49 protein-coding genes and 1 tRNA gene (2 of these 50 running past the window's edge) are annotated in these 57,671 nt (G+C 46.4%); 27 read left to right on the top strand and 23 right to left on the bottom strand.

The annotated features are described in order from the left end of the window. A protein-coding gene (locus tag JSU04_01480) for a hypothetical protein (GenBank protein ID MBS1968944.1) crosses the window boundary here: on the top strand, positions 1-926 show its 3' portion. The gene continues 388 nt to the left of window position 1, outside the view; the window shows 926 of its 1,314 coding nt (coding positions 389-1,314); its start codon lies beyond the left edge, outside the window; its stop codon occupies positions 924-926. Here the strand turns inward: JSU04_01480 and nagZ are convergent. Beyond that, complete coding sequence (gene nagZ / locus JSU04_01475) at positions 913-2,019, bottom strand: beta-N-acetylhexosaminidase (GenBank protein ID MBS1968943.1); 1,107 nt, start codon at positions 2,017-2,019, stop codon at positions 913-915. The genes JSU04_01480 and nagZ overlap by 14 nt on opposite strands. Before the next feature lie 23 nt (positions 2,020-2,042). Further along, a complete protein-coding gene (locus JSU04_01470) occupies positions 2,043-2,909 on the bottom strand; it encodes a hypothetical protein (protein MBS1968942.1) in 867 nt (288 codons plus the stop codon). Between JSU04_01470 and JSU04_01465 the strand changes: the two genes are divergently transcribed. The 3 genes from JSU04_01465 (at position 2,908) to JSU04_01455 (ending at position 7,799) form a co-directional block, all read left to right on the top strand. After that, positions 2,908-5,232, top strand: a complete 2,325-nt coding sequence (locus tag JSU04_01465) for a hypothetical protein (protein MBS1968941.1) — start codon at positions 2,908-2,910, stop codon at positions 5,230-5,232. The two genes, JSU04_01470 and JSU04_01465, sit on opposite strands and share 2 nt — an antisense overlap. Before the next feature lie 96 nt (positions 5,233-5,328). Further along, positions 5,329-6,828, top strand: coding sequence for a hypothetical protein (locus JSU04_01460; protein MBS1968940.1), 1,500 nt, complete (start codon positions 5,329-5,331; stop codon positions 6,826-6,828). Between the two features lie 2 nt (positions 6,829-6,830). Next, the gene (locus JSU04_01455; protein MBS1968939.1) at positions 6,831-7,799 is read left to right on the top strand and encodes a hypothetical protein; all 969 of its coding nucleotides are present in this window, start codon (positions 6,831-6,833) and stop codon (positions 7,797-7,799) included. 2 nt (positions 7,800-7,801) lie between these two features. Here JSU04_01455 and JSU04_01450 read toward each other — a convergent pair whose 3' ends face one another. From JSU04_01450 to mscL, 9 genes are all read right to left on the bottom strand, one after another. Continuing rightward, complete coding sequence (locus JSU04_01450) at positions 7,802-8,809, bottom strand: mannose-1-phosphate guanyltransferase (GenBank protein ID MBS1968938.1); 1,008 nt, start codon at positions 8,807-8,809, stop codon at positions 7,802-7,804. Then, positions 8,806-9,825: a phosphotransferase gene (locus tag JSU04_01445; protein ID MBS1968937.1), complete on the bottom strand. Its 1,020-nt coding sequence runs from the start codon at positions 9,823-9,825 to the stop codon at positions 8,806-8,808. Before JSU04_01445 ends, JSU04_01450 begins: the two co-directional genes overlap by 4 nt. A gap of 34 nt (positions 9,826-9,859) precedes the next feature. Next, positions 9,860-10,690 carry a hypothetical protein gene (locus JSU04_01440; GenBank protein MBS1968936.1) on the bottom strand — a complete coding sequence of 277 codons (831 nt, stop codon included), beginning with the start codon at positions 10,688-10,690 and terminating at the stop codon, positions 9,860-9,862. 205 nt (positions 10,691-10,895) lie between these two features. Then, entirely contained in the window at positions 10,896-12,452 is a 1,557-nt protein-coding gene (locus JSU04_01435; GenBank protein MBS1968935.1) for a sigma 54-interacting transcriptional regulator, read from the bottom strand. Between the two features lie 136 nt (positions 12,453-12,588). Then, positions 12,589-14,310 carry an ABC transporter ATP-binding protein gene (locus tag JSU04_01430; GenBank protein ID MBS1968934.1) on the bottom strand — a complete coding sequence of 574 codons (1,722 nt, stop codon included), beginning with the start codon at positions 14,308-14,310 and terminating at the stop codon, positions 12,589-12,591. A gap of 1 nt (position 14,311) precedes the next feature. After that, positions 14,312-17,278 (bottom strand): excinuclease ABC subunit UvrA, encoded by a 2,967-nt coding sequence (gene uvrA / locus JSU04_01425; protein MBS1968933.1) that lies wholly within the window; start codon positions 17,276-17,278, stop codon positions 14,312-14,314. A 260-nt stretch (positions 17,279-17,538) separates the two neighbouring features. Further along, on the bottom strand, positions 17,539-20,220 hold the full coding sequence (locus JSU04_01420) for a PBP1A family penicillin-binding protein (GenBank protein MBS1968932.1): 2,682 nt from the start codon (positions 20,218-20,220) through the stop codon (positions 17,539-17,541). Positions 20,221-20,388: 168 nt separating this feature from the next. Beyond that, positions 20,389-21,870, bottom strand: coding sequence for a hypothetical protein (locus JSU04_01415; GenBank protein MBS1968931.1), 1,482 nt, complete (start codon positions 21,868-21,870; stop codon positions 20,389-20,391). A gap of 139 nt (positions 21,871-22,009) precedes the next feature. Continuing rightward, complete coding sequence (gene mscL / locus JSU04_01410; protein ID MBS1968930.1) at positions 22,010-22,435, bottom strand: large conductance mechanosensitive channel protein MscL; 426 nt, start codon at positions 22,433-22,435, stop codon at positions 22,010-22,012. A 52-nt stretch (positions 22,436-22,487) separates the two neighbouring features. On the opposite strand from mscL, the gene JSU04_01405 reads away from it, so the two are divergent. Next, entirely contained in the window at positions 22,488-22,742 is a 255-nt protein-coding gene (locus JSU04_01405; protein ID MBS1968929.1) for a hypothetical protein, read from the top strand. Here JSU04_01405 and JSU04_01400 read toward each other — a convergent pair. Next, the gene (locus tag JSU04_01400; GenBank protein ID MBS1968928.1) at positions 22,739-23,503 is read right to left on the bottom strand and encodes a Mut7-C ubiquitin/RNAse domain-containing protein; all 765 of its coding nucleotides are present in this window, start codon (positions 23,501-23,503) and stop codon (positions 22,739-22,741) included. The two genes, JSU04_01405 and JSU04_01400, sit on opposite strands and share 4 nt — an antisense overlap. Positions 23,504-23,587: 84 nt before the next feature. On the opposite strand from JSU04_01400, the gene ftsE reads away from it, so the two are divergent. The 5 genes from ftsE (at position 23,588) to JSU04_01375 (ending at position 28,291) form a co-directional block, all read left to right on the top strand. Then, on the top strand, positions 23,588-24,247 hold the full coding sequence (ftsE, locus tag JSU04_01395; GenBank protein MBS1968927.1) for a cell division ATP-binding protein FtsE: 660 nt from the start codon (positions 23,588-23,590) through the stop codon (positions 24,245-24,247). Position 24,248: 1 nt separating this feature from the next. Next, positions 24,249-25,169 carry an ABC transporter permease gene (locus JSU04_01390; GenBank protein MBS1968926.1) on the top strand — a complete coding sequence of 307 codons (921 nt, stop codon included), beginning with the start codon at positions 24,249-24,251 and terminating at the stop codon, positions 25,167-25,169. After that, positions 25,166-26,287 carry a peptidoglycan DD-metalloendopeptidase family protein gene (locus JSU04_01385; GenBank protein ID MBS1968925.1) on the top strand — a complete coding sequence of 374 codons (1,122 nt, stop codon included), beginning with the start codon at positions 25,166-25,168 and terminating at the stop codon, positions 26,285-26,287. Before JSU04_01390 ends, JSU04_01385 begins: the two co-directional genes overlap by 4 nt. Further along, entirely contained in the window at positions 26,284-27,672 is a 1,389-nt protein-coding gene (locus JSU04_01380) for a S41 family peptidase (GenBank protein ID MBS1968924.1), read from the top strand. Before JSU04_01385 ends, JSU04_01380 begins: the two co-directional genes overlap by 4 nt. A 61-nt stretch (positions 27,673-27,733) precedes the next feature. Further along, positions 27,734-28,291, top strand: coding sequence for a hypothetical protein (locus tag JSU04_01375; protein ID MBS1968923.1), 558 nt, complete (start codon positions 27,734-27,736; stop codon positions 28,289-28,291). A gap of 557 nt (positions 28,292-28,848) precedes the next feature. Here the strand turns inward: JSU04_01375 and JSU04_01370 are convergent. Together JSU04_01370 and tig are read right to left on the bottom strand one after the other, a co-directional pair. Next, complete coding sequence (locus JSU04_01370; GenBank protein ID MBS1968922.1) at positions 28,849-29,436, bottom strand: CoA pyrophosphatase; 588 nt, start codon at positions 29,434-29,436, stop codon at positions 28,849-28,851. Further along, complete coding sequence (gene tig, locus JSU04_01365) at positions 29,423-30,736, bottom strand: trigger factor (GenBank protein ID MBS1968921.1); 1,314 nt, start codon at positions 30,734-30,736, stop codon at positions 29,423-29,425. Before tig ends, JSU04_01370 begins: the two co-directional genes overlap by 14 nt. Before the next feature lie 125 nt (positions 30,737-30,861). Between tig and JSU04_01360 the strand changes: the two genes are divergently transcribed. The 8 genes from JSU04_01360 to JSU04_01325 all read left to right on the top strand — a co-directional run bounded on the left by JSU04_01360 (position 30,862) and on the right by JSU04_01325 (position 40,830). Continuing rightward, a complete protein-coding gene (locus tag JSU04_01360; GenBank protein MBS1968920.1) occupies positions 30,862-31,734 on the top strand; it encodes an arsenical pump-driving ATPase in 873 nt (290 codons plus the stop codon). Beyond that, on the top strand, positions 31,731-32,795 hold the full coding sequence (locus JSU04_01355) for an ArsA family ATPase (protein ID MBS1968919.1): 1,065 nt from the start codon (positions 31,731-31,733) through the stop codon (positions 32,793-32,795). The genes JSU04_01360 and JSU04_01355 overlap by 4 nt, the downstream gene beginning before the upstream one ends. Beyond that, on the top strand, positions 32,792-33,874 hold the full coding sequence (locus JSU04_01350) for a hypothetical protein (protein ID MBS1968918.1): 1,083 nt from the start codon (positions 32,792-32,794) through the stop codon (positions 33,872-33,874). The genes JSU04_01355 and JSU04_01350 overlap by 4 nt, the downstream gene beginning before the upstream one ends. Before the next feature lie 24 nt (positions 33,875-33,898). Next, positions 33,899-35,149 carry a glutamate--cysteine ligase gene (gene gshA, locus JSU04_01345; GenBank protein MBS1968917.1) on the top strand — a complete coding sequence of 417 codons (1,251 nt, stop codon included), beginning with the start codon at positions 33,899-33,901 and terminating at the stop codon, positions 35,147-35,149. A 69-nt stretch (positions 35,150-35,218) separates the two neighbouring features. Next, entirely contained in the window at positions 35,219-37,900 is a 2,682-nt protein-coding gene (locus tag JSU04_01340; GenBank protein MBS1968916.1) for a CHASE domain-containing protein, read from the top strand. Further along, the gene (locus tag JSU04_01335) at positions 37,875-38,258 is read left to right on the top strand and encodes a response regulator (protein MBS1968915.1); all 384 of its coding nucleotides are present in this window, start codon (positions 37,875-37,877) and stop codon (positions 38,256-38,258) included. The genes JSU04_01340 and JSU04_01335 overlap by 26 nt, the downstream gene beginning before the upstream one ends. Positions 38,259-38,339: 81 nt before the next feature. Further along, positions 38,340-38,975 (top strand): hypothetical protein, encoded by a 636-nt coding sequence (locus tag JSU04_01330; GenBank protein ID MBS1968914.1) that lies wholly within the window; start codon positions 38,340-38,342, stop codon positions 38,973-38,975. Positions 38,976-38,979: 4 nt separating this feature from the next. Beyond that, positions 38,980-40,830 carry a tetratricopeptide repeat protein gene (locus tag JSU04_01325; GenBank protein ID MBS1968913.1) on the top strand — a complete coding sequence of 617 codons (1,851 nt, stop codon included), beginning with the start codon at positions 38,980-38,982 and terminating at the stop codon, positions 40,828-40,830. Here the strand turns inward: JSU04_01325 and JSU04_01320 are convergent, their stop codons facing one another. The 3 genes from JSU04_01320 to JSU04_01310 all read right to left on the bottom strand — a co-directional run bounded on the left by JSU04_01320 (position 40,831) and on the right by JSU04_01310 (position 43,829). Beyond that, positions 40,831-41,688: a class I SAM-dependent methyltransferase gene (locus tag JSU04_01320; GenBank protein MBS1968912.1), complete on the bottom strand. Its 858-nt coding sequence runs from the start codon at positions 41,686-41,688 to the stop codon at positions 40,831-40,833. 11 nt (positions 41,689-41,699) lie between these two features. Beyond that, on the bottom strand, positions 41,700-42,203 hold the full coding sequence (locus JSU04_01315; protein ID MBS1968911.1) for a hypothetical protein: 504 nt from the start codon (positions 42,201-42,203) through the stop codon (positions 41,700-41,702). A 120-nt stretch (positions 42,204-42,323) separates the two neighbouring features. Then, positions 42,324-43,829 (bottom strand): leucyl aminopeptidase, encoded by a 1,506-nt coding sequence (locus JSU04_01310; GenBank protein MBS1968910.1) that lies wholly within the window; start codon positions 43,827-43,829, stop codon positions 42,324-42,326. Between the two features lie 136 nt (positions 43,830-43,965). Here JSU04_01310 and JSU04_01305 point away from each other — a divergent pair, with 136 nt between their 5' ends. The 6 genes from JSU04_01305 (at position 43,966) to JSU04_01280 (ending at position 50,708) form a co-directional block, all read left to right on the top strand. Continuing rightward, positions 43,966-44,604 (top strand): ATP-dependent Clp protease proteolytic subunit, encoded by a 639-nt coding sequence (locus JSU04_01305; protein ID MBS1968909.1) that lies wholly within the window; start codon positions 43,966-43,968, stop codon positions 44,602-44,604. A gap of 3 nt (positions 44,605-44,607) precedes the next feature. Next, on the top strand, positions 44,608-45,909 hold the full coding sequence (gene clpX / locus JSU04_01300; protein ID MBS1968908.1) for an ATP-dependent Clp protease ATP-binding subunit ClpX: 1,302 nt from the start codon (positions 44,608-44,610) through the stop codon (positions 45,907-45,909). 309 nt (positions 45,910-46,218) lie between these two features. Continuing rightward, positions 46,219-48,705 carry an endopeptidase La gene (gene lon, locus JSU04_01295; GenBank protein MBS1968907.1) on the top strand — a complete coding sequence of 829 codons (2,487 nt, stop codon included), beginning with the start codon at positions 46,219-46,221 and terminating at the stop codon, positions 48,703-48,705. 169 nt (positions 48,706-48,874) lie between these two features. Next, positions 48,875-49,978, top strand: coding sequence for a winged helix-turn-helix domain-containing protein (locus JSU04_01290; protein MBS1968906.1), 1,104 nt, complete (start codon positions 48,875-48,877; stop codon positions 49,976-49,978). A 16-nt stretch (positions 49,979-49,994) separates the two neighbouring features. Continuing rightward, on the top strand, positions 49,995-50,567 hold the full coding sequence (locus JSU04_01285; GenBank protein MBS1968905.1) for a hypothetical protein: 573 nt from the start codon (positions 49,995-49,997) through the stop codon (positions 50,565-50,567). Between the two features lie 65 nt (positions 50,568-50,632). Then, a tRNA-Val gene (locus JSU04_01280) sits at positions 50,633-50,708 on the top strand. 98 nt (positions 50,709-50,806) lie between these two features. Here the strand turns inward: JSU04_01280 and JSU04_01275 are convergent. Continuing rightward, positions 50,807-51,784 carry a hypothetical protein gene (locus JSU04_01275; GenBank protein MBS1968904.1) on the bottom strand — a complete coding sequence of 326 codons (978 nt, stop codon included), beginning with the start codon at positions 51,782-51,784 and terminating at the stop codon, positions 50,807-50,809. Between the two features lie 357 nt (positions 51,785-52,141). Here JSU04_01275 and JSU04_01270 point away from each other — a divergent pair, with 357 nt between their 5' ends. The 3 genes from JSU04_01270 (at position 52,142) to JSU04_01260 (ending at position 54,268) form a co-directional block, all read left to right on the top strand. Continuing rightward, positions 52,142-52,708: an outer membrane beta-barrel protein gene (locus JSU04_01270; protein ID MBS1968903.1), complete on the top strand. Its 567-nt coding sequence runs from the start codon at positions 52,142-52,144 to the stop codon at positions 52,706-52,708. Between the two features lie 193 nt (positions 52,709-52,901). Continuing rightward, on the top strand, positions 52,902-53,633 hold the full coding sequence (locus JSU04_01265) for a L,D-transpeptidase (protein ID MBS1968902.1): 732 nt from the start codon (positions 52,902-52,904) through the stop codon (positions 53,631-53,633). Next, positions 53,633-54,268, top strand: coding sequence for a hypothetical protein (locus JSU04_01260; GenBank protein MBS1968901.1), 636 nt, complete (start codon positions 53,633-53,635; stop codon positions 54,266-54,268). The genes JSU04_01265 and JSU04_01260 overlap by 1 nt, the downstream gene beginning before the upstream one ends. A 58-nt stretch (positions 54,269-54,326) precedes the next feature. Here the strand turns inward: JSU04_01260 and JSU04_01255 are convergent, their stop codons facing one another. The 5 genes from JSU04_01255 to recR form a co-directional block, all read right to left on the bottom strand. Further along, complete coding sequence (locus tag JSU04_01255) at positions 54,327-54,731, bottom strand: hypothetical protein (GenBank protein ID MBS1968900.1); 405 nt, start codon at positions 54,729-54,731, stop codon at positions 54,327-54,329. Between the two features lie 224 nt (positions 54,732-54,955). Further along, entirely contained in the window at positions 54,956-55,699 is a 744-nt protein-coding gene (locus tag JSU04_01250) for a hypothetical protein (GenBank protein MBS1968899.1), read from the bottom strand. A gap of 5 nt (positions 55,700-55,704) precedes the next feature. Further along, the gene (nadA, locus tag JSU04_01245) at positions 55,705-56,670 is read right to left on the bottom strand and encodes a quinolinate synthase NadA (protein ID MBS1968898.1); all 966 of its coding nucleotides are present in this window, start codon (positions 56,668-56,670) and stop codon (positions 55,705-55,707) included. A 53-nt stretch (positions 56,671-56,723) separates the two neighbouring features. Then, positions 56,724-57,317, bottom strand: coding sequence for a gliding-motility protein MglA (locus JSU04_01240; protein MBS1968897.1), 594 nt, complete (start codon positions 57,315-57,317; stop codon positions 56,724-56,726). Next, on the bottom strand, positions 57,317-57,671 hold the 3' portion of the coding sequence (gene recR, locus JSU04_01235) for a recombination protein RecR (GenBank protein MBS1968896.1). The gene runs 260 nt beyond the window's last position; 355 of the gene's 615 nt are visible here — the last part of the coding sequence; its start codon lies beyond the right edge, outside the window — the gene reads right to left on this strand; the stop codon is at positions 57,317-57,319. The genes JSU04_01240 and recR overlap by 1 nt, the downstream gene beginning before the upstream one ends.

The following is a 57,671-nucleotide window of genomic DNA, read 5'->3' as shown; positions in this document are numbered from 1 at the left end:
TGGGGAAACCTGTGGAAAGCGAATTGTCTGCGGATGGTCGCTATCTTTGGGTTCCTTACTATCGCCGCGATTGGGATCGCTCTGGCCAATCACCAAGTGCGATTTCGATTATTGATACCCGCACAGATGAAATCGTGCGGGTCATGCAAACGGGGCCTGTGCCGAAGTTTGTTGTTGCATCGCCGGATGGCAACTATGTGGCTGTGATGAACTGGGGCGATAACACGATTGGTTTAATTGATACTTCAAGCAGAGATCCTCGTCAGTACCGCTATGTGGCTCACATGGTGGTGGAAAAACAGTTAAGCCAAGACGGACTCGAAGGCACAGACCGCGATTCAACCTGTGGCTTCTGTCTTCGCGGCAGTCTCTTTACTCCGGACAGCCAGTATTTACTGGTGTCACGCATGGGTAAAGGAGGTATTGCTGGATTTCATATTCCAACGCGCACTTATTTGGGCTCGATCATGAATATTGCCTCGACACCAAGACATATGGTGCTGAGTCCGGACGCTCAAACGATTTACGTGAGCTCGAACTACGCAGGGGTTGTTTCTAAAGCTCCTTTGACAGAAGTTGTAAAAGCTTTGATCTCTGCAAAGGGCAAAAGAATCAACGGGCCAAAATGGAAATCGGTTTCTGTCGGTCAAGGGGCGCGGACGCTGGATATTTCTCCGAAGGGCCGATTCCTGTTTGTGGCGGTGAACAATTCAGCGGAGCTTGTCACTTTGGATGCACAAACGTTGCAGGTGCTTTCGCGTATTAATGTGGATCCATTTTCAGTGGGCTTGGCGGTGGCGCCAGATATGTCGGCTGTGATCGTAACAAGTCAGGGCCGTGCCGGAGAAGGCGGAGGCAACGCCGTTAACATCATTCGAGTGCGTGCTAACGACGAGCCTGTTCTTTCGACGATTAAGCTTCAATAAGTCCCGGAGGAACTTCACCTTTGGCAAGAGCTTGGGCCACTCGCTGGTGATCTTCGCTGCCAACGATCTTCAATGCTTCGTCTAGTGGCATTGGATCTGGGTGAGGGATCTTATCTTTCTTAACTTCCATGATTTGCTTATAGCTTGCTTCGAGGTCCGCTTTTTTTAGCGTGCCTTGAGCAGTCGCTTCTGTAATGCCTTCGATGGCACGTGGTGGTGACAGCGGCTCATTACAATAGAGCAAGATCTGAGCTCCAGCTTGCAGGGCGCGAACTGGGATCTGCTTTGGATCGTAGTGCTTCGCCATGGCTTTCATATCAAGATCATCTGTCACGATCAAACCACGATAACGGCATTGTTCACGAAGGATTTTCTTTAAGAAAGTCTCTGACAAAGTCACAGGCCATTCTGGATCGATATTTTTAAAAAGAATGTGCGACGTCATCACCATATCTACGCGCGCTTTGAAAGAGCGCTTAAATGGAATGAGTTCCAAACTGTCCAAACGCTTCAAATCAAGTTCTTCCACCGGAAGATCTTCGTGGCTGTCGACAATCGTATTGCCATGACCAGGGAAGTGCTTCGCGCAAGAGATGATATTTGATTTGATGTAACCACGAACTAAAGCGGAAGCGTGTTTTGCCACCATTTCAGGATCGCTGCTGATGGAGCGGTCGCCAATGACTGTGTTCTTTGCATTCGTAAAAACATCCACGCACGGAGCGAAATCCAAGTTGATACCGACCGCATTCAGTTCCAATCCCATTTTATTAGAGAAGTGGAAAGTCACTGTGGCGTTGTCAAGATCACCGAGCTTCTTGAGTGGTGGCCACTGAGTAAATGGCGCTTTCAATCTTGCAACACGGCCGCCTTCCATATCGATGCCGATAAAAAGCGGAGCTTTGTCTTGCATTTGGTGGCGCAAAGACTGGATTTCTTTGCAAAGCTCATGAACCTGTTTTGGTTCAGAAACATTGCGGCCCATCAGAATAATGCCGCCGATATTATTGTTAACGATGAATTTCTTTTCGTCCGCGGTCAGGGATTGCCCGGCAATCCCGATAATCATGTGTTGGCCGATCAGTTTATTCATAAGTAGATCCCCTTTTATCGTCCTTATTTACCAGCTGGCTTTGCAGCAGGTGGTTCTGCTTTGATTTGAATCCCTTGTCCTTGAGGAATGCCCTCTTGTTTTCCAGGATTTGCGGGTTGCATAGTCGAACTTTTTGAAACCATATTTGTTTTGCCAGCAGGAACATCGCCAAAAAGACTTTTCAAAATGCCTTGGCTGACAGGGAAGTTTTTGGTTGCCGCGGCCGGATCAGCCACAAGCTCCGTTGAAACACCTTGTGCAACAGATGTTGTGCCGAGAACTTCACCGCGTTCGTTCACGTAACTTAAGAAGGGAACATCTTTAAATTTGTTTTGAACTTTGAAAGCTTTCAAACCCAAAAATGCTTCCTCTTTGCCGACGGAAGCAAGACCTTTGTATGACTCTGCATCTTCTTCAGCGATCGCAGTGTAATCATATGTAGAGTCTGTCTTTAAGCCCTCTTTACTTTTGAGCATGACGTAAACGAGAAACGTGCTAAGAAAAGTGTTCTTTGCGAGATCCTTGCGGATTGTTTTTGTTTTACCAGCTTCTTTTACTTCAGCGGTCATTTTTAAACCGTTGAATTTTGCATCGATCGTTTTAGTCTCTTTACCAACGATGCTCGTATAAGAATAAGAGATAGGACCTAAATCAGCGCCGGCAAAAGCTTTGAGGCTCTCCGTAATTTCCGCGCCTTGGCCCGTTGTCTTTAAGAAGTAAGTAGAAATAAATTTTTTGCTTTTTGCATCGAACTCATATTTCGAAATTGTGTAACCAATGGGATTACCCGCAGACATAATTTTATAGTAACCCTCGAATAAAACCTCTGCATGAGCGAATGAGAAAGAGAATGCGCAGAAAATTGCAATAAACTTAAGTGGTGAGAGTATGCGGACCATGGTCTGGGACCTCCTTGGGGGTACGGCTAAAAGTCTCACTTGGCCGCAGAATGAAGTCAAAGAGTTCAAGGTCGAGTCCTCGACGGAAGTTGCTCATGGGCAAAGAATCAGCAACAATAATAAGGACACGATGATGAAATCTATTTTACCACGCATTCGTAATCGTAAAGGCCAGGTGGCCATTTTTATCGCACTGATATTTCAAGTGCTGTTCTTATTTTTTGCGATGATCATCAACGTGGGCTTGCTTGTGCATCATAAAATTAATCTGCAAAACTCTGTGGATCTTGCAGCTTACTATGGTGCTATGAAACAAGCCGAGATGATGAATGCAGTTGCACACGTGAACTATCAAATTCGTCAAAGCTGGAAACTGCTCGCGTGGAGATATCGCCAGCCTGGAACAGCCGGCGATTACCAGATCCATCCATATAAAAAACAAGAAAAGAAAATTATCGATGATTATGAGGGTGTACCCACGGGGCTGAGTACCACGCAACAGGACTATTACGACATCCCTGCATTCTGTATTGCGTATGCTCCATTTAATCCTATGCCCTCAACGACGGAAAGTACCTGTAAATATCAGAGTGAGTTACGAACCATCAATCTGTTTAAACCGCCACCAGTCATTGCAGGCTTCTTAAATATTAATACTGCGATCCATGATGCAACGACGAGAGCCCTTGAAGAAGCGACGAATCGTTGTAGATACGTGGGACAGTTTAATTACATGGTCCTGGCGCGCTTTATTGCTGCCTATAACATCGATCAAGGGGAACGTAAGCAGCTGATCAATATGTTATCGCGCGGTTTAAGTGAAAAGCCTGATGATTTCAGAGATATTAGTGGCGACCTCGTTAGCGAAGGCCTAATTAAGACTTTTAGAAATAACTTAACAGAGGCAAATAAGAACTCTATCAAAGATGATCAGATTAAAATCATCAATGGCTTGGGACAAAATGACTGTAACGCTGTAGGAGTTCCCAATACTGATCCTGCGAAATGGTTGTCTGAAGTTAAAGTGAAACCAGCCTTTGCATACATGGATTTCCATTGTGAAGGTAACGATAGCGCAAGTCCTCGTGTTCAGATGAGAGCCCGCGAGTTCAATAAGGCGAATTTGCCAGAAAATATTAATGAACTAAGAGATGATATCACGTACTTATCTCAGTTTGCAGATCCTCTCGAAGCTCCCTACAATGCTTCGGTCGGCGTTGAGAAAAACCCATGGTGTATGGCTTATGTTGGTGTGAGTGCCGAGACTAAACCAAGCATCCCTTTTGCTCCTTTGGGTGGCGTGACTTTAAAAGCGCGCGGTTTTGCTAAACCGTTCGGTGGTAAAATCGGCCCATGGTATTATTCGCAATGGCCGCGTGGTTCAAATCAGTCTTCAGGCGGTAAGCGCATTGATCCACTTCTGCCATGGCGTGAAGGTGATAAGACAAATCAAGCAGATCCAAAAGATCCTACACGTGCAGCTAACTATAGCCGTTTTCCTGGCGACAAGGTTGGGATGAAATCTCGAGCCGTGCAAGGTCAGTTTGGACGTGCGATCTATAACCTCAGCACTGATTGGAGCAAGCGACCCGTAAATACGGTGACTGACGATACGTTGCCCTACAACCTGAGTCGTTCTGCAGAGCCAAATTTTTATCACTGGAATCACTTGGGCCAAACGTTCAAAGCAGAAAAAAGCGGGGATATTCTTGCGTGGGATAGCGTGACGGATACTTATCCACGCATGCGTGACTTAGAGATCTTAGCTATTTTGCCGGATTTATTTGATATTACTTATTACTCAATCGACCCTGATTTCTATCACAACTATTATCTAAAAATTGCTAATGAGTATATTAAGAAAGCCCCTGGTAATTTCAAATATACGGTTCGCCCAGATCTCGGTGTTCGGATGAATAGCAATGATAAAAAACTTTCAGAGTTCAGCATTCGTGACCAGTACAAGGTTCTCGATCGGGTCAAAACCACTGATCCGCAAATCAACGAACCGAAAGTGGAGTTCGATCAGAAACTCATTTACGTAGCGATGTCGGTGTACAACACTTTGACATCGTGGATTGGTAAAGACTTGATGGATTACTCTCTCGACGCCGAGAGATTCGGCAAATGCCTCTCTAAACCTGAGGACCTCGACAAAGGCGGACCTACGAGCGGTGACTGTATAAATGGTGGACGCACGGGCTACTCAGTGAAAATGGTTTCGACAGACTATCTTCGCTCGCAAGATCTCGATCTCGGTGGCGATGGTGGTGCGACGGGCGGAATTTTGAATCCGCCAGACAAGGATTTCTAGAGGGGAATGTCTCACTCTGAGACACACAGTTTTTTAATAACTTTGCCTCAAGACAGCCCGACCATTGTCCGATAAGATAAATACTGGGGATGAATCATGAAAAACCTATCTAGCTATACGGTCATCGGACTTATTTTGTTAAGTTCTCTTCCAGCATTCTCCGCCGACGGCGATGCGAGTAGCGGCCAGAAAGATACCCAAGTCGTTATGCCACCGGGCATTGCTCCTCCTGTGATTGATAAGTCACAAGAAGAGGGAAAAACTCCGGAGGGTGTGGGTGGTGTAGCTAACGACCCAAAAAAAATCGTCGAGCCAATTAAAACATGGAGATCAGCTCTTTCTACTTGTCCTGCTGCACAGAAAAGTGCGGAATCAATATTGGCTGATATAGACCGAAATGCGAAAAAGTATCAAGAGAGTCAGGACGCCTGTAAAACCCGCGAAGATAAGGCCAACACTTTCTGTATGGAAAGTCGCAACCCAGACATCAAAAATTTTATTTCGATAGCCCAAGTTTTAACTGCGGGTCTTTCGGGGATGATGGATGCGTGTAGTAAATTTGGTAAAGTGATGGACGTTGGGAATAAAGCACTGACGGCTTATCAAGCACTTTGTAGTTCATGGCGCGGGTATTGCAACGCTGCTTGTGGTGATGCTGTGAACGGCGTTAAAGCAATTCAAGCAAAAAAGAAAGATCTCGTAGATACTGTAGTTAAAGTGGCGACTGCAGAAGGGCAAAAAGGCGCAACAAGTACTGATGCCATACCCTGTATGGCATTAGCGAAAAGTTATCCAGAGACAGTTCAAAACAACGATGAAGCTATCAATGCAGAATTAAAAGTCAGCGGTGACTACAAGGCCGTTGCACAAAAATTTGAAACCTGCAAAAGCTACGGAAAAGAACTCGCGACCGCGGCCCTTGGTGGTCTTTCAATGCTGAAGTCTTTGGCGACAGCTAACAAGTGTGAAGACGATACTAAGAGCACGACAGCAGCTGCCACGCCAACTCCGGTGGATTGTACAATTGCAGCTAATAAGCAAAACAATATGACGTGTATCTGTCAGGATGCGCCTCGCACTCCTGGTTGTAATAATGGTTTGGATTCTGCGACTGTTGCTAAAAACGGTGATGCTCTCAGAGCCGCGAGCTCGGGCAGCTACACGCCGGGCACGACGGGTTCTAATACTGGCATCGACGGTAGTACCGGTGACGGGACGGATCTGTCTAGCAAATCGCCTGACGGTGGTGGTGGATCTTCGTTGCCAGGCGCCCCTTCAGGTGGTGGCGGTGGCCTTGGTGGCGGCAGTGGCGGTTTCGGCGGCGGTGCCGGCGGAGCTGAAGCAAAGAAAGCAAACGGTCTCAACACCAACATCCTCGGCGGTGAAGGTGGTGGCGGCGGTGGTGGCAGCTGGGGTGGCTATGGCTATGATAAAGACCCAGCGTTGCGCCAGTATTTGCCAGGTGGCGCGAAAGATCCAGCAGCAATGGCTGGTGCGGCGGTGAGCAAGCAAGTGACTTCTCAGGGTGGTAAATCCAACTGGGAAAAAGTCAAAGAACGCTATCGTGACAACAAACCAAGCTTGTTGGGGTACTAATTATGACAAAGCAACTTAAGGTCTCCTTACTTGCAGTTATGTTCACTTATACTTCAACGGTATTAGGTGCGGCGACGGAGTCTGGAACTTCGAAGACGACTCCAACTCCGACACCAAAGACATCTGCCCCTTCGATTACGGACTCCTCTAAAGGAGCTGCCAAAGATAATAAGATGGGACAGATTTTGAATATGGCGGTTGGAGGAGTGAACTTAGCGACTGGCGCATACTGTGCAAGTCAATGCTCAGGCGCCGGCGGCGGTTGTTGCGCGATGGCTCCTTTGTTCTTTTTGATGGGCATGCAAAACATGATGCAGTCAGGGGCTCAAGGTAAATCCGGCGGACAAGCAGCAGGAGCCGTCTATTCAACAGACGTTGGCTTGGACTACGCAGGTTATGATCCAAATGCAGCGAACCCACTTGCGGGCGACCCAGAAATTAAAGCGGGTAATGACTTCGCGGCTTCTGTAGCTGCGGGAAAAGCCGGCTTTACTTATGATCCAAAAACTAACAGTGTGACGACGGCAAAGGGCAACACCATCAAAGGCAGTGACTTAGGCAACTCGGCGGCACTGGCTGCTTCGGGTGTTCCTCAATCGGCCATCGATATGATGAAGAGCATGGAAAACGACGTTCTGGCAAAAGCGCAGAAAAAAGTCGATAAGCTCGGAATAAATACCAATGTCGCTTCTGGTGAAGAGAGCGGCGGTGGTATGGGCGGTGCCGGCGGAGCTGGTTCAGGCTCTGGCCACGGTGATGGCAATCCTTACGGTGCCATGGCTGGTGGCAGAGGTGCTGGCCTTGGCATTGACCGTGATCCTGCACAAGTGGCAGGTATGCAGAAGAACTACAACGGCGAACCTATCGGCGTATCCGGCGACAGCATCTTTAGAATGATGACTCGTCGTTATAAGGTAAAAGAAAATCAGAGCACCTTCTTAGATGACGCTGATATTATGATGCCGAAGTAGTTTTAATTATTTTCTAAGAAGATCAAATCAGTGGCTGCCGTATTGGCGGCCACTTTTATTTTGTCAGCTACGACGACGTTTTCAAGATTCGAACCCGCAAGAACTTGCGCTTGCGATCCAAACACGCCAAAGCCTTTCAAGGTTACTCCGGATTCAATCTTGGTGCTGGCAGTTCTTAAAACTGTGGCACTGCCAACGGTTTCAAGCACGGGGGCTTCTTGGCTAAAGCGTTCTAAAGCACGGCGAAGATGGCTTTGCTCGTAGGTTTCAGTTTTGCTTTTCAAAATATCTAAGCAGCTGGCGGTCGCCTTCAAAAAATCCTGGGCGTTACCGGTTTCATACCAGTGACAAGGAACTTTGTAGCGTTGAACAAGGTGTCCTTCTTGAATCCCCTTAGTAACCGCATCGTACAGGATGTTGGCCGGAGTTCCATTTGGCAGGTAATCAAAGATCTTACCTGACAGAATTTGAATACCGATAAAATGCTCGGCCTTCACACACTCAGCACCGGGCGCGGTCTTACCAAAACCACGAACGCGGTCTTTACTATCAAGCCACACGCCGCCGAACTTCGTTCCGACGCCTTCGTGTTCCATTGTCAGTAAAGTGCAAAGAGCTTTATTTTTCTGATGAAGCTCAATAGCTTTTGCAACAACACCTTTTTCGGTCGGCAAAATCACTTCATCAGAGTTCATCAAGATCAGATCTTCAGCTGGTTTAAAGTAATCACGAGCAGCCCCAAGTCCGCCACCAGTATCTAGGATTTGAGTAATTTCATGGGAGAAGTGCAGTTTTCTCGCGCCATGATTCATGTGGATAAAAAGATCTACGACCTTTGTGGGCAAGTGGAAAGTATTGACGATGAGGCGGTCGATTTTGAGGTCTTCAAGAAAAGCCAGAGGATAAGAGGCAAGAGGAATATTCAGAAAAGGAATCGCCGGTTTTGGCCGGATCAATGTATATGGCCGCAGACGGGTGCCTTCACCCGCTGCGAGGAGCATGACATTCATAAAAGCTCGTACTTTCTCTCCAAGGCTCCCGAATCGATAAGTACGTCAGCAAATGGTTTGTAGTCAGGAAACTCAGTTAAACTTTTGAGAACTCTTCTCAGAGTACCCGATAGATATTTTAAGTAGCGCTTGTCTTCACGAAGATGATAGAAGCTCGCGAAGCTTCCGCAGGCTTTAAAACAGCGCTGAATACTTTGCAGTTCATAGATTTCATTAAAATGATCGCGTGAGAAATCTTTTGGCAAAAACTCGCGGGAGCTTTCTAAGTAATATTCCATTAGAGTTTTTGTCATCTCGTCGTTCATGTTCACATAAGAGTCTTTGAACAAGCTGACGAGGTCATACTGAATCGGCCCCAGACGTGCATCTTGGAAATCGATCACTTTCATCTCATCAAGTTTGATCATCAAGTTGCGCGAGTGATAATCGCGGTGGGCGATCTTTTTAGGCTCGCGATCCAGCTTGCTGCAGATGTCCGTGAAAATTCTTTGGATTTCATTTGCTGTCTTATCAGACCATTGGAATTTAAGAATGCCGGAAATCAAATTGTCTTTTCCGTAGTTCATTTCCCAAAGGAACTTCTCAGTATCGAATTTAATATTGAAAGCCGTGCAGGGTCCTGGAGTCGCCGTGGCTTTGTGGTGGATCTTTACGATCTCATCGACGGCCATTTTGTAGAAATCTAACGAAGCTTCTTGAGTTTGGCTTTCCCAGAATTTTCTTTCGAGCGTCAAGTCACCTAGATCTTCGAGCAAGACAAGGCCGTCCGCTGGAGTCATCGCAACAACTTCAGGAACGTGAACGCCAGATTTTGCAAAATGTTTTAGAACACTCAGAAATGGATAGTTGTCTGGATCGAATGGTTCCCAACGCATGAGAACCCAAGATTGGTGATTCAAAACCACACGATAATAACGGCGATTTGAAGCATCACCAGCTAACGAGTAAACTTTGAAGTCATCACTTTTAAGAGATTGTTTTAAAAAGTTTTGGATGAATTCTTCCATAGAATTCATCCTTACAGACTAGACTTTAAAAGGCAAGACCGCCTTAGTGGAGGTCTTGGTTCTCGTCTTTATGAAAGAACAGGTCCAACAATTCACGCAACATCTGAGAATTGAGTGGAGCACGCTCGACTTCTAGATGGGAAGTTTGGATATCCTGATTAAACGTAGAGTTGACTAGGCGAGTGCTCAACTCGGTCATCGACAAAGTAGAGCTCGTCAGAATCAAAGGTTCTGACAGCGAACGCGGAGATTTTAAATAGTCCGCAAGCAATGCTTGATGTTCGGCAGAGAGGTTTTCCACATTCTCTACGAACAAAGTCATTCCACCCAAGTTGCAGATATCGAGATCTGATTTAAGTTCTTTAGCAACGTCCTCGAAAGGAATGAATGCCCAACGAGCAGAGAAATCGTGGATTTGCAGAGCAACCTTCTTGATCAGCGAACTATCGCGACCCTGAAGGTGCAATAATGAAGTGATCATGTGAGTAGGTTGAGTAGTCACTTCTGCATGCAAATCTGAATCGTCATCACCAAAAAGAGTGACGTTCGTTGCAGAGAAATTCAAAGATTCAATAGTTGCCAAGTTGGTTTCACGACGCTCGAGGTACTCATTATAAAGCTTTGGTTCCAAGACCATGCGAACCAACTGAGCGACACTTTTCTTCTTATCAGAAGAAAGTTCCCATCCATGAGGAATCACTGCTGTACCTAAAAACTGTTCTTGCACAACAATGGGAATATAAAGGTCATTCCCCTGAACAACCGGCTCAGAATCATCTCTGAGCTTCGAAAGATCCATCATACGACGGAGCTCCAAACCCTTCCCATAGCGACTGCTTAACAACTGCTTCAGTTTCATCAATGCTGTATCCATCTATAATCCCTCTGGTCCCCATTTATCGACCGTTCGAAGGATTCCATATTACAAGTCTCGTGCCGTATTTTGTCGCTTTTGGCGGGGCGGGAAATATTGAAAGAAATCAATACTTTGTAAAAAGAAAAGGGCTCTTTTCGCGATCGAAAAGAGCCCCTATGTTTTGGTCACTACAGTAAATCTTTCAGAGATTTACAAGGTCCCGTTAGCGCGCAATTTTACGCTTATCGAGACCGTATTTTTCAACTTTCATGATCAAACCGGCACGGCTGATACCCAGCTCTTTTGCCAATTTAGACTTGTTCCAGCCAGTGCGGCGCAAGCCCTCGCGAATCATTTCGCGTTCGAGGTCTTCCAAAGCGTCTTTCAACTTACCTTGGAGGCGAGCCCCTTGAACTTTGTTCTTATCGCCCGACTCAAGAACCTTTGGTGACAACAATTCAGCCATCAACTTTGTTTCTTCGCCAGACAATACAACCAATCTTTCAATTTCATTTTGCAATTCACGAACGTTACCTGGCCAAGCGTAGTCATAGAGTTTTTCAAGAGCACGCTTAGTTAGCAGACGTTTAGCGCCACCAGAAGTTTCGGAGATTTTACCCAAGAAGAAATCCACCAAGTATGGGATATCTTCTTTTCTTTCACGGAGAGGTGGAACGCGGATGTTGATAACGTTCAAGCGATAGTACAAGTCTTCACGGAACGTCCCTTGCTCAACCATCTCTTTGAGGTTTCTGTTTGTAGCGGCAACGATACGTACGTCCACTTTACGTTGCTCAGTCGCACCTACTGGAGTGAAAGTGCCTTCTTGCAATACGCGAAGAAGTTTTACTTGCATAGTTGGTGAAGTATCACCGATTTCATCCAGGAAGAATGTGCCTTTATCTGCCATTTCGAAAAGACCTTTTTTATCTTTCAAAGCGCCAGTGAAAGAACCGCGGACGTGACCGAAGAGTTCTGATTCCAAGAGATTGTCATTGAACGCAGAACAGTTCTGGATAACGAACGGTTTATCTTTACGGTTGGAGTTGTAGTGGATTGATTTCGCAATCAACTCTTTACCAGTACCGTTTTCCCCTTGAACAAGCACTGTAGAATCAGCACCTTTAATTTTATCAAGAAGAGCGTACAAAGATTGCATTGGCTTAGATTTACCGATCATGTTGTCGTATTTAAATCTGTTACCAAGTTCTTTATTGAGTTCTTTGATTCTGTTTTCACGAGACGTGATTTCCAAGTGAAGAGTTACGATCTCTTGAGCAACGAGTTCGCAAACTTCGCAGAAATGTGTACGGTCGTGATCGTCAAGGTACTTCAATTTGCCGAGAGATTTCTCGATAGTGTCTGCACTCATGCCGAAAGCTGCCAAACGCTCGCGAATTTCTTCTAGACGAGGCGCTGCAGTTTGCTCACGGAAGAAGCCAGTTGCGACTACTGTCCCTACGAAATCATTTTCAATCAAGATAGGGAAGACTCCGACATCGAAACCGACCATGTCCCACTTCTTAAGTGCATAGCGGTTTTGAGAAGTTCTCAAATCGTCGATCGTTTTAACAACCATTTCGCCGATGCTGCTTTTAGCAGTTTCTTTTTGCATCAATTGCGCAACAGCTGGGTTGTTGAATTGAGTTTTCTCGTGATCAAAGCCTTTGATTTGGCCACGTTCATCAGTAAAGATAACGTCGATATTCCACCAAGCGCCAAGAATCTGTTTCAACTTTCTGATTACATGTATATGTTCAAACTCATCCCAATTGATCATAACGAATGCTCCTTCGTAAACTGTCTAATCTTTCAACTTTCATATCGTCAAAAGATTGGACAAACTTGAGAGCTACTGTCTAAAACCTTGTCTAACTAGACCTTCGTCCGGGGAAATCTCCAGCAGAATACGCAAACTAAATGCGGTGCTGGAGACTGTAGAAGCGGAAGTATTCTCCTTTGGAATCAAGAAGTTGCTGATGGCTTCCGATTTCAGCAATCTGTCCAGATTTGAGAACAACGATTTTGTCCGCATTTTGAATGGTCGATAGACGGTGAGCGATGATGAGTGCCGTGCGGCCCTCCATTAAATGATCTAGACCTTTCTGAACTTCAATCTCGCTGGCGGTATCGAGGGCACTTGTTGCCTCATCGAGGATCAAAATGGGCGCATCTTTAAATAATGCACGGGCAATACTGATTCTTTGTTTCTCACCACCGGACAATAAGTTCCCGCGATCACCGACCAAGCTTTGATAGCCGTGAGGCATACGCATAATAAAGTCATTCGCGTTGGCCATTTTAGCCATAGCAGGAACGTCGTTTAAACTGCGCTCAAAATCTCCAGCCTGAATGTTTCTTTCGATAGAATCGCTAAACAAGAAGACGTCTTGATTAACGAGGGCCACGTTCTTGCGCAAAGCTTGTAGGTTGAAATCGAGAATATTGGTGCCATCGACCAGGATTTCGCCCGAGGTCGCATCAAAGAAGCGCTCAAGTAAGTTCACGATCGTCGATTTACCACTACCACTTTCACCGACCAGAGCCACTTGTTCGCCGCGGTTGATGGTCAGGTTCACGTTTTTAAGGATCAAATCCTTCCCATAGGCAAAAGAGACGTCTTTATAAACAATCTGTTTCCAGTCCTTAGGGAAGGGCAGATTTTTTTCGCTTTCTCTTACAATATTTGGATTGTCGACAATTGCATAGACACGCTGAGCGGAAACAATCACTTCTTGAATACGAACATAGCTTTCTTGGAATTTCTTAAGTGGCATATTGAGTCCGATCAAAGAAGCCACATAAGTAATGAAAGAACCCATCGTCGCTCGGCCACTGCCGATTTCAGTACTAATATATAAGAGAACACCGAGAATTAGTAATGTCGCGATCAATTCTGAGACCGGGCCCATAGCCTCTACCCGAGCATGAATTTTCTTACGAATCGACAAGTAATCTTGAGATTCATTTACAAGCTTGGTTGCCATGGTTTTTTCAAGATTGAAAGATTGGATGACTCGAACTCCGTCCAGAGACTCTTTAATTGTCGAAGTCATCTTCTCAAGCGTTTCCTGGCCAAGAGGTAAATACTTACGTAGGCTGCGGGAAATATTTTTCTGAAAAATACCGATAATAGGGACAACAACCAGCAAGCAAAGAGTCAGCTGCCAGTTGGTACGGAATAAATTGAAGAATAGAACCAGCATCAGTAGCGGAGAGCTAAAGATATCTGCAATCATGCGTAGGCCGTCTTGAATCACTTTAACGTCATTTAGAATGCGCGAAATCAACCCGCCTGAACCAGAAGAATAAGTATTGTGAAAAGACAAACTCAAATGCATAAATTTCTGTTGCAAGCGCTGACGGATATTTTGGGTAATGCACTCAGCGACGTAGTTCATCAGGAAGATATGAAAATATCGACTGACGGCGACGATGACGGCTAATCCTAAGATCTTGAAGCCGATGTTCACTGCTCCATCGATATTTTTCGCGGTGAGGGCATCAACGAGATATTGCAGCTGTGCAAGGGTGGTCCCTGAGCAGATCGCATAAGCGATACCAGTCAGGGCGACAATGATCAGGGTTTTCTTATACGGCTTTGCTTCTTCTAAGATGCGCGAGATTTCAGACTTCATTCTACTTCTTTCGGCTTTCTTCTTTGCCGCTGTGTTCAGCGATGTAACGCTTCAGATATTGGCCTGTGAGGCTTTTCTTTTCAGCCATCACGTCTTGTGGAGTTCCGTGAGCGACAACATTGCCGCCTTTTTTGCCGGCCTCTGGGCCCATATCGATGATGTAATCAGCTCCGCGGATCACGTCCTGGTTGTGTTCAACCACGATCACGCTGCCGCCAGCTTCAATGAGTTTATTTAAAACCTTCATCAGCATGTCCACTTCACGGAAGTGAAGACCTGTTGTCGGTTCATCAAGGATGTACAAAGTTGCCTTTTGATTTACGTTTGAAAGCTCTTTGGCGATTTTCAAACGCTGCGATTCACCACCGCTCAAGCTGTTTGCTGGCTGACCGATCTGCAAGTAGTCGAGGCCGACTTCTTTAAGAACGCTCAATGGTTTACGAATATTCGGATGAGCCACGAAGAAGCCCATCGCTTCTTGCACGGTCATCGACAGAATCTCGTGAACGTTTTTGCCCTTGTACTGCACTTCAAGAATTTCAGGGCGGTATTTCTTTCCGTCGCAGACATCGCAAGGGATAATCACGTTATCCATGAACTGCATGTCGATTTCTTCGTAACCGGTTCCTTTACAAGCAGGACAGCGGCCGCCATCGACGTTCAAGCTGAACGTGCCGGGTGTGTAGCCACGAACTTTCGCTTCTTCAGTCGATGCCATGATATTGCGGATAAGATCAAAAGCTTTCAGGTAAGTAATCGGCGAGCTACGTGCGGATTTACCGATCGCAGACTGGTCGATCAAAAGAACGTTCTTAATGTTCTCAACACCTTCGACTTTTTTGTATTCTTGAACTGGAAGATATTCGATATCCAAAGCTCTTGCGAGCGCCGGGTACAAAGTCTTCGTGACCAGAGTTGATTTGCCAGAACCGCTGACGCCGGTAATAACCACAAGACGATTCAACGGGAAAACAACATCAAGGTCTTTCAAGTTATGGCCTTTAGCACCCTTTAACTCGATTTTAAATTTATAGTTAGAAAGATCCACAGGACGAGCTGTACGCAGCGCCTGGAAATCTTTTGAAGGCATCAAGTAAGGAACAGTCACGGACTTGGTGCTGTCGTAGAATTTCTTCGTCGGACCGGAGTAAACGACTTCTCCACCGAGATATCCAGATCCAGGACCCATCTCGATAATGTTTTCGCTGTTTTTAATCACATCGTGATCATGCTCAACAATCACCAGAGTATTGCCGAGTTCTTTGAGGTCTTTCAGGATCTCAATCAAGCGGTCATTGTCGCGTGGATGCAAACCAACCGTTGGTTCATCTAGGACGTAAAGAGTCTGTGACAAACCCATACCGAGCTGATTCGCGAGGATCAAACGTTGATACTCACCACCCGATAAAGTCCGCGTCTCACGATTCATTGTAAGGTAATGCACGCCCACACGCACGAGGAAGTCCAATCGCGCACGGATTTGCTTCAAGACTTCGCCTGAAACTTCGATTTGCGTCTGAGACAACTCGAGCTTTTTAAAGAACGCACAAAGATCTTCAATTGTTTTGCTAGAAAGATCTTCGATATTGGTTCCATCGATGAACACATTCAAAGCCTCTTTACGCAGACGGGCTCCGTGACACTCAGGACACAAGAACGGGCTACGGTAACGAGCGATGAATACACGCACGTGCATTTTGTATTTAATTTGATCAAGGTATTCGAAAAGACCTTTCACGCCGAAGAAGTCACCATCGCCATCCCAGATTTTTTCCTTCTGAGCTTTCGGCAGATCTTTCCACGGAGTGTGCGGATCAATTTTAGCTTTCTTCGTATAAGCCATCAACTGACGACGTTCGTGAGCTGCACTCGGCATTGTGAAAGGATGAAGAGCGCCCGCCGCCAAACTCAAGTTTGGATTTGGAACCACTTTCTTTTCATCAACATCCAAGATATTTCCGAAGCCTTTGCAAGTAGGACATGCGCCGATCGGGCTATTGAAGCTGAACAAGGCCGAAGTTGTCGGCGGAGGAGTGTAATTACAAATCGGGCAGGAAGCCTCTTCGCTGACCTGCATTTTTTCTCCGTCGGTCGTTAAGATCGTCGCGCGGCGGGAAATCACGTTTGTATTGTACTTGATGCTAGCTTCGTAAGCGTTCGTCAAAGAATCGGCGATACGGCCTTTTTCATCCTCTTTGAAAGACATACGGTCAATCACGAGGAAGAAGCGATCCTTCGGCAGGCCTTTTTTAATGGCTGCCGGCTCGCTGATCTCAATGATGTCACCCATTTCCTCTTTCAGGATCGTCGAAGCAGGTTCTGCAAGAGTCGCTTCAGGAGCTTTTTTCTTAGGTGCGGCTTTTGTAACGGCTGCTTTTTTGGCTTTGCCTTTTGCAGGCTTGGCTTCAACTTTGTCGCCACCTTTAGGAACATAGATGCGCAAGTAACCGTCTTGCAAAAGCAAAGAGTGCAGCTTCTTGCCTTCGGCAACGCGCCCATCGGTGGTGATTTCTACCAAGATGTAACCGCGTTTGCTATTAAAGAACTTAATTACTTTGTCAGTCGCTTCAGTAACGCTTTCCTTTTCACAAGGAACTTTGTGAGTGGGGCAGTAAGGTGTGCCGACTTTTTCATAGAACAAGCGCAAGTAGTCGATCACCTCTGTGGTAGTACCCACAGTGGAGCGGCTGCTTTTCACAGTATTTTTTTGCTCAATCGAAATGGCCGGAGGAATATTATTGATGCCTTCAATGTCCGGCTTTGGCGCTTTGTTCAAGAACTGGCGCGCGTAGTTAGACATACTTTCGATAAAGCGGCGTTGCCCTTCGGCAAAGAGAGTTTCAAACGCCAGGGAGCTTTTCCCTGAACCCGAAGGACCGCAAACCACCGTGAGTTGCCCCACCGGAATTTTGACCTCAATGTTCTTCAGGTTATTTTGTTTAACCCCCCAAAGATGGATTTCCTTCATACGACTGGTTCCCGTGATTTTTAGAGGTTGAATCAACTTATCGAGAGTACTCTTGCCCCGGGCAAAAGTCATCTAAGCAGGGAGCAGTTTTGATGGGGGTCGTCTTAGATCGTCGAACTGTGAAAAGTACGACAAGTCTACAAATTACCAAGTATATTCATTAACTTAGAGGGTGATTGTCGGGTTCGCGTAATATGTCAGGTGAACAGCAAATGCGGCTTCGGGAAATAAAAAAGCCGCCCTGGAGGCGGCTTTGAGGCTTAGTTTGCTAAGTCGTCTTTCAGGAAGTCCGTGGCTTCTTCGGACTTATTGCCCGCCGCTGTCGGCTCAGTGCCTTCAACGAAGGCCTGTCTTAAAACATTCTTCGTCGTGGCTGTTGCGAGTTTTCCTGAATCACTATCGATATTCGCAAACACGATTCCGTCTGGCACTGGGAAGGTTGTTTGTGGCAAACCTTCGTGGGCGGCTTTCATATAATCCACCCAGATTGGCAAAGCAGCCCGTCCGCCGACCTCACCTTTACCGATACTACGCTCTTTATCAAAACCAACCCACACTCCAGTGACGATTTGAGGAGTGTAACCGATAAACCAAGCATCGTAATATCCATTCGTTGTTCCAGTTTTACCGGCAACTTCGCGGCCGATAGAACGAGCGCGGCCACCGGTCCCGTTTTTGTCTTCAACAACGCCTTTCAAAAGAGTGGTCATGACGTATGCCGTTTGAGGTTTGATCAACTGATCTTTATCTTCAAAAAAGAAGTTATAATCGGCGCGTTTTTTCTTATCTTCAGCCAAAGCTTCCGGCGTCATGTTCTTCACTTTTTCTGCCAAAGCTGTGCGACGATCTTCAAACTGTTTATCTAAATCGGTTATCTCTTTATTGAAACGGGTGTCGAGAGTGACTTCATCAAGAATTTTCTGACCTTCTTGATTCAGAACCTGTCGGACAATGACTGGGCGGAGGCGTTTACCCAAGCGGGCAAACTGGCCGAAGGCTTTTGTCATTTCATACAAAGTCACGCTACTCGTACCGAGCACCAACGTAAAGTCAGGATTGAGCGGGCTAAAGATCCCCAAGCGTTTTGCATAGTCTGAGGCCCAAGGAACACCAATATCTTCAACAATTTTAACCGAAGGAATATTCAAAGACTTCACGAGCGCATTACGGAAAATAATATCGCCGCCAAAGCTCTTCGAGTGATTTGATGGTTTCCAAACCTTTGGATCCTCTTGTCCTTCGCTATCGTCTTTATTTGGATCAGATTCTTCAAATACAATCGGAGAATCCATGATCGGAGTCGCCGGAGTGTAGCCTTTATCGAGGGCCGAAGCATAAACGATGGTTTTAAAAGAAGAACCTGTTTGGCGTGCCGCTTGAAGTGCACGGTTAAATTCGTTACGTGCGTAGCTATAACCACCCACCATGGCGAGAACGTCTTGAGTTTGCTCGTCGAAAGAGATCAAAGAGCCCTCTACGATGGGCTCTTGATCCAAATCCATCGCGAGAAACTTACCAAACTCTGGAAGGCTGCCAGGTACGATCGGCTTTTTACTGTTCTTGCTTGGATTGCTCAGGCGAGAAGAAGCGAACACTTCGCCCTTGATTTTCACAAGAATTACGTCACCGGCTTTAACAGCTTCTGACGGTTTCTTAATCGTATCAATGTCCCAGCGTTTATCCGTATTAGGCTTACGTGCCCAGATCATATCTTCGAAATCAATCAAGCCGCGAGCATCACCGACGCGAACATAGACAAGGCCATTGGCATCATCGACTTTTTCCACAAGGCCTTCCACAGCCTGGCCGACTTTCAAATACGACGGCAAGTTCGGAGAAGATTTTTTACCATCGCTTTCCGGCGTGATTTCATCAAATTTTCCGTCCGGCATAATGATACGCACGGGAGTCGATTCAGCGATGAGCTTCTTGCGTCCTTCTACTAGGAACTTTTCGATCTCTTCTTTAGAGTCCAATTGTCTAAGAGCTCCGCGATAGCCTTGGCGCTTATCCAGTTCTTTAAGGCCATTAACGACAGCCTCTTGAGCAGCTAATTGCTTATCAAGTTCAATACTTGTGTAGATGCGAAGACCTTTATCCAAAACTTGCTCTTCGCCTAACTGAGCCACAAGCAACTGACGAACAGTTTCCACCACGGAAGGAGCGAACTGTACGTAGTTTTCACGGACATAGACTTTCACTGGTTGCTTCACGGCTGCTTCAGCTTCTTCTTTAGGAACAAATCCTACTTCTGCCATGCGGTGAAGTACGTAAGTTTGACGTTCCTTCGCGCGAAGAGGATTTGTTACCGGAGAATAACGGGCCGGAGCCTGAGGAAGGCCGGCAAGGATCGCCATTTCAGCAAGTGTCAGTTGATCTACAGATTTGTGGTAATAAGTTTGCGCGGCCACTTCAACACCGTACGCACCTTGACCGAAATAGATCTGATTCAGGTAGAGATAAAGAATATCTTCTTTCTTGAGATTTTCTTCCATCTGTTGAGCGAGCATGGCTTCGCGGATTTTTCTCAAGAATGTTTTTTCGCGGTCACGAAGAAGCAAAGTCTTTGCAACCTGCTGAGTGATCGTCGATCCTCCTTGCACCGTGCGGCCGGCACGAAGGTTGGCAAGAGTGGCGCGCAAGATCGCTTGGTAGTTGATCCCGCCGTGCTGGAAGAACTGATCATCTTCCGCTGCGAGGAAAGCTTGAACCAAATGCTTCGGCATCTTTTCGTAAGGAACAACAATACGACGTTCTTCACGAGAGAGCTCACCGATTTTTTTATTTTTGCGGTCGTATACTTCGGAGACCAAAAGTGGCTGGTAATCTTTGACGGTGATGAGTTGCGGAAGGCCCGCCTTTACATGATGGATCAAAGCGAAGACGCCTGCGATACCGACAATGACTAGAACGACACCGGCAATAATTAACTTTTTCAACACGGAGATGGCTCCTTCTAACAGATTAAAATCAGCCATCATTTTAGCAGTGCAAGAGAGGAGGGTCTAGCAATGATAAAAAAAGCCCCCCACGAAGTCGAGCTAGGCTCTGGACCAGGGAGGCTTATTAGAAAATAGAGAATGAATAGTGGAAAATCGGGCTAAATAAACTTACTTCGCAGCGCCCGTCTTGCTGGAAGAGCCACCTGTGCGGCTTGGGCCCACAGACTTCTTGCCACCGGAGGTACCAAAAACGAGGTCGTCGTATTTGCATTCGCCCTTATTGGCATTATCACGAGCGTCGGTGTACTCACTCGCTGCGACAGCAACTTCAGCTCCGCTGGTCGTACTTTTTCTGCCACCTTTTGGAGCTGCGCCTAAGGTAATTAACTGGTTTGAAAGCTCGGTGTATTGCTTTTGTAATGCCGTGGAATCGTCGTTCACCGCCTGAGCTTTTTGTTGGGTAGATTGTTGCAAACTTTGCATCTCGGAAGTCGCGTTTGAAATCTTTGTCTGCAAAGCCTGTTGTTGCTGGGACATCTGAGTTTGCTCATCGGCTTGGGCTTGTTGCTCCAACGTCGCTTGTTGGCTCAACTGTGTCTGAAGGTTATCGCTTTCAGATTGAGCGTTACGAATCTCTTTATCAGCCATTTCAATTTTAGCATCGGATTTGCGGATCAGGTTCAAACGAGCGGCATAAAACTTCGACATACACTGCTTAAACTGGGTATTGAGCCAGTTACTGTTGGAACCTCCGGCACTAGCCAGTGATTTCAAGCTGGATTTTTGATTGGCTAATTGCAGATTCTTTTTGCGATCAAGATAAGCTTGGCGAACCGTATCCATACACGTGCTATTCGCAACATCTTCAGTCATTTGCGCTAAAGATTGAGCTTTATCAGCATAGATATCGTCTTTTTCTTGCTGCTTTTGCAAGATTGCGGTTTCATTCTTTTTAATTTGTGCTGCCATATCAGCGGCTTGCTTAGCTTGTTCGGCTGCACGCTCACGTTGCTCTTTTTTAATATCAGCTTGCTTATCCTGAAGCTCTTTTTGCGCATCAGCGATATCTTTTTGGATATCTTTGATTTTCTTAGAAAAATCTTCGTTAATATCTGCGATCTCTTTTTTATTATCTTTTAATTGTTTTTGAATATCTTTGAGCTTGTCATTAATACGGTCTTTTTCTTCGTAGAAACCTTGGCCATCATATTGAGAACACTGAGAAGTCGCCCCAGAATTTTGTGGAACACCCAAGGCTGAACTAAACGCTGTCAGCAACTCAGCGCTATTTCCGTACTCATCATCGCCACCGGCACTTTCGCAGGCTGCTTGTTGTTTTTTACAAGATTCAATGCCCATGCCAGAAGATTTGCAGGCGCTAAAGAAGGCTTCTTTTTTATCATCGGCACGACGTCTGGAGTAATCGCAGTCTGTTCCTCCAGAACCGCTTGTGCCGGAACCAAGTAATAGGCGTCTACATACGTCCTTCTGGCTATCGTCCATAAGATTGACCGCAGCTGAGTTATTACATTGCTCTTTTGTAGGGTTCGCTGCTTTCGCAGATTGCGTGCTAGTTGCAATAAATAGGAATGTAAGAATGGAGAATAATTGGGCAAATGAACGGAGTCTAAACGCTCTATTCCAATTCATAGGAGTCCTCCCGGATAAGAGTATCAATATGCAAAAACGATGCAAAAAAAATGATTCTCTTATTATGGAGGTAGATTTTCCGAGAGCAAAGGGCCGTATCAGTATGATACGACCTTTGTCGGGCTAGATTTGCTCTGGTTTATTCCACAGTGCTACCGCAGTGGGAACATTTCGTCGCTTTAAGAGGGATCGTCGAAAGGCAGTATTTGCACTCTTTTGTTGCAGGAGCTGCGGCTGGTTTTTGAACCTTTGCGGCCATTTTAACGATCAAGAAAACGGCGAAGCCCAAAATAATAAAGTCGATCACGCTATTCAAAAAGACACCGTAGTTCAAAGTCGGCGCTGCGGCCTTTTTTGCCTCAGCCAAAGTTTCGTAATGTTCGCCGTTCAATGAAACAAACAAGTTACTGAAATCGACCTTGCCCATACCAAGGCTAATGACCGGCATCAAAACATCGGCGACAAATGAAGAGACTATCTTACCGAAGGCCGCACCGATGATAATACCGACTGCCAAATCAAGAACGTTTCCTTTACTAATGAAAGCCTTAAATTCACTCCACATTTTTAAACCTCCCTTTTGATTTCAGTAGGAATCTTATGCTAGACTTCGGCATATGCAAAAAGGTTTTAATTCAGACATAACAGTCCGCGGCCAAAAGTTTCATGTGCAAACTGAAGACTGGGGCGCTCGCAATCCATTTTTGGTCAGTAGAATTTTCTGTAATGGTGCTGTCATTAAAACCGTAAAGACTCCCTATGAAACGGCTTTGAAAGCGGAATCGATTCGCGAAGAAGATGCAATCAAAACAGCTCTTCGCCGTCAGCATTCAGACATCTTGGATGTTTTGCTTGCTGGCAAAATGCCCTAGGGGCTGAGCTCTTTTTGCCACTGCTCTAATTTCTTTTTCATGTCTTGAAAGTGCGTCCCTTGCCAATAAATTTTCTGGCAATCGGGGCAAATAAAAAACTCATCATAGGACTCGGCCACACGGGCAGGAATTCGATCAATCACGCGGTCTTTGGCAATCTCTACCACAGGAGTATTGCACTCAAGGCACCTGGCGCAGAGGTCGGTCGAATGAAGCAAATCAAAGCGTCTTAAAACCTCGAGAATTTGCTGTGTCGGGTGACGATTTCTTAAGTAATACCCATGATGAACATTCTTTCTTTTGAGCAACCCGAGATCTCGGGTCAGCAAAATTCGATGCTCTTGTTCGGAAATCGCGGCGAGAACGGCATCCTCGTACAAATCCGGATGATAGACGACATCAAATCCCAGCATCCGTAAGAAATGCGCGAGCTTTCCTAGGTTCACATCGACGACAAATCGAAGGCCATGATCCGTTCTTTGCCGGAGGGGTGCTTCACGCAGTTTTGTGACAGAGCTAATATCAAAGGACTCAAACATCGGAAAGACACTGACTCTATCTTGGTCTTCAAGAAGCTGATCAAACTCCACACTCTCGCCATTGATCAAGATCAAATCGACTTCTGTGTGCGGAACTCCCATAGATTCGATCACATCTTTCACTGTCGAGCGCTGTTTGAGATCCAACTCAATCAGAGTTTTTTGTTGCGCGGAGGGCAAGAATTGATTGAGTTCTTCATAGAAGCGCAGAAAAACTTTCACCGGAATCCTCGCCTGGCTGGTCTCTCGTCGAGACTGGACCTGAGTATTCTAGGAAACAGCTCCTTCATTCCCTAGAATAAAAGGATGATAGAATTCTCTCACGTTTACAAAACATATCCGGGTCCGATCCATGCGCTTAAAAACATAGATCTGCAAATTGGCAAAGGGGAGTTTGTCTTCCTAACGGGGCCCAGTGGAGCTGGCAAAACCTCGCTCTTTAAAATGATCTCCGCCTTTGATACGGCGACCTCGGGTTTAGTGACAGTGTCAGGATATAACATCAGTCAGCTCAGCGAAACCAAAGTGGCTGAATACCGCCGTCGCATCGGCGTTGTTTTCCAGGATTTCCGACTACTTAAGGATCGCACGATCTTTGAAAACGTGGCTTTACCATTACAAATTCGTGGCGATCGGCCGGCTTCAATTCAAAAGCGTGTGCAAGAAGTGCTTGAGCAAGTGGGTTTGACTCATAAATACGATCAATTCCCAGAATTCATTTCAGGTGGTGAACAACAAAGAACTGCGATTGCCCGCGCGATTGTTCATCAACCCGGCGTTCTGATTGCGGATGAGCCGACAGGAAACTTAGATCCCGAACTCAGCGAAGAAATCATGGATCTTTTAGAGCGAGTTTGTTCTCAAGGTACCACCGTGTTTGTGGCGACTCACGATCACGAGATGGTGAAGCGCAGAAGCAAGCGTGTGATTCAGTTGAAAGACGGCCTTATCGTGGGGGATCAGTAAAATGGTTCGCACCCTCTTTCAACAACGCATCGGTAGCCTCAAACGCAATTGGACTTTGCAGTTTTCAACACTCATTGTGGTGACCGCTTGTTACATCGTCGTTTGTGGGTCTTTTTTGCTTTCGCAAAACCTGCAAAAGATTCTAACGGTCTGGGGTGAAGAACTTCAGATGACTGTTTACCTGTCGGAAAATACAGAGTCTTCGGATGTGGAGGCGCTTCAAAAGAAAATCGAATCAAATCCCGGCGTTGGCAAAGTAAAGTTTGTCAGCAAGGATCGCGCACTTGATGACTTCCGCGCACAGATGGCAAGTTATGCCCCGGACATTATGAATGAAAAAGATTTGCTCAGCCTCATTCCAGCGAGTTTTCAAGTATCCCTCAGCGAGTCGCTAAAAGCCGTTGACCACTTGAAAGTACTTGATGGTCTGGCGGGAAAACTGAAGACAGAAAAATCCGTTGCTGAAGTGAGCTACGGTCAAGAATGGGTTCAAAAATACGGTCAGTTTCTTTATTATTTTGAAAAAGCCTGCCAAGCATTGGGGATTATCATCTTCTGCGCCGCCCTGTTTGTTCTTTCAAATGTGATCCGTGCATCTGTGCAGTCCCGCCGTCAAGAAATCGAAGTGCTGGAACTGATCGGTGCGACGCCGGCAATGATCCGTCGTCCTTTTATGGTCGAAGGCGCTCTGATCGGCTTCGTTTCTTCTGTGATGGCCGTTGGGATTTGCTATTTCTCTTATGCGAATGTTCTGCGTTTCTTTGAGAATGAACTTAAGTTCTTACAACTTTCCCAGCATTTGCAATTTTTGGGAATTGGTTTGCTGCTTGGATTCTGCTTGGCGGGAACTCTCTTAGGTGCTCTAGGTTCTTACCTGTGCGTTCGTCAGATCAATGATGGCTGGGCGGCAAGCAGCCTATGAAGAAAATTTTAGCGATGGTTTTCATGTTTGGATCAATTGCAGGGGCGGAAACGCCGCCTGTAGATCCAAATTTGGAAAAGATCGCAAAAGACCTGCAAATCGCCAAAGAGAATCTTGAAATCCAAGAGATGAAGCAAAAAAAAGTTCTGACGGCACTTTACTCTATCAACAAGAACATGAAAAAACTCGTCACCGAGAAAGCCGACCTCGAGCAGCAGCGCAATCTGACCGAACTTCAGATCCAAGGTCTCAATCAGAAAATCGAAGAGAACAATCAGCAGACCTCAGCACAGCGAGCTCAACTGACAGAACGCTTGCGAGCAATCTATAAACTCAAAGGCCCCACTTTGGCGCGCTTCCTTTTTGCTGCGAACAGTTCCTCCGACTTAGAAAGAAACCTCAAAATTCTTGGAATCGTGGCAAAGCGCGACGTGGATCTGATAAAGTCCTATCGTGAGTCGATCAAAGATTTGCACTATCGCCGGGAACGTCTGGAACAGAAATTAGCTTCTTTGCAAGAAGTCGAAAAAAATCTCAAAGTGCATGAACAGAAACTGCAAAAAGAGATTTCACAGAAGAACAGTATCTTGGCCGGCATTCGCCGCACGAAGATGTTCACGCAAGAGCAGATCAAACATTTAAAAGACAAATCACTGAGTTATGATATTGCGGACTCAGGTTTGATGGATTTGCTTTTGAAACCTTCTTTTGAAAATCAGAAGGGCACGTTGCCTAGACCCGTCGAAGGTCTAGTGGTGAAGAACTTCGGTCTCATCAAAGTTCCAGACCAATCCTATGTTTTGAGTAATAAAGGTCTTTTTATCTCCGCAAATCCGGGTGCACCCGTGAAAGCAGTGTTTAGCGGAGTGGTCTCATTTGCAGGAAGTTTACCTGGCCTCGGACAAGTTTTAATACTCGATCACGGAGATCATTATTATACTGTCTATGGGAATAATGCGAACTTACGCGTCCAATTGGGGCAAGAGGTTGCACAAGCTCAAGTTATTGCGAACAGCGGACGTAGTAGCTTTGATCAACAAAATGGATTATATTTTGAGGTCCGACATTTTTCAGAGCCCTACAATCCAATGGAATGGGTGAAAGGATTCAGCCGATGAAGGCATTCGTACAAAAGTGGAAAACTCTCTTACTGGCACTGATCTTGTTCTTGGCCCTCTTTGTAATGGCTGAGACAGGTTTTCAGATCAAAGCCTTCGCTCAGGATCGCTACGCGGATCTCCAGAATTTCACCAAAGTGTTGAACCTCGTTGAGCAATATTACGTTGAAGAAGTTGATACAAAGAAACTGATCTATGGTGCGATCAAAGGGATGTTGCGCGAACTCGATCCGCACACGAACTTTATGCCACCGGATATCTTTAAAGATTTCGAAACTGAAACAAGCGGTGAGTTCGGCGGCCTCGGTATCGAGATCTCTGTAACAAACGGCATCCTGACTATTATTTCTCCGATTGAAGACACCCCAGCTTGGGAAGCCGGTATCAAGGCGGGCGACAAAGTGATCGCAGTTGATGGTCACAGCACAAAAGGTTTGAGCCTCGTTGAAGCCTCTCAACTGATGAAGGGCAAAAAAGGTTCGAAAGTTGTTTTGAAGATCGTTCGCGATGGTGAAGATGAGCCCCGTGACATCGGCATCGTTCGTGGCAGTGTAAAAATCAAGTCTGTGAAATACACGAACTTGGATGACGGTTACGCTTACATCAAAATCACAAGCTTTATCGAGAACACGGCTAAAGATCTCGAAAAAGCTATCGATATGCACATCAAGAACAATAAAAAAGTTGAAGGTATGATCATCGATATGCGCCGCAATCCAGGTGGTTTGTTGGATCAAGCGGTGAAAGTCAGTGATATGTTCCTTAAAGATGGAACGATCGTGAGCACTATCGGTAGAAATAAAAAAGACAAGGAAGTTTCTAGCGCGTCTAAAAAAGGTCGTTTCACGGATTTCCCAATTATCATTCTCGTGAACGAATACACAGCTTCTGCGAGTGAGATTGTTTCCGGTGCTTTGCAAGATAACAAGCGCGCGTTGATCGCGGGTCAACGCACTTTCGGTAAAGGCTCTGTTCAATCCGTTGTGAAATTGGGTGATGGCAGCGGTTTGAAGCTGACGGTGGCTCGTTACTACACGCCAAGTGGTGTGAGCATTCAGGCAGAAGGTATTAAACCTGACATAGAAATTGATGATGTGGATCCAGAAGCATTTGCAAAATCTGTGTTAAAGTCCAAGATTACTCGTGAAAAAGACATCGCAGGACATCTAAAAGGTGACCGCGAAAAAGAAAACGATAAAGCTCAAAAGACATTGGACTTGAAGCCGAAAGATCCAAGCAACGCATTAGCGTGGTGGAAAGATGTGGGTAACAAGAAAGATGAGAATCTGACTACAAAAGAGAAACTATTTAAGAACGACTACCAGGTTTATCAGTGTTTCTCGTATTTGAAAGCTTGGAAAACACTGAAAGCCCTTGCGCGCTGAGCTAGGTGAGATTGCCAATGACGGCAATCTTCATTAGTCTGCGCGAGAACTGAGGCGCTGAATGAAGTACGTTATCTCTCTTTCCTTATTCCTGTTCACTGCGGTGGCTGCACGTGCGGCCACTCCTGGTTTTGCACAGGGCAATCAATTCTTGGCAATTCCATTACAGGGAATGGTGACTGTCTATTGCGGAACCAGTGATTCAGCGACCTACACTTGCTACGACACTGTTCTCGATCCTGCGAGCTACGATTACTTCGTCGGCCCCGATGGAATCCGCGCAGAACAAGTGACTCTTTCATGTCTTCGCCAAGACGGCACTCGTCGCGATCGCACCGAAGACTACGACGTAAAAAACACTCGCAGTGTTCATGCTTACAATCTTTGGATCAATACTCCGTTTCAACGCCCGCTCTTAGCAATGGGTGTGAACAAAATTGATTACACGATGACGAACATGGGAAAGATCATCCAACAGGGAACTTTCTCTGTGAACGTGGCTCACGGTAAAGCACGTACATGTCCTGCGACTCATTACAACTCAACTGACGCGAACGACTGTCAGTCTCCGTACACAGTCTGCCAAAGATACTTTGAGCAGTACGATTATTGTCGGTAGTCTTTACTAGCTCCGCCGACGTTTCTCCATCCATGTGAGTCGGGGCGCCTGCCCCGAGAGCCCCGCTTCCTGCCGGCCATCCGGGCCGTCAGGCTCTCGTAACGAAGACATTCTAAGTTTTTCAGTACTTGTCTTAGGGAGTTCATTCCCTCCTGAGCACGATGCTCAGGAGGCCCCGTTCTCATGGACGGATGCGCTTCGCTGTGTCTCTCACTGGGCGAGCGTGCGAAAGATTAAAAATTACCAGGAGCCTTCTCCATCCGAAAATTCCGTAACTTGGATCAACTCCCGGATACCGAACGCGCCGAAATATCTCATTGAATTACAACCAGGCTCTAAAAATGCAAAAGCGACCTTTGCTTCCGCAAGATCGCTTTTGGATGGACTCGATAAGCCTTAGCCCAAAGGAGTCCTATGAATAGCCTACTACTATCATATCGGCGTTTCTTGAGAAATCTGAAGCAGGTTTTAGGATTAATTCTGCTGATTCTGAAGATCCTTAAAGAACTGCTCTAGTTAAGTACTGAGATCTGTATAAAGCTCTGAAGATGTTCTAGTTACTTCTGCGAAAGCTTTACGAAGAAATTCTGCAACATCATGTAGCTCAGTCCCCAAAGGATCTCGCCATCAGGCATACGGATCGCGGGCAGCTTGATATTTAAACCCTCGCGTACAAATTCATAGGTCGTCGAATTCGCAGTGTCCGTTAGGTAGTCCAAAGAAATCCAGTAAGTCTTATCGACCTCGCTCGCAGACAATTGCAGCGTGGGCTTCTCAGGCAGGTGGAAAACAAAAGGCTCAATGTAGAACTCAAGCAGCATCCCGCGCTTGCGCGCTTGAATGTCATCGAGGGAGCCAATCAGTAAGTCAGTGGACAGCGTATAGCCGATTTCCTCGCGCACTTCGCGGAGGCAGGCTGCCATCAGGGATTCGTCAGCTTCGTCGCGCTTACCACCAGGGAAGGCGATCTGGCCGGACCAGCGGTCTGCGGGATTCACGGCGCGTTTAATGAATAACAGCTCCAGCTCAGAGCTTTCGCCACAAAGTAAGAGGGCCACTCCCGATGCTCTCGAAAAGTCTTTCGAGAGATCGATACGTGGCCCTTGAGAAAGAATGTCTGAGATTTCTTTCTTAGTTTTGCTCATCTTTGAGCTGGTCTGCGCTAACTTCTTTAACTTTTACAGTCTTGTTCAAGAAGCCGATCACTTTCTCTTCAGTGATCATGTAGCTCAAACGGCTTGTTTGTTCAGGACGAGAGTAGAATTCACGGATGCGCGCCTCTTCGATGTGAGTCTGCGCAGCGTATTCTTTGTATTTCGCATCGAGGTCTTCGTCTTTCGCGAACAAATCGTGTTTCTTCGCGATAGCATCGATCAAGAAGCTGGATTGGATCATTTCGCCAGCAGTCTTTTCGAAGTCTGCATCCCATTTTTGAACATAGTCTTTGAAATCAGCAGGAGACATGCCTTGTTCGCTCATTCTTTTTTGGAAGTCAGCGATCAAAGAGTTCTTTTGATCCTTCAACAAAGAAGGAGGAACTTCGACTGGATTTGCTTGAACAAGCTTTTTCAAAAGACGGTTTTTGAAAGCGTCTTCTACACGTTTTTGTTCAGAGCCTTCCAAGTCTTCACGGATTGTCTTTTTCAAATCTTCCAATGAAGTAGGGCCGCCGAGAGTTGCCAAGAACTCGTCGTTCAATTCAGGCAAAACTTTCTTTTTCAAGCCAGCCAACTTCACTTTGAACTCAACTGGTTTACCAGCAAGCTCAGCAGAGTGGTATGGAGTAGGGAACTTCAAGTTCAAAGTTTTAGTGCCGCCGACTTTCATGCCAACGATGCCTTCTTCGAAGCCTTCGATGAATTGCTTAGCACCCAACTCGAGGTTGTGGTTTGTGCCAGTGCCATTTTCCAAAGGTTTGCCATCAACGAAACCTTCGAAATCAACAACGGCGACATCGCCCAATTGAGCTGCACGGTCTTCAAGAACGTCAGCAAAAGTAGCGCGTGAAGAACGGATGTTTTCCAAAACTTCATCAACTTTTTTGTCGTCGAAAACGAGTTTTTCTTTTTCAACTTCCATGCCTTCGTACTTGTTCAACTTCACTTCAGGGCGAACGTCAAAAGATGCAGAGAATGCGAAATCTTTTGTTTCGGTTGGAATGTCGAATTCGAATTCAGGATTGCTGATGGGCTCAAGTTTGTGCTCAGTCAAAGCTTTGATGTAATGCATTTGGATCAATTCTTGAGCAACGTCTTGCTTTACGCGGTCAGCGTACATGCTCTTGATTGTAGCAATGGGAGCTTTGCCTTTGCGGAAACCTTTTACAGTTACTTCTTTTTGAATGTCGTTGAAGATTCTGTTGAATGCTGTTTGAACAACAGCCGCAGGAACTTCGACATTGATTTTGTGATGGAGAGAAGAAACTTTCTCGATATTTGTTTTCATGGGGCTCCTCGGTTTTTGCAGTAGCGTCAAAATGAATCGGGATACTAGACAATTGCCCTCTAATAAGCAAGCAATTGCTGCTATGCATAATGCCTTCAAATCTAAGCTCAGAGACACTCATAGCTATGACTTCAGAGATTCATTTTGTGACTGGAAAAGGCGGGGTGGGAAAATCAACGGTTGCCGCTGCTTTGGCTCATAAAAAAGCCCAATCCGGTCTGCGCACGCTCTTGGTGGAGATCGGCGACCAGTCCTTCTACAAAGACTACTTCCAATTGCCTGAAGTTGGCTTCGAACCGGTTAAAATACAGGAAAATTTTTCAGTCGCCCTCTGGACTGGGCAGAACTGCCTGCGGGAATACATCATTCACCTCATTAAAGTCGAAGCTCTGTACAAGCTTTTCTTTGAAAATGCCGTCATGAAGGCCTTCGTGAATGTGGCTCCGGCGCTTCCGGAGCTTGCGATTATGGGGAAGGCGACCAGTGGACCTCGTCATCACGGACCACCTCTGCCGTTTGATTGCCTCGTCGTCGATTGCTATGCCACTGGCCATTTTATGGCCTTGATGGGGGCGGCCGAGGGAATGGCAAAAGCCGTAAAAGTTGGTCCGATGGGCGAACAAAGTCGGAGTATCGACAAAACGTTGCGTGATCCGAAAATCTGTAAGTACTACATTGTCTGTTTGCCTGAAGAGTTGCCGGTACGTGAAAGTGAAGAGCTGCACGAAGAGTTGCATAAGCACTACGGCGTCAAGGCTCACATGGTGTTGAATAAATTCTTGGACGAAGAGATTTCCACGAATGAATATACAGCGGCGGCTAAAACCGGTTCGCCGGAGTTTGCTGAATTTGCAAAAGATGATCTTAAAAATCGCAGCATGCATCACGAGATGAAGAGTCGGTTGAAGAAATTAGACCCTGCGCTCGTGTCGCTACCGACAGTGTGGGATCATAACGTACAAAACCTTCTCAAGACTCTGAGCCAGAGGTTGCCATGAAGATTCTTGTTTGTGTTGGCAATGGCGGAGTTGGAAAAACCACCATGGCAGCAGCCATGGGTGTGCAAGCGGCTCAGCGCGGGCTGAAAGTTCTTGTTCTGACGATTGACCCGGCAAAACGCCTGGCAACGACTTTGGGAATCGAAGGCGAAAAAGACATTGTGCGCGTACCAAATCAAAATTTTAAGGGCGAACTTTTTGCGTCGGTTGTCGATCATAAAAAAACTTTCGATGATTTCGTTCTACGAGCGGCGGCGAAGTCCGAAGCGGCAAAAAAACTTTTTGAAAATAAACTCTATCAGCAGCTTTCAACCAGCCTGAGTGGCTCCCAAGACTTCACAGCGCTTGAGAAGCTCTATTCCAGTTACGAGTCCGGAGAGTTCGACCTGATTATTCTTGATACTCCTCCGGCAAAGCATGCAATTGACTTCTTAAATGCGCCCCAAAAGCTATCGGTTCTTTTTAACGACAAGGTTGCGCGTTGGTTCCGTGAATCGAAAACCAAATCGGCCGGCGGTCTGTTGCTGAACCTTTTGAATACCGGTACAAAGCAAGTTCTCAGTATCATGGAATCGGTAACGGGCAGTGAGTTGTTACGCGAACTGTCGGATTTCTTCATGAGCATTGAGCAATGGCAAGAGCGCCTTGAAGCGCGCATCACCAACGTTCATCGCATGATGGTCAGCCCCGAGACGCAGTTTTGTTTGGTCACAAGCTTTGATCAGGCAAAATTGCTTGAAGCCGAATATTTTTTGCGCGAGATCCGCAAAGGTGGGTATCACTTGCAAATGCTCCTCTTAAATCGCTCCTATCCAGAGTGGTTCATGGGAGAGAAGGCAACGCTGAAAGAGCAGCCGGCCGGAGCCGAAAAGTTATTTTCATTGTATAAAAAAGAAAAAGCTTTTTACCAACAGCGCGATCAAGAACACGAGGCTTTTGCCAAGAAGTTGGCGAAGGACGTTCGTGTGCTGCGTATTCCTGAAGTGACTGAACCGATTTCCGATTTGCAGGGATTGATTCGCATGGCGGATATTTTGAAAGAAAAAGGGGACTCTAAGTGAGAGGACTTGGTATTTTAGTTTTTGCGGCAATGGTTTCGGCTTGTTCTTTGATTCCAAAGCGCAGTCAAGAGGCCACTCAACAGGCTCCCGACACGCTGGATTTCCAGCGCCTCGAGCAGCAGATGAAATCACAAAACTACGAAGCCGCGTTAGGCACTGCAAAGAATTTTAAAGCGGCATACCCATACTCGCTCAAATTACAAAAAGTCCGTTTCTATGAAGCGAGTGCCCTTGAAGAACTTGGCCGCTGGAGCGAGGCTGCAGAAACTTACAAAGCCATCTCTACAATTTCTGAAAGAAATCAGCCTGAGATTGCGGCGATGAGTATTTATCGACTGTCGTTCGTGTATGAAGCTCTTGGCGATGACCAAAGAGTGATTACGACTCTGTTTGAAGCGGCGAAGTATCATAAAGAACTTCCGATTGAAGTGATTCAAGCCGAAATCCCTTCGCGCCTTGCGATGGTTTACGCAAAAGAAAATAATGCCAAAGAAGCAACCAAGTGGCTAAGTGAAGCCGACAAAGGTTTGAAGCGCACTCTTGAAAACAGTACGGAGCCTTTGTCGAATGCCTACTTGGCAGAGCTTTATTACAACATGGGCTCGATCTCAACCGAGCAGCTGTCTAACGACAATATCCTTACGATCATCCAAGGTCAGGCAGCTGTGCAAAAATATCTGATCCGGGCGCTTCAATATAACGATCCGATTTGGTCCGTGAAGGCACTAAAGAAACTCAAAAGTACTTACCTAGATCTGTGGAAAGCGATTGAAACTTATCCGGAGCCTTCAGGCTATGAACCACTCGTCGCCCAAAAGATGAGAAAAGACTCACAAATTCAACTCGCAGGACCGTATGCGGATCTTATGCGCGATGCCGAACTGTATCGTCCAGGTCCGGAACAGAAGAGCAATCAGTACCAAACAGATTTTTTTAACTTCATTGAAGAGTTGCAGACGCGTGTGCGCACTGTATTGGATAGCGCGGTCTTAACTCCGCTTATGCCGGGTCGGGACAAAGCTCCACAAAAACACAAAACTCCTGTTAAGATAGTCCCTTCGGAAGATCCGAACTTATAAGCTCAATACTCAGGGGAGCCATTCATGGTAAAAGACCTATTACACAAGCAGACACTGGAAAACATGAATGAAATCTGTAAATGGTTTCAAAATAAAACAGGCGGACTCGCGTACCCGATCTACTCGAGCTACGACATCCGCGATGCCGGTTACAAAGTTTCTAATGTCGATGCGAATATTTTCCCAGCAGGCTTTAACAACATTTGTCCTGCGGATAAAGAATCTTCCGTTGCTTTGATGGCGGGTTATATCAACAAGCACTACGGCGCCGCTGTGAAAAACATTTTGCTCGTGACAGAAGAGCATACCAGCAATCCGTTCTACTGGGATAACGTTTACACAATTAAATCTTTGATTGAACAAGCCGGTAAGACGGTTCGTATTGCAATACCTCGTGAGATGGCTGAACCACTGAAAGTTCAAAGTGCCTCAGGCCGCGAGCTGATTGTGGGCTCAGCACTCAAAGGCAGTAGCCTGATGACAGAATTCAAGCCCGATCTGATTATCAGCAACAATGACTTCTCTGAAGCATACGAAGAGTGGGCGAAGACAGTGGAAACAGCGATGAACCCACCGCGCGAACTCGGCTGGTATCAGCGTAAGAAAAGCCGTTACTTTAAATTCTATAATCAGCTCGTGAATGAATTTGCTGAGGTAGCAAAGATTGATCCCTTCTTGTTGCGTGTAGAAACCGAAGAGTATGCGCACTTTGATATTAACAGCGAAGAAAGCCGCAACGACTTAGCAAACAAAGTTGATGCCATGTTGGCTCGTTTGAAGCAGGAATATCAAAAGCGCGGTATTGCACAAGAACCGTTCGTATTCGTTAAAAATAACGCCGGCACTTATGGCTTAGCGGTGATTCGTGTGGGATCTGGTGATGAAGTTCGTCAGTGGAGCTACAAATCCCGTAAGAAGATGAAAGCAGCTAAAGGCGGTCGCGACGTTGAAGAAGTGATTATTCAAGAAGGGATTCCTTCGATTGTTCAATCCGATAATGCTTCAGCGGAGCCGGTGATCTACATGATTGGTTGTGAACTTGCTGGTGGCTTCTTGCGTACGCATTCTGAAAAGAATTCGACGGAAAGTTTGAATAGTCCAGGAGCAGTTTATAAACGCCTCTGTGTTTCAGATCTAGGTGTCCGTGCAGAAGGCTGTCCTCAAGAAAATGTGTACGGTTGGAGTGCGAAGCTCGGTCTTCTTGCGATCGCTTTAGAAGCGGAAGAAATGCATGTGGAGTTTAAGAACTACAACAAGATTCCTTGCGGTGGCTAATCTTAAGTCCATACCGACCTTTTTAAAGCGGTAATATTCTGCGCGCTTGCTAAACTATTTGTAAGCGCAATGAAAATTGAACAAAAAACTTCAGTTCTGATTTCTCTTCTCCGTAGTTTGCCGAAGATTCTTTTCGTTGCGGCGATCTATTTTATTTTCGCGCACTTCAGTCTTTATCTAGCGACTCTTAATAATGTGGCCTCGCCCGTTTGGCCAGCGACCGGTATTGCGATGATGTTTGTCCTTCTTTGGGGACCTCAGATGGCGATCGGTGTATTTATCGGCGCTGTCGTTACAAACACACTCACTGCGGCGCCAATTCCAGTAGTTCTTGGCATTGGTGTGGGGAATGCGTTGGAGTGTTTGGCCGGCGTGTGGATCTATCACAATTTTTCAAAATTGGCTGAACGTTTGGGGCCGCATGTCCGTTTGGTCGTGTATGTGGCCGTGTCTACTTTCGCAACGGCGATTAGTGCAAGCGTTGGGACGACTTGTTTGATTCTTGGTAACGTGATTCTGGTCGACATGGCCCGCGCTACGTGGCTTACGTGGTGGGTCGGGGATACTTTAGGAGCGTTGATTCTATTCCCGCTCGCTGTCAAGGTGAGCAAACAAGAGTTTAAACCTTTTGAAATTCCATTTAAAAGAATTCCTTATTTGGGCTTCATTTTTGCCTGTACTTTAGGTCTCTGCGGCTTGGTTTTCGCGACATCGTTCGGGGCCCCTTATCTATTTGTGATTTTCTTGTCCTTGTTGCTGGCGACGATTTGGTTCAACTCGACGTGGATTTACATGACGTCAGTCTTTATCTGCGCTTTTGCTATTTTTAGTACGCGCATGAGACTGGGACCTTTCTATGGCGGAAACATCAATGAAAACCTACTTCATCTACAGCTTTTCTTGGCGGGAGTGGGTCTTACAGCCATTGTGTTAGTGACTCTCAAGCAAGAGCGATCATTGAAAATTCCCAGTGTGGCTTTGGTTTTTGGCTGGATATTGACGGGAATGACGTTCTATTCTTTTTATCAAGGAAGTGTCGGCAACGATCAAGAGCACTTCGATTTTCAAGTAGAGAGAGCAGAAAAAGAACTGCGCGACAGCTTGGGAGATTATATCCGGTTGTTAGAAAACGGCAGCGGGCTTTTCGCAGCATCAGAAAAAGTAACCCGTGAAGAGTGGAGGGCTTTTACTGAGCGCCTGCGTTTTGAATCCCAGTACCCGGGTGTGAACGGCATCGGCGTTATCGTACCGGTGAATACCAAAGCGGATCTTGCAAAACTGGTGAAGTATGAAAAAGAAAACGGTTTTCCCGATTTCCAATTGCATGAAGTGAGCTCAACCCCGCCTGAAATGAAGGTTGAAAATCCTCCGCTGGACCTCGTAGTTAAATTTGTCGAGCCGATTGAAAAAAATCGCAAAGCGATTGGTTTACTGGCCTCTTCAGAAAAAAATCGCCTTGAGGGAGCACTCAAAGCTCGCGACACCGGCCTGCCTGTGATAACTAGTCAGGTGACTCTGATGCAAGACACGGAATCACGCGCAGGGTTTGTTTTATTCGCCCCGTTTTATAATCGCAAAATGCCTTTAGAGACGGTGGAGCAAAGACGAAAAGCCTTTCAGGGCCTTATCTATGTCCCTGTGATCATGCAGAAGTTTGTGACCTCGAACCTGGGTGATTACGAGCACGAACTAGATCTCAAGATATACTTCGGTCATGACATGGATCCAAAGCGTGAAGTGTATTCCTCGACAGGCTGGACGTTGAACGAGAAGCAAATCACCAAATCTACTACGAGCCTCGGTGAAATGCCCGTGACAATGTTATGGAAGCGGGGCTCCGCTTTTAAGACACAATCAAGTATCGTTGCTTCGTGGGCGGGGTTTTGTGGCTCGCTGATTTCGATCTTTCTTGCAATTATTCTTTCAAGCCTTGAGACCATTACTGAGAGAGCAAAAAAGATTGCAGCAGAGACAACACGTGAACTTTCGATGCGTGAAAATGAGCTTCACGTACGTCAGATAGCGCTTGTCGCTTCGTCGCGCATGTCATCACTTGGCCAGATGGCAAGTGGGATGGCCCATGAAATTAACAATCCCCTCGCAATTATTTCAGGTAAAGCGCAGCAGTTGGAATTTCTCGTAGGTCAACAGCCGTTGAATATCGAAAAAGCACAACAGCATATTCTAGCGATTAATTCTAATGTTGAAAGGATCGCAAAAATTATTCGCGGCCTGCGCTCTATTGCACGGGATGTCCCCAACGATCCACTTCGTGAAGTCGGAGCTAAAGACATCATGCAAGATACGCTGGAACTCTGCCGTTCGCGGTTTAAGCACCATGATGTCATCCTGATCGTGCCGACGGAAATAAGCCCTGATATGAAAATCAATGCGCGTCCGGAACAAATCGTGCAAGTTCTTTTGAATCTCCTCAATAATGCCTTTGATGCGGTCGAGAGTTTGCCAGAGAAGTGGGTTAAGGTGGATGTCGAGCACGCTCAAAGAAAGATCCTTTTTACAGTCACGGATTCAGGCCGGGGTTTGTCAGAGGAAGTCACTGATAGAATTTTCGACCCATTCTTTACGACGAAAGATGTCGGTAAGGGAACCGGCTTGGGATTAAGTATTTCTCGCGGAATTATTGAAAAGCACCAAGGGCGTCTTTACCTCGATGACCACTGTGAAAATACTAAATTTGTTGTTGAACTCGATTCCAGAGGAAATTATGCAAAAGAAAATACTTATAGTTGATGATGAACCGATGATCCGTGAGATCTTTAAAGAGGCCTTTGAAGCCGTCGGGTTTATCGCACACGATGCGCAAAACGGCCGTGCGGCATTTCAATCCATCATGAACGAATCCTATGACTGTGTACTTTCAGACGTGCGCATGCCGGGCGGTGATGGGGTAGAGCTTGCTAAGAACATATTTCATATGTCTGGACCAAAGCCGCAAGTATTCCTTGTAACCGGTTTTAGCGACGTTAACACTCAGAAGGCAATTGAGTGGGGCGTACAAAAGATCTTCGATAAACCATTTTCCTTTAAAGACGTCATCGAGGGCATCTGCGCTTCGGTTCAACAACCGCACGTCCATAGTCCGGGCTAAAGGCAGTTTCCGTACCAAACATGAAAACTGTGTTAGCATTATCTTAAGCACATTCGCGTGCTTAGGACTATGGAGGGTCTTTTGAAAAAGTTAGGAATGACTTTTTTCTTATTCGCCATCTCATTCAGTGTGGGCTATGGAATCATGTACCGCACATCTGCATGGGGTCCGATCGCGCGTGATCCCGCAGCCATTCGCCAAGTTTATGATTTTTCAAATCTAAGTGGTAGCGACTTAACGGCAGCCATGAAAAAGCGGCTGCTTGCAGGTTCCACAGTGATTCGTGAAAATCAAAGCCTTGGTGTTGAACTCGGTCACTTTGCAATGGCAAAGATCACCGGTGAAAAGACTCTCGCTTGCCAAGAGTTCCAAAAAGTTACATTGCACTTTGAAGCTGAAGGCATTGCAACCAGCGGTGAGCGCCCAGTGATGGAAGTGGAAGGGGCCTGTGAGTTCTCTTCAGACATGACGAAGATCAATCCGATCCTGATCCCAGTAGATAAAATCATGGCCGAGAAACCTTCTGACGGTGAAATCCAGTATCGCGAAGGTCACCCAGTGACTTTGCGTTTCCGTGGCATGACCGAAGAATGGCCAACGCGCTGGCTTCTCACCGGCGTTCGTCTTTCTAATCAAGGCGAGCAAAAAGAGCTTTTGATTGATGCTGAAGAGGTCAGTCAGATCCTGGGCCGCCCAATGATGGTGAACTTCAAGTAGTCCCATGACAAAAGCAGAAGCGAAATCATTTACGAAAAAGCATTACGTGGTAATGCTTTTTCTTTTTGTTCTCAGCTTCGCGATTTACGGTGGCACTTTCTATCATAAATTTGTAAACTTCGACGATCCGGCCTTAGCTTACGAAAACAAAGACATCCGCAGTTTTAACCTCAAGCAGATCTTCACGAGCACGGTCGCCGAAGATTATATTCCGTTGACGGTGACGAGCTACGCGATAGATCACGCGCTTTTTGGCATGGATCCCTCGTTCTTTCATTTGCATAACGTGATTCTTCATAGCCTGAATGTGTTGTTAGTTTTCCTGCTGATCCTGATGATCTCGCAGGGGAGTTTTACCGCGGCAACAATCACAGCACTCCTCTTTGCAATTCATCCACTACATGTGGAGTCCGTGGCCTGGGTTGCCGAAAGAAAAGATGTACTTTCGGCCTTCTTCTCACTGGCTTCGATGATCTTCTACTGGAAGTTCTTGGAAAAACGCCGGGTGAGTCTTTTTACTCTGAGCTTTATCTGTCTCACACTAGGGTTGTTTGCAAAGTTCATGGCGGTTTCAGTCCCGGCAGTTTTTGTTCTGATGGAGCTGCAGCGACGTGAGGACCTCAAAAAGGCCGCACTTCGCATGATTCCTTTTGCGGCGCTCGCAGGAGTTTTCACCTCTATCCACATGGCTCTCCACAATAGTACAACAGCCAATGTACCGTGGAGTTTGCAACGCGGAATTGATTCGCTCGCATTTTATCTGACAAAAACTTTCTATCCAGTGGGCCTCAGTGTGTTCTATGAACAAAATGTCGTTCATGTGATCTGGTGGGAGTACCTCGTCGGCGGTCTCACGCTGCTAACATTAGCCGTGGCCGCGTGGAAGTTCAAAAATACTCGCGCAAAAATTCTTTTTGGTAGCGCTTTCTTCCTGCTTTCGATTTTTCCGGTTTTGCAGATCATTCCATTCGGAAATCTTTTCGCCTTTGGTGACCGTTTCATGTATTTGCCAAGTGTGGGGCTATTCTATGCCCTTAGTGCTTTCGCGATCGTTCTAATTGAGCGGCGCTCACGCCTTCAGAAGCAAGCTCTGACAGTTTTGTGGTCTTTGGGAACTGTATTCTTAGCAGTGCAATCTTACGAAAGAACTTCGGTGTGGCAGGATTCAAAGACGCTGTGGACGGATGCTGCAAAGACCTACCCGAAAAGCTCGGTGGCTCTGAACAATCTAGGCCTTGTTCATCTCGAAGCAGCCGACCGTCAGGCGGCGATTCCGTTATTTATTCAAGCCGCACAATTGCGAAATGACTACACCGAGCCTTATGTAAATCTCGGCTTAGCATACTTGGATCTTAAGCAACTCAACGAAGCGTCAGCCGCGCTGAAAGAGGCACTGAGAATTAATCCAAAACTACCGCGCGCCCACGTGAACATGGCTTTGATTCTCGAAGCGCAAAATCAAGTCGCTCAGGCGGGGGAACATTATCTTCGAGCTTTAGAACTTGATCCGGATTTGACAATGGCTCGCTACAACTTGGGTGTCATCTATTACCGATTAAAGCAGACCGACAAAGCTCTGGCGATGTTTCACGAAACGATTCAGCATGATCCCTATTTGTCAGAAGCTCATCACGGCATCGGTGTGATTCTGGCGGAAATGGGCGACACAGCCGGTGCTATTCCTGAATTTCAAAAAGCAATTGAGCTTGATCCTCTCTACGAGGCGCCAAGAATTCAGTTGATCAGTATTTATAATAAACAGGGCCGAACTGATTTGATGGCCCAAGAAGTGGAAGGCCTGCAGCGCGCTCAACGAGAAATCGCAAGCCAGCCTCCCACAAGACCGAAAAGATAATTAAGTTTTACCAACTAAGAAGCACTCTGCAGTGCCGGCATTTAAGCCATCCGTGCGTTTTGCAAAGTATCTTTGAAAAAGATCTTGCGCAGAAACATGCTCGGCCTTCTTGAAGCCAGCTTCTTTCGCCATCGCCAAAATTTCTTCAGGCTTAAACAAGCTTAGGAACGGAGTTCCTGATTCGGCGGCACGTTTCATCACGAATTCCATCAGGCCACGCTCTTTAGGCTCCATCAGCTCTAGCGCCAACATGAAAGTCGTTGCAAAGGTAGAGCCCGGAGTGAGCTTCGCCATTTGCTTAAAGGTCGCCATATTTGTTTCGCGAGTCAGATACATCGTCACACCGGTAGAAACGACAACCGCCGGTTTGTTTTTATCAAAACCCGCTGCGAGCAATTGATTCCACCAAGATTGACCGCCTTCGAAATCCACCGGCACGAAATGCAGCCATGCAGGCGTTGCATAGCCAGTTTCAGCCAGGCGTTTTTGCTTCCAAGCTTGAGGGCCCGGTTGATCGACTTCAAAGATTTGCATATGCGACGCAAGATCGGGACGGCGTTGGGCAAAGGTATCTAAGCCTGCACCGAGAATCACATACTGAGTGGTGCCAAGTTTGAATTGTTCTTCAACGAGGTCTTCAATAAAGCGTGCACGTCCCACGACAGAGGCACGCATCGATTTGGAAAAATCAGGATTCATGTCCTGACGATTGCGCCAGCCTTCTTCAGCCACGAGCTTTGCACCGACTTCATCCACAAAAATATGCGGAGCAGGATCCAGCAACACATGCAGCGCGCGCCACAAGGACACGCGAACGGCTGTATGTTCAGGAGCGACAGTTTTGTTATCAATAGCCATACATCATGGCCTTACTTATTTACGCACACTAAAACTTTGAGACCGACAGCATCGCTGACAGCGGTGCCACGGAGTCTGTAGCCATCCATATGCATAATGCGCAAGCTTGGATCGTCAATCATGGTCAATGCGTAGTTTGTGTTACCGCCGGATTGCGAGGAATTGACCGACCAAATAGAGCCATTTTTCAAACAGCTATCAAGCGGGTTCAGGCTGAACCAAGAACCATCAGACCAGCTTTTGTTAACAGCTTGCTGAGTAATACATTTTTTCGAAGGATCATTGTCGATGAAGGCAAAGACACGAGAGCGAAAGTTAAGTTGTTCGAAAGGAACATCTGTGCCCCCTTGAAGAACTTCGAGTTTTTGATTGGCACTGCAGAATTGCTCCGTGGCCTTTTGAGTTTGATTCGGGTCTAACTTTCCAGTTCCACCTTCATCTAAGCCTGTCACTTTGCCGCAGGCAGCAGTTAATAAAACGAAACCTAAAGTGATAATGATATTTTTATTTGTCATAAACCAAGGCTAAGGTTCGGTCTTAGTTCAGGCAAGGACAAGATGGCTGGGGTCCAGCGCAAAAAAAAAGCCCGATAGCTTTAAACTATCGGGCTTTGATTTTGAAAAACTAAACGACGATTAAACGTACTGTTTCGCGATTTCTACGAAGGTACGAATCATCACACCGCTTGCTCCCTTTTTCGGGCAGTAGTTCAAACGGTTGCCGACAGCCCAGCCAGTGCCGGCGATATCGAAGTGAGCCCATGGGATGCCTTCGCCAACGAATTGCTCCAAGAAAGCAGCGGCCGTTGCAGAACCTGCACCTTTACCAGAAGACATGTTAGACAAGTCAGCGTAAACGCCTTTCATGTCTTTCACGTGGAAGTCTGTCAAAGGCATGTTCCAAACCCACTCGCCAGAAGCGACAGCGGCTTTTTCAACTTTACCTTTCAACTGGGCATTGCGAGTGAAGTAACCAGTGTGGGTATTACCCAAGGCAACAACCATAGCGCCCGTTAAAGTCGCAGCGTCCACGATCATTTGTGGTTCCAACTCAGTTGCGTAGCTGAGAGCATCTGCCAAGATCAAACGACCTTCAGCATCTGTGTTGTTCACTTCGAATGTTTTACCATTGCGAGCGGTGTGAACATCACCTGGTTTCGTCGCAGAAGGGCCTACCAAGTTTTCAGTCGAAGCTACTAAGCCAACAACGTTTACTTTGAGTTTCAATTTTGCAATTGCGATCAATGTACCGATGACGTTTGCACCACCGCACATGTCGTATTTCATTTCTTCCATACCTGCAGAAGGCTTAATGCTGATACCACCGCAGTCGAAAGTCAGACCTTTACCAACGAACACAACTGGCTTCTTAGTTTTCGCAGCGCCATTGTATTCCATGATGATGAAGCGTGGTTCTTGATCAGAACCCATAGAAACGCCAAGCAAACCGCCCATGCGTTCTTTTTTGATACGCGCTTTATCCCAAACAGTGACTTTCAAGCCGGTGCCTTTAGCGCCTTCAACAGCCGCGTTTGCCAAATCCGTTGGAGTCATCAAGTTGCCTGGTAAATCACCCAAGCGGCGAGAGAAGTTCACAGTCGAACCAAGGATCACACCTTCAGAGAAAGCTGCTTTGAAAGCTTTGTCGCCAGATTTAGCAACAACGTGCAAAGTAAGATCTTCTTCTTTTTTGTCTTTCTTGCCTGAAGTTTTCAATTCATCAAACACATAAGAAGCAAGAGCCAAACCTTCAGCTGTAGCTTTTGCAAACGGAGCAGCGTCTTTCTTGTTAGATGACAGGCCTTCGAAGTGAAGAGCGGCTTCTTTAATGCCAGCGCCTTTCAAAACTTCAACAGCAGCAGCAACAGCCTGACGAACAGCCTCGTGATCAAGATCGGAGTCTTTGCCTAGACCAACGACGAGAACGTGACGGAAATTTTTGTAATTCAATTCGCGGTAAAGAACAGTTTCAAGGTGTTTACCTGTGATCGTTTTTTCTTCAATGGCATTTGCCAATTTTTTTCCAAGCTCAGTATGAGTCACTTTAGCTGATTTATCTTTTTGAGATGCAGCTTTAGAGAACACGACCAAGGCCGGGCATGTCAGAGTTTCGATGTCTTTAGTAATGAGGTCGAAGACCATAAACTGTCCTTTCAATAACAACTTAATGTAGCGCGTTAAGCGCCTAAAATCTGATCGCTAAATGACTAACATAATCGCAAATGTCGTCAAAGCCTTTTTAATAAAGTCCTGTATTATAATACCGATAGGTAAGAAGATGGAATTAACCACCAAGCAGGAGACCACTGTGGCACTCATACCTTACGTTGTAGAACAGACCTCAAAAGGCGAAAGAAGTTACGATATTTACTCTCGCCTTCTCAAAGACCGTATTATCATCCTGGGCACTCAGGTGACGGACGAGGTTGCGAACGCAATTATCGCACAAATGTTGTTCCTCGAGGTAGACAACCCTGAAAAGGATATCCATCTTTACATCAATTCACCGGGCGGAAGCGTTTCGGCGGGTTTGGCGATTTATGACTTCATGCAGTTTGTGAAGTGTGACGTAGCGACTTATTGTATGGGTATGGCGGCGAGCATGGGTTCCTTGCTTTTGACAGCCGGTACAGCAGGCAAGCGCTTCAGCCTTCCAAACACTCGCATCATGATCCACCAGCCATTGTTGTCTGGAGGCGGATTGTCCGGTCAGGTGACTGACATTGAAATCCACGCCAAAGAATTAATTAGAACTAAAGAAAAGTTGACGAAAATTTATGAGACTCACACGGGTCAAAAATACGAGAAGCTCGCGAGCCTTATGGAGCGTGATTACTTCTTGGATCCAAGAGAAGCTAAAGAGCTCGGCTTGGTAGATACAATCGTTGAATCTCGTAAGGCTTCTAAAAAAGGATAATCGATGAGCACCAAAGATGCAGGCACATTAAGATGTAGTTTTTGCGGCAAAGGCCAAAAAGAAGTTAAAAAGTTAATCGCAGGTCCAGGTGTTTATATCTGTGACGAGTGTATCGATCTCTGCAACGACATCATCGATGAGGAAAAAGAGCGCGAGACGTCGGTAAAGGGCACCTTTAAGGTCCCTAAACCACATGATATCAAAACTTATTTGGATGATTATGTGATCGGCCAGCTCAAAGCTAAAAAAGCTTTGGCGGTAGCAGTTCACAATCACTACAAGCGTATCAACGCCATCCAAAATGGTAAAAAAGGTTCAGACGTTGAATTGCAAAAATCCAACATCCTCCTGATCGGTCCTACGGGTTCCGGTAAAACCTTGCTGGCGCAAACAATCGCTAAGATCTTGAACGTTCCATTCGCAATGGCGGATGCGACGACTCTGACTGAAGCGGGTTACGTGGGTGAGGACGTTGAAAACGTTGTTTTGAATCTCTTGCAAGCGGCAGATTACGACGTAGAAAAAGCTCAAAAGGGCGTTATCTACATCGATGAGATTGATAAAATCTCGCGTAAATCTGAGAACCCTTCGATCACTCGCGACGTGAGTGGTGAGGGTGTTCAGCAGGCATTGTTGAAAATTCTCGAGGGCACAGTAGCGAATTTGCCTCCAAAAGGCGGTCGTAAACATCCTCAACAGGAGTTTATCCAGGTAGATACTTCGAACATCCTCTTCATCGTGGGTGGTGCGTTCGTAGGCCTTGATAAAGTCATCGAGAACCGTACGACAAACAAAGCAATGGGTATCGGTGCCGATATCCGTACTTCAGCCGAAAAAGATGCTGGCGGTGAATACATTTTGCAAAAAGTGGAGCCAGATGACTTGTCGAAGTTCGGTTTGATCCCGGAATTCATTGGTCGTTTGCCAGTGCTAGCTGTGTTGGATCCTCTCGAAGAAGCTGCTTTGATGGATATCTTGGTTCAGCCGAAAAACGCTGTTACCAAGCAGTACCAAAAACTTTTCAGCTACGAGGGCGTAGAGCTCAAGTTCACCGAAAAAGCTTTGAAAGCAATCGCTCAGATGGCTTTGAAGCGTAAGACGGGAGCGCGTGGTCTGAGAGGCGTTATTGAGCAAGCGATGCTTGATATCATGTTTGATATTCCATCCAAGCCGAATGTCAAAGAGTGCATTATTGATGAAAAAGTAATCAATGATGGGGCCGCACCTAAACTAGTCTACAAGACTGAGGACGAGATGCGGGCTGAGGCCGCGAAGGCCGACAGCGACCCTGCTGAAAGCGCTTAAAATACGAAAGTCAAATCGTGATCAAAAAAACCCGAGAGAAACACTCGGGTTTTTTCTTTTCCATAAGCAAATCTTATTCTAAATATGACCTATCTTTGTGATTTAACTGGTCTGGGTTTTTTCGCTCTGCTTTAGAAAAAATGACACCACACTAATTTACTTCCCTGAAACAGGACACATACTTATACTTAACTAAGAACTGGGCGGGTTGAACGGAATTAACCCCCCAAGGATCTACCGGGTTCTTACTTTTAGGTATCAAGCCTAAGGCTCACGGGGATCGAAAAACCACACAGGGAGGGTCTTAAAATGAGTGAGAGCGCCAAAGGATCTGTTCAACAACTTCCACTTCTGCCTCTAAGAGATCTCATCATTTTTCCGCACATGATGATGCCATTGTTTGTCGGCCGCGATAAGAGTATCAATGCTCTTGAAGAGGCAATGAGTAAACAGACCGACATCGTTCTTGCTGCTCAAAAAGATGCGAAGACCAACAATCCAGAACCAAAGGATATCTACCAAGTCGGTACGATCGCTACGATCATCCAACTTTTGAGAATTCCAGATGGCACAGTCAAGGTTCTCGTAGAAGGTAAACGTCGCGTACGCATTAAAAACTTCGTTCCAAACGATAACTTCTTCCAGGTTCAATGCGAAGAGATCCCAGAGGAAGCAGAAAGCCCCGTTGAAGCAGCCGCACTCGTGCGTTCTGTGAAAACAACTTTCGAAACGTACGTAAAGCTCAACAAAAGAATTCCACCAGAAATTCTAATGAGAGTTTCGACGATCGAAAATCCGGGTGAATTGGCCGACATTATCGTTGCCCAATTGAACTTGAAACTTGAAGACAAACAAAAAGTTTTGGAGATCCATGATCCTTCAAAACGCTTGGAACACTTGCTGAATCTTATGACAGGCGAGATCGAAATTCTCGAAGTCGAGAAAAAGATCCGCACTCGCGTGAAAAAGCAAATGGAACGTTCTCAGAAAGAGTACTACTTGAATGAGCAAATGCAGGCCATTCAAAAAGAACTCGGCGAGAAGGACGATTACCAAGCTGAGTTGCAGGACTTAGAGACAAAAACTAAAGCTAAGAAAATGTCTCAAGAAGCTAAAGACAAAGTCATGAAGGAGATCAAAAAACTCAAAATGATGTCTCCGATGTCTGCTGAGGCGACTGTAGTACGTAACTACATCGACTGGGTCTTGTCTTTGCCTTGGGCTGATTACACTGAAGAAAAGCACGACGTTAAGAATGCTCAAAAAATTCTTGATGACGATCACTGGGGATTGGAAAAAGTTAAAGAAAGAATTCTTGAGTACTTGGCTGTTCTTTCGATCTCTAAAAACATGAAGGGTCCTATCTTGTGCCTCGTTGGTCCTCCAGGGGTGGGTAAAACATCTTTGGCAAGATCAATTGCTGAGTCTTTGAATCGTCCTTTCGCGCGTATCTCTTTGGGTGGCGTGCGTGATGAAGCTGAGATTCGCGGTCACAGAAAAACATACGTAGGTGCGATGCCAGGTAAAATCCTTCAGGCTTTGAGAAAAGTCGACAAAGGTAATCCGCTCGTGTTGTTGGATGAAATCGATAAGATGGCCAACGACTTCCGTGGGGACCCGGCAGCGGCAATGCTCGAAGTTTTGGATCCTGAGCAAAACTCGACATTCCAAGACCACTACTTGGAATTGGAATACGATTTGTCGAAAATCATGTTCATCGCAACGGCGAACTCGCTCCACACAGTTCCAAGACCTCTCTTGGATCGTATGGAAATCATCAGTCTCGAAGGTTACATCGAGCAAGAGAAGTTCCACATTGCGAAGAACTACTTAGTGCCGAAGCAGATCGAAAATCACGGCTTGAAAGAATACAAAGTTTCAATCCCTGAGAAAACGATCCGCGACGTGATCCGCTACTACACGAAAGAAGCGGGGGTGCGTAACTTGGAAAGACAGTTTGCGAACGTTTGCCGTAAAGTTGCTAAAGACATCGTGATGTCTCAAGCAATGGCAGATATGAAAGACACGGGTAAGAAGACTTCTAAGAAAGCCGCTGCGAAAGCAGGAGCTGGTAAAACAACTCCTTACGTAGTGACTCCTCAGAAGTTGGTTGAATTGCTCGGTCCGCACAAGTTCAAGTTCGGTAAGATCGAAGAGCAAAACGAAATCGGTCTCACGAACGGTATGGCTTGGACGGAAGTGGGCGGTGATCTTCTCGCGGTTGAAGCCAGCGTTGTTCCAGGTAAAGGCAAGTTCACGATCACCGGTCAACTCGGTGATGTGATGAAGGAGTCTTGCTCGGCAGCTATGAGCTACGTTCGTTCTCGCGGACCCCTCTTCGGTTTGGATAAGGACTATTTCTCGAATATCGATGTCCACATCCATTTGCCAGAAGGTGCGGTTCCTAAGGACGGTCCTTCAGCGGGTATCGCTTTGACGACTTCGATCGTTTCTGCGATTACAAAAATCCCAGTGAAGCGCACTGTTGCGATGACGGGTGAGATTTCTCTTCGTGGCCGCGTTCTTGCTATCGGCGGTTTGAAAGAGAAGATCCTCGCAGCTCACCGCGGTGGTATTAAGATGATTATCTGTCCGAAAGAGAATGAAAAAGATCTCAAGGACATTCCTAAGGAAGTGATGAAAGAGCTTAAAGTGATCTTGGTGGACCACGTAGATCAAGTGTTGATCAACGCTTTGGACATCAAAAATCCAAAAGAGCTCTTCAAGGTCCAAAAGGAAACAGACTACGGAATCAAGGCCCAGTACACGGGTCAAACCTTGCATCCTCATCATTAATTGCTACTAAAATAAGCGCAATATATAAAGGGGGTCGAAAGACCCCCTTCTTTTATTCATAAAGTGCTCGAAAATCAGGCAACGCTGGAAGTCAGTGGATTGACGTATTATTAAGAATCTGTCAGAAAGTGACCTTCGTTTGGTTATTTTCAACAGGGACCTCAAAACCATGACTCAGCATGATCGCACATTTGAAGTAGGCAAGCTCTATTGCGATCGCGGCGATTACAAGCTGGCATTGGGTCACCTGGAAGAAGCAGCAAAAGGCTATTTTGCTGACAAGAATTTCTCTGATTACCTGAAAACTATGAACATCATCCTCCGTATCTATGCGGAAATGGAGATGTTTGAAGAAATTCATCAAACCAAAGAAAAGCTCCAAGATCTTGTCTTAAAAGAAGGTTTCGAGCTCAATTCAAAGACTTACTACACACTGGCTGTCTGCGCGGCTTTCAAGGATCAAGACGAAACGGCTTTGGATTATCTCCAAAAGGCGCTTTCGATTGCTCTTGCGACAGACAATAAAGAAGACATCTGCCATGCGATCTTCGGTCTTGCGGCGGTTTACTCCCGTCCTTCTATGGGCCGCTATGCAGATGCATTGAAAGAGATCTACAATCTGGAGGTCTTCTTCCAAGTCTACAACATGCCGGACTTGAAGATCTCCTCTCAGATGTTGAACGCGGATATCCTCCGTGGTCTTAAAAAATATGATGAAGCGATTGAAGTTCTGTGGAGAGCATACGACCTGATCAAGGCGACTAAAAACTTGGCTGTGATCGTGAACCTCCAATTGATGCTCGGTCGTTGTTATCTTGAAACCGGCGACAAAGAGATGGCCCGTCTTTACTTGGGATTGGCAAATCGCTCTGTAGACTCCGAAAACATGGTTCGTTTGAGCAAACGTATTGAGTGGTGTCTCCAACAATTGGGTGGCGAACCACAAAATAGCTTCGATTTGATCTTCGATGAAGCCTCTAATTCGGTGACAGAACGCAAACTTGGACGCATTGATTTCAAAAACCAATTTATACTTTTGGATCTTCTGAGACTGTTCATGCAGAATCAGGGGGTCGTTTATTCGAAGGAATACCTGGTTGAGAACGTTTGGAAGCAAGCGTACGATCCAGCGGTTCACGACAATAAGATTTATGTGACTATTAAACGTCTCAGAAAATTGATCGAGCCGGACTACGAAAAGCCGAAATATATTTTCAGAGCGAAGAATGGTTACTACATGAACAAGGGCGCAAGAGTTTCAATTGAACACTAGGTGAGAGGGGCTCCTAATGGTTCGCACAATTAAGTTCATTCAGAAGTGGTTGATCCTCACGAGCATTGTTTTGGGGACGACAGCTCCAGCTCTCGCTGGTGATGCTTTCTATGATTGTCCACAGGCTACTCGTGGTGGCGGTGGCGGCGGCGGTGATTTCCCATGGCCTTGGGGCTTTGAAGTCAAATTCCCTTGGGATGATGTTCAGGGTATCTGGAGAGTCCAAAAGGGCGACACAGTCTTGTACTTCAGCTTCCGTAGAGTTCAGTCTAAGCGTATTAAAATTAAGCAAATCGATATCACGACTTGCGATGTTGTCGGCACCGGCCAAGGCTTGGAGCGTGGTAACACGATTGTAGCTCAAATCCGCGATACTTTGTCGGATGAGACTTACAACCTCACAATCTACGCATTTAACGAAGAGGACCTCGAGCCTCCTGTACTGAGCCAAGTAGGTTCTGAGCACGTGATCGTGGCGCGTATTAATAGCCTGGATCACCAAGCCTCTGAATTTGCCGCTCAAATGGTAAGAATTTCTGACCGCCTCGAGGTTAAATGTGGCGATCAGGACAAAAAGACAAAGTTTTAAAAAATCCTCTTGGCAGGGACGGCGAATGTTGTTACAAAAGCCGTCTCTTACAAAGAGTGCGACATAGGGAGTTAGCTCAGTTGGTAGAGCGCCACCCTTACAAGGTGGATGTCGCAGGTTCGAATCCTGTACTCCCTACCAAATTAACCCGCCTAGCAGCGGGTTTTTTTATGCCCAAAACTCCGAAAAGGTACCTGGTCGCTTTTCAGAATTGACTTCTGTAAGTCGTTTCCCGGGCTCTATTTAAATTGCGAGAAGAAGCTCCACGTATCATTGTTCCAGTTATTTGGCAGACTGTGGCCGCTCACGTTGGTGCATTCGATCAGCTGGCTTTTGCACGAATTGAAACTCACGCAGCCTGTGGGACTGATTGCCGTTGTGGCGGTGTTCGTGCAGCCGTTCCATGACTGATAAAGCTGGCTTGTTGTTGCGAAGAATGGAGCTGGATATGCGCCGTCTTCTTTCGGAGCGTGCGTAAAGCGGATTGGCGGGTGAGTTGTCGTTGCGGGGCATGTATTACCGTAAGTTCTGTAATCAGAGGCATTGCCGAATTCATCAGAGCACGATGCTGCTGCGATTGCGCGGATCTTGCTAGCGCGACAACATGCTAACGCTGTCGAAAAATCGCAGCCCCACGAGAAGCCGCCGACGTAAACGCGGTTTTTGTCGATACAATAATTATTTTCTACATAAGTCAGGATGTTATCAAAGAAAGGCATATCGTAACCGTTACAACCGTCATTCCAACCAACACCATAATTTTGGAATTGAATCCCTTGTGGGTAAACCATGATCGACGAAGCCAAAGCTCCTGTTGCTTGGTTCAAACCAAAAGAGCGGGCATTTGCACTATCTCCTCCAGCGCCGTGAAAGATCAGAGTCAGGGCCATTGGTGTTGTCGACTTGTAAGCAGAGCTCACTTCCAAACCGAACGAACGGCGAGTGTTGTTGCCATCCACCACCGAGGTGACAGTCGTGTAACCAGTGGCAGCTCCAGCATTGCCGCAACCAGCGCTGAGATTCGGACTCGTTGCAGGAGTGGCCGTCGGAGTTGGCGAAGCATTTGTTCCCGGTGTGCCTTGTGAGCCGAGATCTGCAGAGCTGCTTTGTGTAGGTGAAAAACCTTGCTGACTGCAGTTCATGAAGCCCGTCGTAAGAGCTCCACCAATAATAAACAGAAAAACAGAATGCTTCACCCATTCGCGATTGATAGACATAGATTGAATTCCCCCGAAGCGTCGATCGTCTACATTTCATTCTATAACAACCTGAGAGCTGAAGTTAAAATTCATACTCTGAGAGGGCGCGATTCTCGATATGGGTCGGGAGTTCAATTGAACTCAGCAACTCAGCCTCAGCATATGAAATTCTCTTTCCTCGTGAATACTTCCGAAACTCTTTGGCAGCAACTTTGAGTCCTCTACAAAAGGGTGTCTCCAGGTACGGAAAACTCAAATAATACTCAGACTTTTCGATCATTTAGATCGGCCTTCAGTCGAGTTTGTTTCGGGGTATTGGCGCATCGTTCGGCAAACCTGTAAGCTTTAAGAAATCATCTTTCATGTGAGGATTGTATGTTGAGAATTATCATCGTGGCTTGTGGACTTTTAATGGCTCAGATGGCTTCGGCCGGTGTTATGGCAGAGCCGTTCGTGGGTTTGGCTTCCGGTTCAATGACCGGAACAACGACGACAGGGGGAACGTTAACCCCAACTGAGCATACAACGTTTGGGCTCGGTGGGCGTCTTGGATATCGCTGGGGAAGTTTTTGGACAGGCCTTGAGGCGAGTTATTATACTGGAAGCGCGAAAGCCAGTGGAAGCAGCTACACTTGGACAGATACGACTATGGGCTTGTTGCTAGGCTATGACTTCCCAAATAAGTATCGTTTCTTTGTCGGCTACATGCCGTCGTCTGATATTAAGCAGAAAGACGATTCCGGTACTGAGGCAACCTTCAAAGGAAGCGCGGTGAAGGTCGGTATTGGCTACTTCTTCCAACCTCGTTGGACTTTTAACGTCGAACTTTTAATTCATAGCTTCTCAAAAGTAGCGAGTGGCTCGGCGGAGCTTGCGATCTCTGACGTCTATGGGTCTTTGAAAGACACGCCTCTGGCAATTACATTTGGCTACATGTTTTAAGAAAATCTAGATGACAGGTTTATTTTCGAAACCGCCTTCGGGCGGTTTTTTTATGCTTTTTGCAGCCAAGGCCTTAAAACCACAGCACTTTTTTAAATCCTGAAGGATTTACAGGTGCCTCAAAATTAGCTCAAACCTGCCGGGGCTCTCTGTTAAAAAACCCCTTCGTTGTTTTAATACCACTGGGGAGTTTATGAAATTAGTTGTGGCGTTTATTACCGCTCTTTTGACTTCGTTTCTTTTGATTCCGGCTGCTCACGCTGACAACCGCGCCGACGCTGAAAAACGTTTGATGGTGGAAGAACCTTATGAGGCTCCCGCCGGTGTTCTGTTTGACGAAGCCGCTTACTTCGCAGGCCAAACAGCTCTCAGCCAATACGTGAACGTGATCGTCATCAACAAAGCCGCGAAAGCGCAAAGCCTTCGTTTTTATACAAATCGTCAGTTGATCCTCACGACCAAGGTTTCTACCGGTAAAGAAGACGTTGAGTACGTAAATGCCGTGTCGAAGTTCCTTCGCCGTTTCGGCAAGGGCACGACGGTCTCTCACTGGCGCCATACGACTCGTGGTTTCTACACTGTAAAGCGTGTTGAAGGCGCGGACTATCGCTCGGGCGAAAGCAAGTTCCAGATGCCATACGCGATGTTCTTTAACGAGCAAAAGGGCCTCGCAGTTCACCAAGTTCCGCCGGATCTTAAAGGTGGCGAGGCCGCGGGCGAAGCGGCTCTCGGTCACAGAGCTTCTAGCGGCTGTGTGCGTGTGCATAAAGGTGTGATTCAGACGATTCACGACGCAGTTGTGGCTGCGGATCGCGGTCAAATTCCTGTTTTGGACACCCGCACTGGAGCGCCAGTTCTTGATGCTGGTGGAAAAGTAACCTATGACAAGGGTTATAGAACTATTGTCATCGTGGAAGAATACTAATGGATATTATCTCTCTGACTCAAATTGCTGACGAAAAACGTGACCCTCAATGGGAAAATGATTTCTTCATGGAGCTTTCAAAAAGCAACCTGAAGCTCATGTCCCAAGATCCTCAAGTAGGACCCGATGGCTGGCCGTACTTAATGACTGAGACGGGTGCCGATGCAACGGAGCCAGCGCAAAACATTTTGCAATGGCTTGCGACTCGCGGAATGGGCCTCGTTGTAAATCCGAACAAAGATTATCCTGATTATGTTTTCTCATACGGCATGGTTTGGCACTTCCGTGAAACGGGTTTGTTCTATCGCGCGAAGCCTGAGGTTTCTAACGGGTCGTTTGAACTCCGTGACGGGGCTCAGCTTCACTCTGGTGATGCAGACCCTCGCTATTTGCCACAATACGTGCGTAACATTTTGAAAGAGTTCTTCCGTGATCAAGGCGTGTTTGCGCCAAAGATCCTAGTGATGAGCTCAGACCGTGTGAACTATGATTTGGCGTTCTCACTGGAGTCCCTCGGGAATCCACCGGTGAAAGAGCACCAAGGCATCGCTGAAGCGATTAGCTGGTTCTTGCCGCCACATTATTCGATTGTGCTCGCGAGTGAAAAAGGCCTTCCGGCATTCTTTAATTTGTAAGAGAATAGAAAATAGAAAATAGACGGGAATAAAAAAAGGGACCTTTTGGTCCCTTTTTTTATTCCAGCTCACCCGGAATCGGTAAGAGGTCCATCAAGCACTCGCGCCAATATTCTGGAGCGTCTTCGCTATAATCAATAGCGACGTGAAAACCTTTTTTACCCAACAATTGTGTTCTTGCAATGGAACCTGAAATTTCCAAGTTCATATCTTCTAAGTGCATGAAGATGCTTTCACCGACAAGCATATCCAAGTTCAGATTTTTTCTGAGAGAAGATGGCAAGATGTCCTCGCGCTTAATTAAAAGCAACAAACCTGTCGCAGAGGCTTCGACGATCTCGCAGTTTCTGGCGATTTTCGTGAAGTCAGACAGCGACGTGATGTAGGAAACATTGATGGGAGTGACTTCCTTCCGTGGGGCAACCCGTCTATTTGGTATTACTTTGGTCTTAGAGCGGCCCATGGCACACCTTTCATTCTGAGGTTCTGTCAGTCATCGTTGCTGACACTGAACTCATCGGCGGAACCCGACCAAAGTTTAACGATCAACCACAAAAAGATGTTGGCTAATTTTAGAAGTCAAAAAGTTCGACGTAGTTTCTCAAAATGAGACATAGATTTTTGATAAAAAAACGATCCAACCCCTAAAGTCGAATCATGGATTTTTTGTGACGACATTGAAGTCCTCTAAGTGCTGCGAGGGAGATTGAGGTTTTTGATGGCTTCGACGACTCCGGCCGGGCCTTGGGATTGATAAATCTTTGCGACTCTGAACATGCCACTGATCGCGCCGAACTTTTCCCAGTAAACCCCGGTATTGGCTTTAAATAGAAGCTCCTCTTTTTCATCCTCATCGACATAAGAAGCGGCTAATTTCTGTTCTGCCTTCTTCAAAAGGGCCTCGCTCGCAGCCCATTTGTCGAGATGCTTTTCAAGGAGATCGGCGCGGACTCCTGGGAACCCAATAAAGTGGGCGATGCCTTCATCGATCACGATTTTTTCGAGCGCTTCAGGATATGATTCTAACTCTTCATGTGTTTTCAAAGGCGCTGCAAGGAGTCCATGGGACACTTCGTGAAGAAGAATCGGCAGACCATAGCGAGAGATTTCTTCTTTACTCCATTCACTCAGATTAAAAAGCATCACAGGCTTTTCACCGAGGATCGCTGTCCAAGCATCATAGGGAGCAGGGACGCCACTCGTTGCAACAACTTCAAACTCAAAGGCTTTTGAAGCGTGCACAGCGGAGAAAATCTCAGTCAGGAGAGCATCGCCCTCAGCATTAAACTGAGTGATGATATTACGAAGTGCTTCGAGAGTGCCCGCATCCACAGGCACAGACGTAGCTGCCGTCACGCCCTCCGGAAGAAGGGCAGAGTCCAATTCACTCGCAGGCTTCGAAGTAAGATTGAGCGACACTCGAAACGACATAATTTTTAAACGCGAAACTCAGCAGGCCAAGTGACTGGTTTACCTGAAGTGATATCCATCATGCGATCCAAAGACACTTGCGCTTTTTTACGAAGAGTATCGTTCATGCGGATCTGTGGTTCGAAGGTTTCAAGCGCGTGCTTGATCTTCTCCATCGAGTTCATCTTCATGTAAGGACAATTGTTGCAAGAGCAACCGCTATCCAAAACCGGAGCTTGAATGAGTTCCACATCGGGACGGGCTTTTTGCATTTGGTGGAAGATACCAGTTTCAGTCGCAACGATGAATTTTTTCGCAGGATTTTTCTGAACTTCTTCCAGCAAACGAGACGTCGAACCAATCACTTGTGCGTAATTCAAAACAGTCTCATCACACTCAGGGTGAGCAATCACCACAGCATCTGGATGTTCTAGTGTTAGCTCATAAAGTTTGCGAGCATTGAAAAGAACATGCACTTCACAAGCCCCTGGCCAGAGTTCAAACGGGCGGTTTAGTTTTTTAGAAAGGAATCTTCCCAAGTGCTGATCCGGGCCAAAGAGGATCTTACGATCCGCAGGAATGGATTTAATAATCTGCTCCGCATTGCTCGAAGTGATGATCACATCAGAGATCGCTTTTACTTCAGAGCTCGAGTTGATGTAAGTAACGGCTACGCCATCAGGATTTGCCTGGCGCCAAGCCAAGTACTTCTCGTAAGGTGCCCCTTTCACCAAAGAACAGCTCGCACCCATATCAGGTACCAAGACAGTCTTTCCAGGATTGAGGATCTTCACGCTTTCAGCCATGAACACAACACCTGCAAGCAGGATGACGTCTTGCTCAACCTTCTGGCCCATCTTTGCGAGGTAAAAGCTATCGCCAACGTAGTCAGCGACGTCTTGGATATCGCCCTCTTCGTAGTAGTGGGCAAGAATGACGGCGTTCTTCTCTTTTTTGAGGCGTTGAATGTCAGCAGCAATATCGTATGTCATAGGAGGCCTCCTGAAACATCACCTAACAGGATACCACAAAAGGGACCTGCGGATTAGATGTTGGAGCCGCCTTTTAGCACATTCAGAATGGACTTAGAAACGATTTTCAGAGACTCTTCCACGCCCTTACCCTCAGAGGCACAGCCCTCTACTTCAGGGGCATTATAGCGATTTAGAGCCATACGCAGTTCCGCCAGGGAAGCCGCATTCGGGAGATCACGCTTGTTGTATTGCATGACCATTGGGATTTCACGGATATCGTAGCCTTGCTGTTCAAGGTTGCGCTCGAGGTTTTTAAGGGCCTCTAGATTCTCATCCATACGCTCAATCTGAGAATCCGCAACGAAGATAACTCCGTCGATTCCTTTCAGAATGAGCTTTCTGGAAGCATCATAAACAACCTGACCAGGGACACTGTACAAATGGAAACGAGTCTTATAACCACGGATATCGCCGACATTCATAGGCAAGAAGTCAAAGAACAGAGTTCTTTCAACATCGCTATCAATGGCTACGAGTTTGGTTTTCTGATCAGACGCGGTCTTTTGATAGATCCACTGGATGTTGGTTGTTTTGCCGCCCAAAGAAGGACCGTAATAAACGATCTTACAGTGCATCTCTTTGGCATTGTAATTTATAAACGACATTACAGCTCCACGCGGTTTTCTAAGGCCTGACCCACGGTTCTATCATCCACGAAATCAATGTCGCTGCCAATAGGAACCCCATGAGCAAGGCGACTTAATCTGACGCCTTTGCCTTGAAGAGTCTTTGCGAGGTAAAGAATGGTCGTATCTCCCTCGAGATCGGCGTCCAAAGCCAGAATGATCTCGCGGATTTGAGGTCCATCGCCATTAAGCCCCGCGTCAACGCGTGCTACGAGTTCTTTGATTTTCAGATCTTGAGCGCTGATGCCCTCGAGAGGCGAGATCACTCCATGCAGAACATGGTAACGACCGCGGAAAGCACCCGAGGACTCAATCTTCATGATGTCCGAAGGC

The organism is Bdellovibrionales bacterium, from assembly GCA_018266295.1.
Lineage (GTDB): Bacteria > Bdellovibrionota > Bdellovibrionia > Bdellovibrionales > Bdellovibrionaceae > JACMRP01.
Note: the sequence above shows the minus strand (reverse complement) of the source record. Positions and strands in the feature narration are given on the sequence as shown.

What these genes read in the sequence shown, in the direction of transcription:
- nagZ (MBS1968943.1), bottom strand. Translation starts at nt 2,019, where the DNA reads ATGAATAAACTGATCGGCCAACACATGATTATCGGGATTGCCGGGCAA.
- JSU04_01465 (MBS1968941.1), top strand. Translation starts at nt 2,908, where the DNA reads ATGCGGACCATGGTCTGGGACCTCCTTGGGGGTACGGCTAAAAGTCTC.
- JSU04_01460 (MBS1968940.1), top strand. Translation starts at nt 5,329, where the DNA reads ATGAAAAACCTATCTAGCTATACGGTCATCGGACTTATTTTGTTAAGT.
- JSU04_01455 (MBS1968939.1), top strand. Translation starts at nt 6,831, where the DNA reads ATGACAAAGCAACTTAAGGTCTCCTTACTTGCAGTTATGTTCACTTAT.
- JSU04_01450 (MBS1968938.1), bottom strand. Translation starts at nt 8,809, where the DNA reads ATGAATGTCATGCTCCTCGCAGCGGGTGAAGGCACCCGTCTGCGGCCA.
- JSU04_01445 (MBS1968937.1), bottom strand. Translation starts at nt 9,825, where the DNA reads ATGAATTCTATGGAAGAATTCATCCAAAACTTTTTAAAACAATCTCTT.
- JSU04_01440 (MBS1968936.1), bottom strand. Translation starts at nt 10,690, where the DNA reads ATGGATACAGCATTGATGAAACTGAAGCAGTTGTTAAGCAGTCGCTAT.
- JSU04_01435 (MBS1968935.1), bottom strand. Translation starts at nt 12,452, where the DNA reads ATGATCAATTGGGATGAGTTTGAACATATACATGTAATCAGAAAGTTG.
- JSU04_01430 (MBS1968934.1), bottom strand. Translation starts at nt 14,310, where the DNA reads ATGAAGTCTGAAATCTCGCGCATCTTAGAAGAAGCAAAGCCGTATAAG.
- uvrA (MBS1968933.1), bottom strand. Translation starts at nt 17,278, where the DNA reads ATGAAGGAAATCCATCTTTGGGGGGTTAAACAAAATAACCTGAAGAAC.
- JSU04_01415 (MBS1968931.1), bottom strand. Translation starts at nt 21,870, where the DNA reads ATGAATTGGAATAGAGCGTTTAGACTCCGTTCATTTGCCCAATTATTC.
- mscL (MBS1968930.1), bottom strand. Translation starts at nt 22,435, where the DNA reads ATGTGGAGTGAATTTAAGGCTTTCATTAGTAAAGGAAACGTTCTTGAT.
- JSU04_01405 (MBS1968929.1), top strand. Translation starts at nt 22,488, where the DNA reads ATGCAAAAAGGTTTTAATTCAGACATAACAGTCCGCGGCCAAAAGTTT.
- ftsE (MBS1968927.1), top strand. Translation starts at nt 23,588, where the DNA reads ATGATAGAATTCTCTCACGTTTACAAAACATATCCGGGTCCGATCCAT.
- JSU04_01390 (MBS1968926.1), top strand. Translation starts at nt 24,249, where the DNA reads ATGGTTCGCACCCTCTTTCAACAACGCATCGGTAGCCTCAAACGCAAT.
- JSU04_01385 (MBS1968925.1), top strand. Translation starts at nt 25,166, where the DNA reads ATGAAGAAAATTTTAGCGATGGTTTTCATGTTTGGATCAATTGCAGGG.
- JSU04_01380 (MBS1968924.1), top strand. Translation starts at nt 26,284, where the DNA reads ATGAAGGCATTCGTACAAAAGTGGAAAACTCTCTTACTGGCACTGATC.
- JSU04_01375 (MBS1968923.1), top strand. Translation starts at nt 27,734, where the DNA reads ATGAAGTACGTTATCTCTCTTTCCTTATTCCTGTTCACTGCGGTGGCT.
- JSU04_01370 (MBS1968922.1), bottom strand. Translation starts at nt 29,436, where the DNA reads ATGAGCAAAACTAAGAAAGAAATCTCAGACATTCTTTCTCAAGGGCCA.
- tig (MBS1968921.1), bottom strand. Translation starts at nt 30,736, where the DNA reads ATGAAAACAAATATCGAGAAAGTTTCTTCTCTCCATCACAAAATCAAT.
- JSU04_01360 (MBS1968920.1), top strand. Translation starts at nt 30,862, where the DNA reads ATGACTTCAGAGATTCATTTTGTGACTGGAAAAGGCGGGGTGGGAAAA.
- JSU04_01355 (MBS1968919.1), top strand. Translation starts at nt 31,731, where the DNA reads ATGAAGATTCTTGTTTGTGTTGGCAATGGCGGAGTTGGAAAAACCACC.
- gshA (MBS1968917.1), top strand. Translation starts at nt 33,899, where the DNA reads ATGGTAAAAGACCTATTACACAAGCAGACACTGGAAAACATGAATGAA.
- JSU04_01340 (MBS1968916.1), top strand. Translation starts at nt 35,219, where the DNA reads ATGAAAATTGAACAAAAAACTTCAGTTCTGATTTCTCTTCTCCGTAGT.
- JSU04_01335 (MBS1968915.1), top strand. Translation starts at nt 37,875, where the DNA reads ATGCAAAAGAAAATACTTATAGTTGATGATGAACCGATGATCCGTGAG.
- JSU04_01325 (MBS1968913.1), top strand. Translation starts at nt 38,980, where the DNA reads ATGACAAAAGCAGAAGCGAAATCATTTACGAAAAAGCATTACGTGGTA.
- JSU04_01320 (MBS1968912.1), bottom strand. Translation starts at nt 41,688, where the DNA reads ATGGCTATTGATAACAAAACTGTCGCTCCTGAACATACAGCCGTTCGC.
- JSU04_01315 (MBS1968911.1), bottom strand. Translation starts at nt 42,203, where the DNA reads ATGACAAATAAAAATATCATTATCACTTTAGGTTTCGTTTTATTAACT.
- JSU04_01310 (MBS1968910.1), bottom strand. Translation starts at nt 43,829, where the DNA reads ATGGTCTTCGACCTCATTACTAAAGACATCGAAACTCTGACATGCCCG.
- JSU04_01305 (MBS1968909.1), top strand. Translation starts at nt 43,966, where the DNA reads ATGGAATTAACCACCAAGCAGGAGACCACTGTGGCACTCATACCTTAC.
- clpX (MBS1968908.1), top strand. Translation starts at nt 44,608, where the DNA reads ATGAGCACCAAAGATGCAGGCACATTAAGATGTAGTTTTTGCGGCAAA.
- lon (MBS1968907.1), top strand. Translation starts at nt 46,219, where the DNA reads ATGAGTGAGAGCGCCAAAGGATCTGTTCAACAACTTCCACTTCTGCCT.
- JSU04_01290 (MBS1968906.1), top strand. Translation starts at nt 48,875, where the DNA reads ATGACTCAGCATGATCGCACATTTGAAGTAGGCAAGCTCTATTGCGAT.
- JSU04_01285 (MBS1968905.1), top strand. Translation starts at nt 49,995, where the DNA reads ATGGTTCGCACAATTAAGTTCATTCAGAAGTGGTTGATCCTCACGAGC.
- JSU04_01275 (MBS1968904.1), bottom strand. Translation starts at nt 51,784, where the DNA reads ATGTCTATCAATCGCGAATGGGTGAAGCATTCTGTTTTTCTGTTTATT.
- JSU04_01270 (MBS1968903.1), top strand. Translation starts at nt 52,142, where the DNA reads ATGTTGAGAATTATCATCGTGGCTTGTGGACTTTTAATGGCTCAGATG.
- JSU04_01265 (MBS1968902.1), top strand. Translation starts at nt 52,902, where the DNA reads ATGAAATTAGTTGTGGCGTTTATTACCGCTCTTTTGACTTCGTTTCTT.
- JSU04_01260 (MBS1968901.1), top strand. Translation starts at nt 53,633, where the DNA reads ATGGATATTATCTCTCTGACTCAAATTGCTGACGAAAAACGTGACCCT.
- JSU04_01255 (MBS1968900.1), bottom strand. Translation starts at nt 54,731, where the DNA reads ATGGGCCGCTCTAAGACCAAAGTAATACCAAATAGACGGGTTGCCCCA.
- JSU04_01250 (MBS1968899.1), bottom strand. Translation starts at nt 55,699, where the DNA reads ATGTCGTTTCGAGTGTCGCTCAATCTTACTTCGAAGCCTGCGAGTGAA.
- nadA (MBS1968898.1), bottom strand. Translation starts at nt 56,670, where the DNA reads ATGACATACGATATTGCTGCTGACATTCAACGCCTCAAAAAAGAGAAG.
- JSU04_01240 (MBS1968897.1), bottom strand. Translation starts at nt 57,317, where the DNA reads ATGTCGTTTATAAATTACAATGCCAAAGAGATGCACTGTAAGATCGTT.